Annotated in this window: 54 protein-coding genes and 1 other RNA gene (1 of these 55 cut by a window edge); 33 read left to right on the forward strand and 22 right to left on the reverse strand. The window is 62.7% G+C overall.

The window, feature by feature from the left end; genetic code table 11:
- The 3 genes from yihA to argB form a co-directional block, all read left to right on the forward strand.
- A protein-coding gene (yihA, locus tag E0H22_RS23100) for a ribosome biogenesis GTP-binding protein YihA/YsxC (RefSeq protein WP_233023285.1) crosses the window boundary here: on the forward strand, positions 1–192 show its 3' end. The gene continues 459 nt to the left of window position 1, outside the view; the window shows 192 of its 651 coding nt (coding positions 460–651); its start codon lies beyond the left edge, outside the window; its stop codon occupies positions 190–192.
- Positions 192–569 carry a DUF423 domain-containing protein gene (locus tag E0H22_RS23105; RefSeq protein ID WP_233023286.1) on the forward strand — a complete coding sequence of 126 codons (378 nt, stop codon included), beginning with the start codon at positions 192–194 and terminating at the stop codon, positions 567–569. Before yihA ends, E0H22_RS23105 begins: the two co-directional genes overlap by 1 nt.
- Positions 570–636: 67 nt before the next feature.
- Entirely contained in the window at positions 637–1,533 is an 897-nt protein-coding gene (gene argB / locus E0H22_RS23110) for an acetylglutamate kinase (protein WP_233023287.1), read from the forward strand.
- Here argB and E0H22_RS23115 read toward each other — a convergent pair.
- Positions 1,496–2,131, reverse strand: coding sequence for a hypothetical protein (locus tag E0H22_RS23115; RefSeq protein ID WP_233026619.1), 636 nt, complete (start codon positions 2,129–2,131; stop codon positions 1,496–1,498). The two genes, argB and E0H22_RS23115, sit on opposite strands and share 38 nt — an antisense overlap.
- On the opposite strand from E0H22_RS23115, the gene E0H22_RS23120 reads away from it, so the two are divergent.
- The 5 genes from E0H22_RS23120 (at position 2,049) to E0H22_RS23140 (ending at position 6,725) form a co-directional block, all read left to right on the forward strand.
- A complete protein-coding gene (locus E0H22_RS23120) occupies positions 2,049–3,035 on the forward strand; it encodes a DUF1036 domain-containing protein (RefSeq protein WP_233026509.1) in 987 nt (328 codons plus the stop codon). The genes E0H22_RS23115 and E0H22_RS23120 overlap by 83 nt on opposite strands.
- A gap of 169 nt (positions 3,036–3,204) precedes the next feature.
- Entirely contained in the window at positions 3,205–3,903 is a 699-nt protein-coding gene (locus tag E0H22_RS23125; protein ID WP_233023288.1) for a pyrimidine 5'-nucleotidase, read from the forward strand.
- A gap of 244 nt (positions 3,904–4,147) precedes the next feature.
- Positions 4,148–4,993 (forward strand): 2,3,4,5-tetrahydropyridine-2,6-dicarboxylate N-succinyltransferase, encoded by an 846-nt coding sequence (gene dapD / locus E0H22_RS23130; RefSeq protein ID WP_233023289.1) that lies wholly within the window; start codon positions 4,148–4,150, stop codon positions 4,991–4,993.
- 4 nt (positions 4,994–4,997) lie between these two features.
- The gene (gene dapE / locus E0H22_RS23135; protein ID WP_233023290.1) at positions 4,998–6,152 is read left to right on the forward strand and encodes a succinyl-diaminopimelate desuccinylase; all 1,155 of its coding nucleotides are present in this window, start codon (positions 4,998–5,000) and stop codon (positions 6,150–6,152) included.
- A gap of 12 nt (positions 6,153–6,164) precedes the next feature.
- Complete coding sequence (locus E0H22_RS23140; protein ID WP_233023291.1) at positions 6,165–6,725, forward strand: phosphorylase family protein; 561 nt, start codon at positions 6,165–6,167, stop codon at positions 6,723–6,725.
- A gap of 80 nt (positions 6,726–6,805) precedes the next feature.
- On the opposite strand, the gene truA is transcribed toward E0H22_RS23140, so the two are convergent.
- The 3 genes from truA to def form a co-directional block, all read right to left on the reverse strand.
- Positions 6,806–7,549 (reverse strand): tRNA pseudouridine(38-40) synthase TruA, encoded by a 744-nt coding sequence (gene truA / locus E0H22_RS23145; protein ID WP_233023292.1) that lies wholly within the window; start codon positions 7,547–7,549, stop codon positions 6,806–6,808.
- On the reverse strand, positions 7,549–8,481 hold the full coding sequence (gene fmt, locus E0H22_RS23150; protein WP_233023293.1) for a methionyl-tRNA formyltransferase: 933 nt from the start codon (positions 8,479–8,481) through the stop codon (positions 7,549–7,551). Before fmt ends, truA begins: the two co-directional genes overlap by 1 nt.
- Before the next feature lie 160 nt (positions 8,482–8,641).
- Positions 8,642–9,160, reverse strand: coding sequence for a peptide deformylase (gene def, locus E0H22_RS23155; protein WP_233023294.1), 519 nt, complete (start codon positions 9,158–9,160; stop codon positions 8,642–8,644).
- A gap of 246 nt (positions 9,161–9,406) precedes the next feature.
- Here def and E0H22_RS23160 point away from each other — a divergent pair, with 246 nt between their 5' ends.
- Entirely contained in the window at positions 9,407–10,768 is a 1,362-nt protein-coding gene (locus tag E0H22_RS23160; protein ID WP_233023295.1) for an AmpG family muropeptide MFS transporter, read from the forward strand.
- Positions 10,769–11,049: 281 nt separating this feature from the next.
- Here the strand turns inward: E0H22_RS23160 and E0H22_RS23165 are convergent, their stop codons facing one another.
- From E0H22_RS23165 to ffs, 5 genes are all read right to left on the reverse strand, one after another.
- Positions 11,050–11,490 (reverse strand): hypothetical protein, encoded by a 441-nt coding sequence (locus E0H22_RS23165; RefSeq protein ID WP_233023296.1) that lies wholly within the window; start codon positions 11,488–11,490, stop codon positions 11,050–11,052.
- A 17-nt stretch (positions 11,491–11,507) separates the two neighbouring features.
- Complete coding sequence (gene recR / locus E0H22_RS23170) at positions 11,508–12,110, reverse strand: recombination mediator RecR (RefSeq protein WP_233023297.1); 603 nt, start codon at positions 12,108–12,110, stop codon at positions 11,508–11,510.
- Between the two features lie 15 nt (positions 12,111–12,125).
- A complete protein-coding gene (locus E0H22_RS23175; protein ID WP_233023298.1) occupies positions 12,126–12,446 on the reverse strand; it encodes a YbaB/EbfC family nucleoid-associated protein in 321 nt (106 codons plus the stop codon).
- 67 nt (positions 12,447–12,513) lie between these two features.
- Positions 12,514–14,382 (reverse strand): DNA polymerase III subunit gamma/tau, encoded by a 1,869-nt coding sequence (locus tag E0H22_RS23180; protein ID WP_233023299.1) that lies wholly within the window; start codon positions 14,380–14,382, stop codon positions 12,514–12,516.
- 127 nt (positions 14,383–14,509) lie between these two features.
- An RNA gene (ffs, locus tag E0H22_RS23185) (signal recognition particle sRNA small type) lies at positions 14,510–14,606 on the reverse strand.
- 181 nt (positions 14,607–14,787) lie between these two features.
- On the opposite strand from ffs, the gene E0H22_RS23190 reads away from it, so the two are divergent.
- From E0H22_RS23190 to E0H22_RS23205, 4 genes are all read left to right on the forward strand, one after another.
- On the forward strand, positions 14,788–15,210 hold the full coding sequence (locus E0H22_RS23190) for an HIT domain-containing protein (RefSeq protein WP_233023300.1): 423 nt from the start codon (positions 14,788–14,790) through the stop codon (positions 15,208–15,210).
- Positions 15,211–15,215: 5 nt separating this feature from the next.
- Positions 15,216–16,154, forward strand: coding sequence for an NAD(+) diphosphatase (gene nudC, locus E0H22_RS23195; protein ID WP_233023301.1), 939 nt, complete (start codon positions 15,216–15,218; stop codon positions 16,152–16,154).
- Positions 16,155–16,169: 15 nt separating this feature from the next.
- The gene (locus E0H22_RS23200; RefSeq protein ID WP_233023302.1) at positions 16,170–17,102 is read left to right on the forward strand and encodes a sugar kinase; all 933 of its coding nucleotides are present in this window, start codon (positions 16,170–16,172) and stop codon (positions 17,100–17,102) included.
- Positions 17,103–17,295: 193 nt separating this feature from the next.
- Positions 17,296–17,805: an Lrp/AsnC family transcriptional regulator gene (locus E0H22_RS23205; RefSeq protein ID WP_233023303.1), complete on the forward strand. Its 510-nt coding sequence runs from the start codon at positions 17,296–17,298 to the stop codon at positions 17,803–17,805.
- A 155-nt stretch (positions 17,806–17,960) separates the two neighbouring features.
- On the opposite strand, the gene E0H22_RS23210 is transcribed toward E0H22_RS23205, so the two are convergent.
- From E0H22_RS23210 to hrpB, 3 genes are all read right to left on the reverse strand, one after another.
- Complete coding sequence (locus E0H22_RS23210) at positions 17,961–19,460, reverse strand: phosphomannomutase/phosphoglucomutase (RefSeq protein WP_233023304.1); 1,500 nt, start codon at positions 19,458–19,460, stop codon at positions 17,961–17,963.
- 139 nt (positions 19,461–19,599) lie between these two features.
- Positions 19,600–20,109: a TIGR02281 family clan AA aspartic protease gene (locus E0H22_RS23215; protein WP_233026510.1), complete on the reverse strand. Its 510-nt coding sequence runs from the start codon at positions 20,107–20,109 to the stop codon at positions 19,600–19,602.
- 139 nt (positions 20,110–20,248) lie between these two features.
- Positions 20,249–22,720, reverse strand: coding sequence for an ATP-dependent helicase HrpB (gene hrpB, locus E0H22_RS23220; protein WP_233023305.1), 2,472 nt, complete (start codon positions 22,718–22,720; stop codon positions 20,249–20,251).
- Positions 22,721–22,869: 149 nt separating this feature from the next.
- Between hrpB and E0H22_RS23225 the strand changes: the two genes are divergently transcribed.
- The 3 genes from E0H22_RS23225 (at position 22,870) to E0H22_RS23235 (ending at position 27,647) form a co-directional block, all read left to right on the forward strand.
- Positions 22,870–23,910: an acyltransferase family protein gene (locus E0H22_RS23225; protein WP_233023306.1), complete on the forward strand. Its 1,041-nt coding sequence runs from the start codon at positions 22,870–22,872 to the stop codon at positions 23,908–23,910.
- Between the two features lie 82 nt (positions 23,911–23,992).
- Positions 23,993–27,010, forward strand: a complete 3,018-nt coding sequence (gene polA / locus E0H22_RS23230; RefSeq protein WP_233023307.1) for a DNA polymerase I — start codon at positions 23,993–23,995, stop codon at positions 27,008–27,010.
- Between the two features lies 1 nt (position 27,011).
- Entirely contained in the window at positions 27,012–27,647 is a 636-nt protein-coding gene (locus tag E0H22_RS23235) for a LysE family translocator (RefSeq protein WP_233023308.1), read from the forward strand.
- Here E0H22_RS23235 and E0H22_RS23240 read toward each other — a convergent pair.
- On the reverse strand, positions 27,644–28,270 hold the full coding sequence (locus tag E0H22_RS23240; protein ID WP_233023309.1) for a glutathione S-transferase family protein: 627 nt from the start codon (positions 28,268–28,270) through the stop codon (positions 27,644–27,646). The two genes, E0H22_RS23235 and E0H22_RS23240, sit on opposite strands and share 4 nt — an antisense overlap.
- Before the next feature lie 55 nt (positions 28,271–28,325).
- Positions 28,326–29,237, reverse strand: coding sequence for a LysR family transcriptional regulator (locus E0H22_RS23245; RefSeq protein WP_233023310.1), 912 nt, complete (start codon positions 29,235–29,237; stop codon positions 28,326–28,328).
- Positions 29,238–29,313: 76 nt separating this feature from the next.
- Between E0H22_RS23245 and E0H22_RS23250 the strand changes: the two genes are divergently transcribed.
- The 5 genes from E0H22_RS23250 (at position 29,314) to E0H22_RS23270 (ending at position 33,492) form a co-directional block, all read left to right on the forward strand.
- Positions 29,314–29,901, forward strand: a complete 588-nt coding sequence (locus E0H22_RS23250) for a chromate transporter (protein ID WP_233023311.1) — start codon at positions 29,314–29,316, stop codon at positions 29,899–29,901.
- Positions 29,898–30,425, forward strand: coding sequence for a chromate transporter (locus E0H22_RS23255; RefSeq protein WP_233023312.1), 528 nt, complete (start codon positions 29,898–29,900; stop codon positions 30,423–30,425). Before E0H22_RS23250 ends, E0H22_RS23255 begins: the two co-directional genes overlap by 4 nt.
- A 98-nt stretch (positions 30,426–30,523) precedes the next feature.
- The gene (pyrE, locus tag E0H22_RS23260) at positions 30,524–31,087 is read left to right on the forward strand and encodes an orotate phosphoribosyltransferase (RefSeq protein WP_233023313.1); all 564 of its coding nucleotides are present in this window, start codon (positions 30,524–30,526) and stop codon (positions 31,085–31,087) included.
- Positions 31,088–31,134: 47 nt separating this feature from the next.
- Positions 31,135–32,562 (forward strand): sodium:proton antiporter, encoded by a 1,428-nt coding sequence (locus E0H22_RS23265; RefSeq protein ID WP_430715294.1) that lies wholly within the window; start codon positions 31,135–31,137, stop codon positions 32,560–32,562.
- A 129-nt stretch (positions 32,563–32,691) separates the two neighbouring features.
- Positions 32,692–33,492: a DUF2865 domain-containing protein gene (locus tag E0H22_RS23270; protein WP_233023315.1), complete on the forward strand. Its 801-nt coding sequence runs from the start codon at positions 32,692–32,694 to the stop codon at positions 33,490–33,492.
- Between the two features lie 13 nt (positions 33,493–33,505).
- On the opposite strand, the gene E0H22_RS23275 is transcribed toward E0H22_RS23270, so the two are convergent.
- The gene (locus tag E0H22_RS23275) at positions 33,506–33,937 is read right to left on the reverse strand and encodes a hypothetical protein (RefSeq protein ID WP_233023316.1); all 432 of its coding nucleotides are present in this window, start codon (positions 33,935–33,937) and stop codon (positions 33,506–33,508) included.
- Positions 33,938–34,340: 403 nt separating this feature from the next.
- Between E0H22_RS23275 and E0H22_RS23280 the strand changes: the two genes are divergently transcribed.
- Complete coding sequence (locus E0H22_RS23280; protein ID WP_233023317.1) at positions 34,341–36,872, forward strand: glycogen/starch/alpha-glucan phosphorylase; 2,532 nt, start codon at positions 34,341–34,343, stop codon at positions 36,870–36,872.
- Between the two features lie 7 nt (positions 36,873–36,879).
- Here E0H22_RS23280 and E0H22_RS23285 read toward each other — a convergent pair whose 3' ends face one another.
- The gene (locus E0H22_RS23285) at positions 36,880–38,268 is read right to left on the reverse strand and encodes a sensor histidine kinase (protein WP_233023318.1); all 1,389 of its coding nucleotides are present in this window, start codon (positions 38,266–38,268) and stop codon (positions 36,880–36,882) included.
- A complete protein-coding gene (locus tag E0H22_RS23290) occupies positions 38,268–38,933 on the reverse strand; it encodes a response regulator (protein WP_233023319.1) in 666 nt (221 codons plus the stop codon). Before E0H22_RS23290 ends, E0H22_RS23285 begins: the two co-directional genes overlap by 1 nt.
- 140 nt (positions 38,934–39,073) lie before the next feature.
- Here E0H22_RS23290 and E0H22_RS23295 point away from each other — a divergent pair, with 140 nt between their 5' ends.
- Positions 39,074–39,676: a hypothetical protein gene (locus tag E0H22_RS23295; RefSeq protein ID WP_233023320.1), complete on the forward strand. Its 603-nt coding sequence runs from the start codon at positions 39,074–39,076 to the stop codon at positions 39,674–39,676.
- A 6-nt stretch (positions 39,677–39,682) separates the two neighbouring features.
- Entirely contained in the window at positions 39,683–40,210 is a 528-nt protein-coding gene (locus E0H22_RS23300; protein WP_233023321.1) for a hypothetical protein, read from the forward strand.
- 31 nt (positions 40,211–40,241) lie between these two features.
- Here E0H22_RS23300 and E0H22_RS23305 read toward each other — a convergent pair whose 3' ends face one another.
- The 3 genes from E0H22_RS23305 to E0H22_RS23315 all read right to left on the reverse strand — a co-directional run bounded on the left by E0H22_RS23305 (position 40,242) and on the right by E0H22_RS23315 (position 43,453).
- Positions 40,242–40,679: an EamA family transporter gene (locus E0H22_RS23305; protein WP_233023322.1), complete on the reverse strand. Its 438-nt coding sequence runs from the start codon at positions 40,677–40,679 to the stop codon at positions 40,242–40,244.
- 237 nt (positions 40,680–40,916) lie between these two features.
- The gene (locus tag E0H22_RS23310; RefSeq protein ID WP_233023323.1) at positions 40,917–42,530 is read right to left on the reverse strand and encodes a phosphoenolpyruvate carboxykinase; all 1,614 of its coding nucleotides are present in this window, start codon (positions 42,528–42,530) and stop codon (positions 40,917–40,919) included.
- Positions 42,531–42,712: 182 nt separating this feature from the next.
- Positions 42,713–43,453: a HugZ family pyridoxamine 5'-phosphate oxidase gene (locus tag E0H22_RS23315; RefSeq protein ID WP_233023324.1), complete on the reverse strand. Its 741-nt coding sequence runs from the start codon at positions 43,451–43,453 to the stop codon at positions 42,713–42,715.
- 215 nt (positions 43,454–43,668) lie between these two features.
- On the opposite strand from E0H22_RS23315, the gene E0H22_RS23320 reads away from it, so the two are divergent.
- The 5 genes from E0H22_RS23320 to E0H22_RS23340 all read left to right on the forward strand — a co-directional run bounded on the left by E0H22_RS23320 (position 43,669) and on the right by E0H22_RS23340 (position 47,614).
- Positions 43,669–44,370 (forward strand): response regulator transcription factor, encoded by a 702-nt coding sequence (locus E0H22_RS23320; RefSeq protein WP_233023325.1) that lies wholly within the window; start codon positions 43,669–43,671, stop codon positions 44,368–44,370.
- A gap of 184 nt (positions 44,371–44,554) precedes the next feature.
- A complete protein-coding gene (locus tag E0H22_RS23325) occupies positions 44,555–46,279 on the forward strand; it encodes a sensor histidine kinase (protein WP_283818844.1) in 1,725 nt (574 codons plus the stop codon).
- Entirely contained in the window at positions 46,276–46,746 is a 471-nt protein-coding gene (locus E0H22_RS23330; RefSeq protein WP_233023326.1) for an HPr kinase/phosphorylase, read from the forward strand. The genes E0H22_RS23325 and E0H22_RS23330 overlap by 4 nt, the downstream gene beginning before the upstream one ends.
- A gap of 188 nt (positions 46,747–46,934) precedes the next feature.
- Entirely contained in the window at positions 46,935–47,336 is a 402-nt protein-coding gene (locus E0H22_RS23335) for a PTS sugar transporter subunit IIA (protein WP_233023327.1), read from the forward strand.
- Positions 47,333–47,614, forward strand: a complete 282-nt coding sequence (locus E0H22_RS23340; protein WP_233023328.1) for an HPr family phosphocarrier protein — start codon at positions 47,333–47,335, stop codon at positions 47,612–47,614. The genes E0H22_RS23335 and E0H22_RS23340 overlap by 4 nt, the downstream gene beginning before the upstream one ends.
- Before the next feature lie 20 nt (positions 47,615–47,634).
- On the opposite strand, the gene E0H22_RS23345 is transcribed toward E0H22_RS23340, so the two are convergent.
- Positions 47,635–49,290: a glycosyltransferase family 39 protein gene (locus tag E0H22_RS23345; protein WP_233023329.1), complete on the reverse strand. Its 1,656-nt coding sequence runs from the start codon at positions 49,288–49,290 to the stop codon at positions 47,635–47,637.
- A gap of 139 nt (positions 49,291–49,429) precedes the next feature.
- On the opposite strand from E0H22_RS23345, the gene lepA reads away from it, so the two are divergent.
- The 4 genes from lepA (at position 49,430) to E0H22_RS23365 (ending at position 53,268) form a co-directional block, all read left to right on the forward strand.
- The gene (gene lepA / locus E0H22_RS23350) at positions 49,430–51,235 is read left to right on the forward strand and encodes a translation elongation factor 4 (protein WP_233023330.1); all 1,806 of its coding nucleotides are present in this window, start codon (positions 49,430–49,432) and stop codon (positions 51,233–51,235) included.
- 70 nt (positions 51,236–51,305) lie between these two features.
- The gene (locus E0H22_RS23355) at positions 51,306–51,563 is read left to right on the forward strand and encodes a DUF4258 domain-containing protein (protein WP_233023331.1); all 258 of its coding nucleotides are present in this window, start codon (positions 51,306–51,308) and stop codon (positions 51,561–51,563) included.
- The gene (locus E0H22_RS23360) at positions 51,560–51,784 is read left to right on the forward strand and encodes a DUF2283 domain-containing protein (protein ID WP_233023332.1); all 225 of its coding nucleotides are present in this window, start codon (positions 51,560–51,562) and stop codon (positions 51,782–51,784) included. Before E0H22_RS23355 ends, E0H22_RS23360 begins: the two co-directional genes overlap by 4 nt.
- Before the next feature lie 263 nt (positions 51,785–52,047).
- Positions 52,048–53,268 (forward strand): ABC transporter substrate-binding protein, encoded by a 1,221-nt coding sequence (locus tag E0H22_RS23365; protein ID WP_233023333.1) that lies wholly within the window; start codon positions 52,048–52,050, stop codon positions 53,266–53,268.
- Between the two features lie 165 nt (positions 53,269–53,433).
- Here E0H22_RS23365 and E0H22_RS23370 read toward each other — a convergent pair whose 3' ends face one another.
- Entirely contained in the window at positions 53,434–55,647 is a 2,214-nt protein-coding gene (locus E0H22_RS23370; protein ID WP_233023334.1) for a putative bifunctional diguanylate cyclase/phosphodiesterase, read from the reverse strand.
- Positions 55,648–55,771: the final 124 nt, after the last annotated feature.

The raw sequence follows: 55,771 nt of genomic DNA on the forward strand, positions 1-55,771 counted from the left end.
TACCAGGTCGTGCTCACCAAGGCCGATCAAGTGAAGAAGTCAGAACTGGAAAAGGTGAAGGAGGAAACCCAGGCCGCGCTGCGCACGCATCCCGCCGCCTTCCCCGAAATCCTGGTGACATCCTCGCGCGACGGCGGCGGCATGGCCGAACTGCGCGCCGCCATGATGCGCCTGCTGAACGAACGCAACTGATGTCCCGGATTGCATTCTTCCGTACCCTGGTCACCTGCGCTGGGGTGATGGGCGCTCTTGGCGTGATGCTCGCCGCCGCCTCCGCGCACCAGCCCGATGCGTCGCGCCTTGCTTCCGCGTCCTCGATGCTGCTGTTTCACGCGGCCGCCGTCCTCGGCGCCATCGCGCTGGTCGAGCGCGGCGTCGTGCATCTGCAGATTGGCCTCGCCGCCACATGCGGCTTCGTCATCGCGACGTCGCTATTCGCCGGCGATCTCGCCCTGCGACAGTTTGTCGGCCATGGCCTGTTTCCCATGGCTGCACCGACGGGTGGTACGCTGCTGATCGTCAGCTGGATCGCGCTGGCGGTATCCGCGGCATGGCCGAGGCGCGCGTAACGCTCTTTGCGCCCTCCCGCCAATCGGCTAGAACGCGCCGCAGCCTGCCCAATGTGAGATCCGCTTCATGACCGACGCGCCCATCATCAGTGCTCTCGAAAAGGCCCACATCCTCTCCGAAGCGCTGCCGCACATGCAGCAATATGACGAGGAAACCATCGTCATCAAATATGGCGGCCATGCCATGGGCGCCGAGGATACCGCCCGCGCCTTCGCCCGCGACATCGTGCTGCTCGAACAGACAGCCATCAATCCGGTGGTCGTGCATGGCGGCGGCCCGCAGATCGCGCAGATGCTGACGCGTCTCGGCATCAAGTCGGAATTCGCCGCCGGGCTGCGCATCACCGACGCCGCCACCATCGAGATCGTCGAGATGGTGCTGGCGGGCTCCATCAACAAGCAGATCGTCAGCTATATCAACGAGGCCGGCGGCAAGGCCGTCGGCCTCTGCGGCAAGGACGGCAACATGGTCACCGCCTCGAAGGCGACGCGCACCATGGTCGATCCCGATTCCAACATCGAAAAGGTGGTGGATCTCGGCTTTGTCGGCGAGCCCGAAAAGGTCGATCTGACGCTGCTCAATCAACTGATCGGCTATGAGCTCATCCCGGTGCTGGCGCCGCTCGCGGCCTCGAAGGACGGCAAGACCTATAACGTCAATGCCGACACCTTTGCCGGCGCTGTCGCCGGCGCTTTGAAAGCCAAGCGCCTGTTGCTGCTCACCGACGTGCCAGGCGTGCTCGACAAGTCGAAGAAGCTGATTCCGGAACTGTCGATCAAGGATGCCCGCAAGCTGATCGCCGACGGCACCATTTCCGGCGGCATGATCCCGAAGGTCGAGACCTGCATCTACTCGCTCGAACAGGGTGTCGAAGGCGTCGTCATCATCGACGGCAAAACTCCCCATGCGGTGCTGCTCGAACTCTTCACCAATCAGGGCACGGGCACGCTGATCCACAAGTGATGAACGGGGCAGACACACGCGCTGCCCTGACTCCGCCCCTCATCCTGAGGAGCGCGCTCTTGCGCGCGTCTCGAAGGATGGCCCGGAGCTCCATCGGCTCATGGTTCGAGACGGCGCTGAAGAAGCGCCTCCTCACCATGAGGAGCGGAGTGAAGAAATCTCTGCCCCTCATCCTGAGGAGCCGCGCAGCGGCGTCTCGAAGGATCGCCAAGAGCTCCGTCGACTCATGGTTCGAGACGGCGCTGGAGAAGCGCCTCCTCACCATGAGGGGCGGAGTGAAGAAATCTCCGCCCCTCATCCTGAGGAGCCGCGCAGCGGCGTCTCGAAGGATGGCCAAGAGCTCCGTCGACTCATGGCTCGAGACGGCGCTGGAGAAGCGCCTCCTCACCATGAGGGGCAAAGCGAAGAAATCTCTGCCCCTCATCCTGAGGAGCCGCGCAGCGGCATCTCGAAGGATGGACCGGAGCTCCATCGGCTCATGGTTCGAGACGGCGCTGAAGAAGCGCCTCCTCACCATGAGGAGCGGAGTGCTGTGCCTCCTGTTTTTTCCTGCCTTCACCACATCGGCCCATGCCGACCTCAAGCTCTGCAATCGCATGAGCTATGTCGTCGATGTCGCCATCGGCATCGATGACAAGAGCGCCACCGCCACCCGCGGCTGGTTTCGCATCGACCCCGCCCAGTGCAGGGTCGTCGCCCAGGGCACCATCAGCGCCGATCGCCTGCTGCTGCATGCCCGGGTGCTGCCGCTCTACGGCGCGGCGCCCGCGCAGAGTGGCAGCGACAATCTTTGCATAGCATCCGACAACTTCGTCATCGCCGCCGCGCGCCAGTGCCGTGCCGGACAGACGCTTGCGCCTTTCACCACCATCCAGCCGTCGCAGACAGAAGACGGAACCACGGTCGCTTATCTCGCCGAGGACAGCGAGTATGACGACGAGCAGGCCAAGCTGGCGGCGATCCAGCGCCTGCTGCTGATCGCCGGCTACGACACCTCGCCCATCGACGGCGTCGATGGTCCCAAGACACGAAGTGGCCTCGCTGCGTTCCTCAAGAGCCGCGGTCTCACCGACGACATCGTAAACGCGCCGAATTTCTTCGAAGCCATGGTTGCCGGCGTACAGGCGCCGTCCGCAAATGGGCTCACCTGGTGCAACGACACCTCCTACAAGGTGATGGCCTCGGTCGCGACCGACGACGGCAGGAACGTGATCGCGCGCGGCTGGTATCGCATCGAGCCCGGCAAATGCCTGCGCCCCGATGTCACCGGACAGCCGAGGCAGATCCTTTCTTTTGCCGAAGCCGTCGATGACACCGGCCGTGCCATCCGCATCGCCGACAAGCCGCTGAACTGGGGCGGCTCGCGCACGCTGTGTACGCGCGAGAGCAAATTCGAGATCCGCGAACACATCGACTGCGCCGCCCGCGGCCTCACCGCCTCCGGCTATGCCACCGTCGACATGACCGGCGGCGGCAAGACGCTCAGATTTGCGATGCCGTAAAATTTTCTTGTGTCCCGGACGCGATGCGGCTCGAAATGCCGCTTCGCAGAGCCGGGACCGCACCAAACGCCGGAGTTCGCGACGGTCCCGGCTCTGCGCAGCAGCGTGAAGAACGCTGCGGCGCGTCCGGACACAGTTTCAATTCGATGCTTCTGAACGAGAATAACGAATGACCAAATCGCCGCGCGCCTTCGATCATATCGAGACCTGGGTCTTCGATCTCGACAACACGCTGTATCCGCATCACGTCAATCTGTGGCAGCAGGTCGATGGCCGTATCCGCGACTTCGTATCGAAGTTCCTGAACGTCCCGCCGGACGAAGCCTTCCGCATCCAGAAGGACTATTACAAGCGCTACGGCACCACGATGCGCGGCATGATGACCGAGCACAGGATCAGCGCCGACGACTTCCTCAGCTATGTGCACGAGATCGACCATTCGCCGCTGGAGCCGAACCCGGCCATGGGCGCAGCGATCGCAAGGCTGCCCGGCCGCAAGCTGATCCTGACCAATGGCTCCGTCGCCCATGCCGGCGCCGTGCTGGCACGGCTCGGCTTCGCCGACCAGTTCGAGGCGATCTTCGACATCATCGCCGCCGAACTGGAGCCGAAGCCGGCGCAGCGCACCTATGACAAGTTCCTCCGCGACCACGGCGTCGATCCGACCAGGGCGGCGATGTTCGAGGATCTGTCGCGCAACCTCGTCGTCCCCCACAGCCTCGGTATGACCACCGTGCTGGTGGTGCCCGACGGCGCCAAGGAAGTCGTCCGCGAGGATTGGGAACTGGAAGGTCGGGAAGACAGCCATGTGGACCACGTCACGGATGACCTGACGGGGTTTCTGGTGAGGATGAACGGAGCGCGGTGAGCTCCTTCCTGTCGTCACCCGGCTTGACCGGGTGACCCAGTAAACACCGCCAGCAGTGCCGGACCGCCGCCGCATACTGGATCACCCGCTCCTGGCGCGCGGTTGCGCGCAAGGCGGGTGATGACAGGTAGAGTGACCGGCTCTCTTCTTGACCTCCCCCTCAAATCCCGACAAAGCTCCCGAAACACCCTGTGGACTCTCCGCAAATCCGCATATTCTCCGCTATCTGCCCAAGGATCCCGCGATGTCGCTGACCGCCCTCGAATCCACCATCAATGCCGCGTTCGATGCGCGCGACAATGTCAATGCCGCAACCAAGGGCGAAGTCCGCGATGCCGTCGATACCGCGCTCGACCTGCTCGACAAGGGCGAAGTCCGCGTCGCCAGCCGCGGCGATGACGGCAAGTGGACCGTCAATCAGTGGCTGAAGAAAGCGGTCCTGCTGTCGTTCCGCCTCAACGACATGACCACCATTTCCGGCGGCCCCGGCGGTGCGCCGTGGTGGGACAAGGTGCCGTCGAAGTTCGAAGGCTGGGGCGACAACCGTTTCCGCGACGCCGGCTTCCGTGCCGTGCCGGGCGCCATCGTCCGCAAGTCGGCCTTCATCGCCAAGAACGTCGTGCTGATGCCGTCCTTCGTCAATCTCGGCGCTTACGTCGATGAGAGTTCCATGGTTGACACCTGGGCCACCGTCGGCTCCTGCGCCCAGATCGGCAAGCGCGTGCACATCTCCGGCGGCGTCGGCATCGGCGGCGTGCTGGAGCCGCTGCAGGCCGGCCCTGTCATCATCGAAGACGACTGCTTCATCGGCGCCCGCTCGGAAGTCGCCGAAGGCGTGATCGTCCGCAAGGGCGCCGTGCTGGCCATGGGCGTCTTCCTCGGCGCCTCGACCAAGATCGTCGATCGCGCCACCGGCGAAGTGTTCGTCGGCGAAGTGCCGGAATATGCCGTGCTGGTCCCGGGCAACCTGCCGGGCAAGCCAATGCAGAATGGCGAGATCGGCCCCTCCACCGCCTGCGCCGTGATCGTCAAGCGCGTCGACGAACGCACCCGCTCCAAGACCAGCATCAACGAGTTGCTGCGGGACTGAGCCCGTGACCGACGTCGTCGCCATCGCCCAGGACCTGATCCGCTGCCCGTCGGTGACCCCGACGGATGCAGGCGCGCTCGGTGTGCTCGAACGCCTGCTGGGTGCCGCGGATTTCACTGTCCATCGCGTGACGTTCAGCGAGGACGGCACGGCCGACGTCGAGAACCTTTATGCGCGCATCGGCACAGGAGCTCCGCATCTCTGTTTCGCCGGCCACACCGACGTGGTGCCGCCCGGCGATGAAGCCGCATGGTCGCACGGCGCCTTTGCCGGCGAGGTGAAGGACGGGCGGCTCTATGGCCGCGGCGCTGTCGATATGAAGGGCGGCATCGCCGCCGCCGTCGCCGCGACGCTGGATTATCTCGCGGCCAATGGCGGCCAGCCCAAAGGCTCGATCTCCTTCCTCATCACCGGTGACGAAGAAGGCGTTGCCGTCAACGGCACCATCAAACTGCTGCAATGGGCGACCGAGCGCGGCGAAAAGTTCGACCACTGCATCGTCGGCGAGCCCTCGAATGTCGAGGCGATGGGCGACACCATCAAGATCGGCCGCCGCGGCTCGCAGTCGGGCACGCTGATGGTCGACGGCGTGCAGGGCCATGTCGCCTATCCGCATCGCGCCTCCAATCCGGTGCCGGACATCGCCGCGCTGATCGTGGCGCTGAGCAATGATCCCTTGGACAACGGCAACGCCCGGTTCCAGCCGTCCAATCTCGAATTCACCTCGGTGGATGTCGGCAACAAGGCGACCAACGTCATCCCGGCGCAGGCGACGGCGAAGTTCAACATCCGCTTCAACGATCATCACACGCAGGAGAGCCTGCGCGCCCTGGTCGACGCCCGCGTCGCAGCGGCTGCCGGCAATCGCATCAAGGCGCATGTGGTGTGGGAGCCGAGCAATTCGGATAGCTTCGTCACGCAGCCCGGCACATTCACCGATACGGTGGTCGCCGCCATCAAGGAGATCACCGGCCGCACGCCCGATCTCAACACCGGCGGCGGCACGTCCGATGCGCGCTTCATCAAGAATTACTGTCCGGTGATCGAGTTCGGTCTGGTCGGCCAGACCATGCACCAGATCGACGAGCACACGAAGGTCGCCGATCTCGAGCAACTGACGCAGATCTATCGCCGTGTGCTGGATCGGTATTTCGCATGAGCGGATATTCTCATGAGTGATGGCATTCTGGTGCTCACCGCCCTCGACAGCGAACTGGATGTCGAACGTGCGCCAAAAGGGTTTCGCGTCGTCTTCACCGGCGTCGGCAAGATCAACACCACCATCGCGACGCTTGCCGCGATCGTCGCCGAAAAGCCGGAGCTGATCGTCAATTACGGCACCGCCGGCAAGCTCAATACGAGCCTCAACGGTCTCGTCGAGATCAGCGACGTGATCCAGCGCGACATGAATGCCGAGCCTCTGGCGCCGCGCGGCCGCACGCCCTATTCGCCGGAGCTCGACCGCCTGTCGTCGGGCCGCGCCGGCTTCATCTGCGGCACCGGCGACAGTTTCGTCACCGCCACCGATCCGTGGCTGATCGCGAACAAGGTCGACGTGGTCGACATGGAGCTGTTCGCCATCGCGCAGGTGGCGCTGCGTCACGACATTCCCTGGCGCGCGTTCAAGTTCATCACCGATGACGCGAATGATTTCGCCCACGAGCACTGGACGGCCAATGTCGCGAACGGACAGGATCTGTTCTGGGATGCGATGAAGGGTGTCATCGCGTAGGGCGGATTAGCCGAAGGCGTAATCCGCCGGCCGAGCGCATGAGGCGAAGACCGCGGCGGATTACGCTTCGCTAATCCGCCCTACGGATAATCCACCTTCGCCAGATACAGCCCGTCCGGCGGCGCGACGATGCCGCAGGCGACGCGGTCTTTGGCGGCGAGCGCCGCGCTCATGTCATCCGGCGTCCAGCGGCCGTGCCCGACCCATACCAGCGAGCCCACCATCGAGCGCACCTGGCTGTGCAGGAACGAACGCGCCGAGGTGCGGATCGTCACCGCCTCGCCATCCGCATCCACATCAAGCTGATCCAGCGTGCGGATCGGCGACTTCGCCTGGCATTCGGTGTCGCGAAACGTGGTGAAGTCGTGCCGGCCGAGCAGCCGCTTGGCGCCCTCGCGCATGGCGGCGATATCGAGCGGCTTCGGCACCCGCCAGACATGGCCCATATCCACGGCGAGGTTCGCCCGGCGATTGGAGATGCGATAGATATAGTGCCGCTTCACGGCCGAAAACCGCGCCTCGAAATCATCGGCCACCACATCGGCCGAGAGCACCGCCACCGGATGCGGCCGCAGATGCGCATTCATGCCGTCGCGAAAGCGGCCGGGCACCAGGATCTTCGGCACATCGCAATGCGCCACCTGTCCGAGCGCGTGCACGCCGGCATCGGTGCGGCCGGCGCCATGGACACGGATTGGCTCGCCGCAGATCGCTTCGGCGGCGCGCTCCAGCGCGCCCTGCACGGTCAGCGTGGCATTGTCCTGCACCTGCCAGCCGGAGAATGGCATGCCGTCATATTCGATGAGCATCTTGTAGCGCGGCATCAGCTCACCCGCATGGGCGGCTTCAATGCCGTGCCGCGGAGAAATTCATCGGGCTTCATGGCCTGCTTGCCGGCGCGCTGCAGTTCAAGAATGCGGATGGCGCCGTCGCCACAGGCAACCGTGAGATGGTCATCAAGTAATTCGCCCGGCGCCCCCGATCCTTTCGCCAGCTCACAGCGCAATATCTTCAGCCGGATGGCTTCGCCGTCGACATCCGCCTCGCACCACGCGCCGGGAAATGGCGACAGGCCGTGGATATGCCGGAGCACGGCGCGCGCCGGCTTGGTCCAGTCGATCTTCGCCTCGGCCTTGTCGATCTTGGCCGCATATTCGACGCCGTTCTCGCTCTGCTTCACGAACTGCAGCCCACCGCGATCGAGCGCACCTATGGCGCGTACCATCAGGTCGGCGCCGAGCGGCGCCAGCGCGTCATGCAGATCCTGCCCCGTCATCGCGTCGGTGATATCAAGGCGCTCGGCCATGGCGATGTCGCCGGTGTCGAGGCCGGCATCCATCTTCATTACCATGACGCCGCTCTCGGCATCGCCGGACATGATGGCGCGCTGGATCGGCGCGGCGCCGCGCCAGCGCGGCAGCAGCGAGCCGTGCAGGTTGAAGCAGCCGAGCGGCACGGCATCGAGAATGTTCTGCGGCAGGATCATGCCATAGGCGACGACCACGGCGGCGTCCGCCTCGAAGGCGCGGAACTGGGTTTCGGCATCGACGGTGCGCAGCGTCTTCGGCGTCAGAACGGGAATGCCGAGCCGTTCCGCCTCGCGCGCCACGGGTGTCGGTTGCAGCTTCATGCCGCGCCCGGCGGGTTTCGCCTCGCGCGTATAGACGGCGACGATCTCATGACCGTGCGCCACGAGTTCGAGCAGCGTCGGCACGGCAAAATCCGGCGTGCCCATGAAAATCAGACGAAGCGGCATGTGGTGGCTCGATCCGGTTAGTGACTGTGTCCCGGACGCGCCGCAGCGTGCAACGCTGCTGCGCAGAGCCGGGACCGTATCAAGCGACGGCGTTCGTGGCGGCCCCGGCTCTGCGGAGCGGCATAAAGATGCCGCACCGCGTCCGGGACACGAAAGAGCGTCAGCCCACGCGCTTGGCGATCTTCGTGAATTTCTTCATCACGCGATCACGCTTGAGCTTGGAAAGATAATCGACGAACAGCACGCCATTGAGATGGTCGATCTCGTGCTGGATGCAGGTGGCGAACAAGCCGCTCGCGTCCTCCTCCACCGTCTTGCCGTCGAGATCGAGATAGCGGATGCGCACCGTCTCCGGGCGTTCCACCTCTTCGTAATATTCCGGGATCGACAGGCAGCCCTCCTCATAAACCGAGAGCTGTTCCGACGCCGAGATGATTTCCGGATTGATGAAGACGCGCGGCTTCGGGCCGCCCTCGTCTTCTTTCTTGGCCAGATCCATGGTGATCAGGCGGAGCGGAACCGCGATCTGGATCGCCGCCAGCCCGATACCGGGCGCGTCATACATGGTCTCGAACATGTCATCGGCGAGCTTGCGCACCTCCGACGTCACCTTCTCGACAGGTTTGGAGATCAGCCGCAACTGTTTGTCGGGCAGGATGATGATTTCACGAATGGCCATGGCGGGCGATTTAATCTGCGCGTGTTGCGCGGTCAATGCGGAGAGCCGGCATTAACGGAGCGATAACCATGTTGGTGAGGGAGATATTAACCATGCGGCGCAACGCTTTGTTAACCACAGACGTTTACTTTTTGTTCACGATCGAACATCCCGCGAAAAGCGCAGCCACGCGCCGTTCACCTCTCCCCCCGGGGAGAGATGAAGCAAGCCTCGTCTGCGATTCGATCTCTTAAGGCCATCGTTCCCATGACTACAGCGCCCGATACGCCCGACGCCGTCTTGCAGCCCCGCGCCTCCTGGCGCGAGAGCATGGCGGTCTATCTGCAGCCGCGCGTGCTGATCGTGCTGATGCTCGGCCTCTCCTCCGGCCTCCCACTCGCGCTGTCCGGGTCCACGCTGCTGGTCTGGATGCGCGAAAGCGGCGTCGATCTCGGCACCATCGGCCTGTTCGCGCTGGTTGGCACGCCCTACACGCTGAAATTCCTTTGGGCGCCGCTGATCGACGCGCTGCATGTGCCGCTCTTCACCCGCGCCTTCGGCCGCCGCCGCGGCTGGCTGGTGTTCTCGCAGTTGCTGCTCATCGCCGCGATCCTGCTGCTCGCGCTCACCGATCCTGCCAGGTCTCCTCTGTTCGTCGCGCTCGGCGCGCTGCTGGTCGCCACCATGTCCTCAACCCAGGACATCGTCGTCGATGCCTTCCGCGTCGAGAGCCTGCCTGAAAGCGAGCAGGCCGCGGGCATGGCCTCCTATGTCGCCGCCTACCGGATCGGCATGCTGATCTCGACCGCCGGCATCCTGTTTCTGGTCAGTGCCTTCGAGGCCACCGGCATCGCCCGCTCCTCCGCCTGGATGTGGGGCTATGTGGCGATGGCCGCCTTGGTGCTGATCGGCACGGTGACCGCGCTCCTCGCCACGGAGCCCGAGCAATCCGTGCAGGCCGAAGCCGCCACGCGCAGCGAGAGTGCGTTCCAGCGCGTGCTGCGCGCCGCCATCGGCGCTTTCTCGGAATTCCTGTCGCGGAAAGATGCCTGGGCGGCACTGGCCTTCGTGGTGCTGTTCAAATTCACCGACGCCTTCTCCGGCACGATGACCGCGCCCTTCGTCATCGATATCGGCTTCACCCGCAATGATTACGCAGCGATCGTGAAAGGCGTCGGCCTCGCCGCCACGCTGATCGGCGGCTTTGCCGGCGGCTTCGTCGCCCGGCGCTATTCGCTGGAGGCGAGCCTGTGGATCGGCGCGGTGCTGCAGGCGGTGTCCAACCTCGCTTTCGCGTGGCTCGCGCTGGTCGGCGTCAATCAATGGGCGCTGGCGCTGGCGATCTCGGTCGAGAATTTCACGAGTGCCATCGGCACGGTGATCTTCGTCGCCTATCTTTCCGCGCTCTGCAAGAATCCGCTGCACACCGCCACGCAATATGCGCTGCTGACAGCGCTTGCCGCGGTTGGGCGAACCTATCTCTCGGCTGGCGCAGGCTACGTCGCGCAGGCGACAGGCTGGCCGTTGTTCTTCGTGATCAGCGTATTGGTGGCGGTGCCGAGCCTGGTGCTACTGCTCTGGCTGCAGCGGCGCGGGCATTTTGCGGCGCTGGGTCCGGTACGGGTGTAGCTACGACCCTGTCGTCACACACTTGACCGTCGTGTCCCCTCCCCGCAACAGTGGTCTATCGCGTATTGCTGAGTGCGGATGGGGAGAGTGCTTGGCCTGCATGGTTCGAGACGCCCGCTTCGCGGGCTCCTCACCATGAGGGTCTTCTATCGCACCATACTCTTCCCTCATCCTGAGGAGCGGCCTTGTTAGGCCGCGTCTCGAAGGATGGCCACAGGCTGCTTGCGACCATCATGTGCGATCGCCCTCTCCCACAAGAGCGAGAGAGGGGAAGAAGCGCCTCAATTCTTCCCCACCAGACTCCACTTCGTCACCAGCGCTTCGCTCATTTGCCCTGCCTGTTCGGCGCAAGCGACTTCGCCCACCTTGAATGCGACTTCCTTGCCGACGAGACGTTTCAACTGCGTTGCCTGCGCATCGCTGGCGACCACGATCTCGAAGGTCTCCGGTCCTGTTTCCAGATTGCACAGCCCCGCTGGTGCCGGCAGGCGGCGCGGTTCGCTGACGATCTGATAGACGTCGACGCGCTTGCCCTTGGCATCGCGGCTCTGCATCGCATTGAGCTGGCCCGTGAGCACATCGCCGATCTGCATCGCCTTCGGCGCCGCCGGCCTCGCCGGTGCTTCGTCCGCATCGGAGGCTGCATAAGCCATCGTGGTCATCGCGGCCATCGCCAGCACCGCGGCGCAGCCGAGCTGCGCTTTCCATCCGGATCGTGTCATCAGAAGCAGTCCCGTCTTTAAAACAATGTGCGTTGTCGCATCGCCGCCGACAACGTGCCTTCATCGAGATAATCCAGTTCGCCGCCGACCGGCACGCCATGCGCCAGGCGGGTGACTTTCACATTGGCGTCCTGAAGAAGGTCGGTGATGTAATGTGCTGTCGTTTGTCCGTCCACGGTCGCGTTCAGCGCCAAAATGATTTCAGCGACTTCAGGCTCATGCGCGCGTGCCACCAGCGCATCGATGGTCAGGTCGCCCGGCCCCACGCCATCGAGCGGCGACAGCGTGCCGCCAAGCACATGATATTTGCCCGGCGCCGCATTGGCGCGCTCCAGTGCCCACAGATCGGCGACATCGGCGACGACCACGATGGTCGAGGGATCGCGCCGTGCGTCCGTGCAGATCGTGCACGGATTCACCGTATCGATATTGCTGCACACCTGGCAGACCTGCACACGGTCGATTGCCAGCTGCAGCGCGCCGGCCAGCGGCGTCATCAGCGCATCGCGCTTCTTGATCAGATGCAGCGCCGCGCGCCGAGCCGAGCGCGGGCCGAGTCCGGGCAGCCGCGCAAGCAACTGAATCAAGCGCTCGATTTCAGGTCCGGCAACGGAGGCCATGTCAGTTCGGGGCCTTTAGCCGAGGCCCAGCCCCGGCGGCAGGCCGAGGCCGCCGGTGAGCGACTGCATCTTCTCCTGCATGGCGGCTTCCGCCTTGCGGCGGGCATCGCCGAGCGCGGTGACCAGCAGATCCTCGAGGATCTCGACGTCTTCCGGCTTCACCAGCGACGGGTCGATCTTCACGGCCTTCACTTCGGTCTTCGCCGTCATGCGCACCGAGACGAGACCTCCGCCGGACATGCCCTCGACCTCCACATGGTCGAGCTCTTCCTGCATCGCCTTCATCTTCGACTGCAGCTGCGCCGCCTGCTTCATCATGCCGAGAAAGTCAGCCATGGATCGTCCTTTATCGTTGCGTGCGCATGGTCCCGAAAACCGGTGTCCACTTTTCGGGATCATGCTCTTAATCGTCGTCGCCGGGATCGGCGCCGTCATCGATGATCAGATCGCTGCCGTCGCCATCCGGCACTTCGGGCGCCAGCATGGTGACTTCCATCTTGGCGCCGGGGAATTTCGCCAGCACCGCCTGCACCCGCGGATCGGCCGCGGCGGCGCGATAGCGCTCGTCCTTCAGTTCCTGCTGCTGCTCACGGATCGTCGCCGCGCCCTGCGCATTGGAGACGATCACAGCCCAGCGCCGGCCGGTCCACATTTCCAGCTTGCGCGAGAGGTCGTTGATCAGCGAACGCGCGGCCGTGCGCTCCATCGACAGTTCGAGCCGGCCATCCTCGATGCGCACGAGACGGACGTCGGATTCCAGCGCCGCCTTCACCATCAGATCGCGCTTTTGCCCGGCCAATGCGACCAATTCAGGGAAGGTTGCAATTTTCAGGACAGTCGCCGGCTGCGCCTCCGCCATCCCGACCTGGGGCCGCGGCGACGGCTCGGCACTCCCTCGCTGCATCACCGGACCACGCGGCGCGCTCATGGTCGGCGCGGAGGGCGGCGATGATGCCGAGGGCATCTGCACGGAGGATTGAGCGGACGGCGCATTCAGCATCGGCGCAGCACGGCCGCCGCCATTGCCGATGACCGGCGACGAGCCGCCGCCCTGCTCGATCATGCGGATGGCTTCATCGGGTGTCGGCAGATCGGCGACATAGGCGATGCGCACCAGCACCATCTCGGCTGCGGCAGCAGGACGCGTCGCGCCTTGCACTTCGGTGATGCCCTTGAGCAGCATCTGCCACATCCGCGACAGCACGCGCATCGAGAGTTTCGACGCAAAGTCGCGCGCACGCAGGCGCTCGGTCTCGCCGAAGGCCACGTTGTCGGCCGTCGCAGGCACGATCTTCACGCGGGTGACGAAATTGACGAACTCGGCGAGATCGCTCAGCACTACGACCGGATCCGCGCCGACATCGTACTGCTCGCGGAATTCCTTGAACGCCGCCGCGATATCACCGCGCGCCAGCGAGTCGAACAGGTCGATGACGCGGGTGCGATCGGCGAGGCCGAGCATCTGCCGAACCGCGTCGGCCTTCACGAGACCGGCGGCATGGGCGATCGCCTGATCGAACAGCGACAGTGAATCGCGCACCGAGCCTTCGGCCGCCCGCGCGATAATACCAAGCGCTTCAGGTTCGACCTCGACGCCTTCCTTGCCGGCAATAGTCGACAGGTGCTGCATCAGCACGTCGGCATCGACACGGCGCAGGTCGAAGCGCTGGCAGCGCGACAACACCGTGATCGGCACCTTGCGGATTTCTGTGGTGGCGAAAACGAACTTGGCGTGCTCCGGCGGCTCCTCCAGCGTTTTCAGAAACGCGTTGAAGGCCGCCGTCGACAGCATGTGGACTTCGTCGATGATGTAGACCTTGTAACGCGCAGATGTCGGCGCATAACGCACGCTGTCATTGATCGCGCGAACGTCATCGACGCCGGTATGCGAGGCGGCGTCCATTTCCAGCACGTCGATATGACGGCTTTCCATGATAGCTTTACAATGCACGCCATGACTCGGCATCTGGATGGTCGGCCCCTTCACCGAACCATCGGCCATCTCGTAATTCAGCGCCCGCGCCAGAATGCGCGCCGTGGTCGTCTTACCGACCCCACGGACACCAGTGAGAATCCAGGCCTGCGGGATGCGGCCGGTCTCGAAAGCATTGGACACGGTGCGGACCAGAGCTTCCTGGCCGATCAGGTCGTCGAAATTCCCCGGCCGGTACTTTCGCGCAAGAACTCGGTAAGGCGTTGACGTTGCGGCAGAATTCATCGCAAAGCCGGCTTGGGCGTCGTCATTGGAAGAGGGCATGCCGGCATCGGTCATCAAGAAATCCGCAATCTGTTGTCTCAGGTGCCGGCTTGCGGAACATCGGACCATCAGCCGGGCCAAGATAAAGGCAAAGGGAACCGATGTTCCCGCCGCTGGCGCTGATTGTGCCCGATAGAACGAGGTAGGAGACTGACGAGCGACCCGATCCGGATCTCGTTAGGGCTGCTTCCTTCCGGACCTGACCCGGTTGGCGAGTGGCTCGTCCACCGCCAATCTCCCACTGCCTATTTGGGGCCAAACGGGCCGGAAAGCAAGCGTGACGCACGCCTCCGGTCTGCCACAGGATTTGCCACCGTGTTGCCGCAAGAAATCGTGGCACATCCTCGCAAAAGCAGGCACCACGGAGTTGTCCGCGCGGCCAGTTCCTGCGACGCTGCGCGCCAAAAATCGAGAGTCCGAATGGCCACCACGCCCCCCTTCGAGCTGCACAAACAGCTCCAGCAAGACACCATCGACATCGGCGACCTACCCCTCAGCCGCGTGCTGGTCGTGAAAGACGCGCACTACCCCTGGCTGATGCTGGTGCCGCGCCGGGCCGACATCATCGACATCATCGATCTCGACGAGGTCGCGCAGGCCCAGTTGATGACGGAGATCAACCGGGTCGGGCGCGCGCTCAAGGAGATCACCAAATGCGACAAGCTCAATGTCGCCGCGCTCGGCAATGTGGTGCCGCAGCTTCACGTTCACATCGTCGCGCGCCGCAAGACCGATGCAGCCTGGCCGCGCCCGATCTGGGGCGTGATGCCGCCGCTCGCCCATGACGCCGGGGAAGTGCAGCGCTTCATCTCGGAACTCCGTCGCAAGATCTGGCTCGGTTGAATGACATGACAAGCAAGCTATTTCCCCTCGGCAAGCCGGCCTTCATCTCCAACACCCTCGATCGCGCGGCGCATCTGCGCTTCAACGACGAAAAGCTGTTCGCGCTGGAAAACAAAAGCGACAGCCGGGCTTATGTGATCTATCGCGACTCGTTGGTGATGAAGAAGGACGGCGACAATGTCCGCGCCCTGCTTTCCATCGACGAGGCGCTGAAATTCGGAGCGAATCCCGGCACCATCTTTCTCGGCCTCCGTAATGGCGCTGCGGTGTTTGGCATGGGTATCTCGCCACAGGCGTCGGAGAAACTCGTCGGCCGCGACGATGTTCAGGTGTCTGAACTCCGCGGCATGGCGATGCAGGGCATCATCCCGCCGGACGAGCTCTCGGCCGTCGCCCAAGCCAAGTCCATGGTGTCCTGGCATCAGCGCCACGGCTTCTGCGCCAATTGCGGGGCCAAATCCTCGATGGCCGAAGGAGGCTGGAAGCGCGTCTGCCCGAGCTGCAAGACCGAGCATTTCCCACGTACCGATCCGGTCGTCATCATGCTGGTCGAGAAGGGCGACAAGTGCCTGCTCGGCCGCCAGAAGCAGTTCGCGCCAGGCATGTATTCGTGCCTCGCCGGCTTCGTTGAAGCCGCCGAGACCATCGAGGATGCGGTGAAGCGCGAAGTCTTCGAGGAATCCGGCATCCGCTGCACCGATGTCACCTACTACATGACGCAGCCCTGGCCCTATCCCTCGTCCCTGATGATCGGCTGTTCGGCCCGAGCGCTCACCGACGAAATCGTCATCGACAGGATGGAACTTGAAGACGCCCGGTGGTTTGACCGTGACGAGGCGATGCTGATGTGGAAGCGCGAGCACCCGGACGGGCTCGCGGGTCCGCATCCGTTTGCCATCGCGCATCATCTGCTTGGACGATGGCTGCATCCCGACCAAGCGTGACCAACGGGGACATTCATGACTGACCAGCCCAAACACGTGTTGTGTATCGGCCTCCCGGTACGCGACCTGACCTTTGCCGTAGAATCGGTCCCCGGGCGCGGTCAGAAATTTCCGTCCCAGCGCTTTGCGCAGATCATCGGCGGCAACGCGCTGAATGCTGCGATCGGCGTTAACAGGCTCGGCGGCAAGGCCGCAATGACAGGGCCGATGGGCGACAAAAACGAAACCGCAGACCAGTTCCTGTTCGACGATCTCGCAAAGGAGGGAATCGATACGGAGCATCTCGTCCATATGCCGGGGCTGGTGACGCCGATCTCGGCGGTCATGATCGACCCCTCGGGCGAGCGCACCATCGTCACCTTCCGCGATCCCGAATTGTGGAAAGTGAAGCTGCCCGCTCATGACGTGCTGCTGAAAGGCTGCGATGCCATTCTGGTGGAAAGCCGCTGCGCCGGCTTCGCCACCGATCTCTGCATCGAGGCACGCCATCGCGGTATTCCCGTTGTCGTCGATATCGACAGCACGATCTCGCAGCACGAAGGGCTGCTCACGGCGTCATCGCATCTGATCTTCTCCGACGACGCCCTGCAATCCACCGCCGGCATCGCCGACAATCTGAAGGCCCTGCAGAAGCTGGCAACGCTGACGCATTCTTTCCTTGCGGTCACACGCGGCCCCCGGGGCACGCTGTGGCTCGACGAACAGGGGCACCCCAGGGAAACCCCTGCCTTTCCGGTCCATGTGGTCGATACGCTGGGTGCAGGAGATATTTTCCACGGCGCCTTCGCGCTGGAATTTGCCAGTGGAAAATCGGTACCAGAGGCACTCCGTTTCGCGTCAGCAGCGGCAGCACTGAAATGCACGCGCTACGGCGGCGCCTTTGCCTGCCCACAACGTGCTGAAGTTGAACAGCTTTTACGGGAATCGAAGGTGGGCGCCCTGGGCTGAGCAGGCGCTGCCACCGACCTGCCTGAGCAACAGCACACGCTCATCGGAGATGAAATTCATCGCCGCCCTCTCGCAAGCGGCGCTTTTTCGCTACGCAAGAACGATTCGGCGCACATAATCTCCTCACCTTGCCTTAGAAGATTGTTCCATATATGAGGATATCTGACCCATAGATTAGAAAAAAGTTCTTCACATGACCGATGTCGCCGACCAATCTACCGAATCGACCCGCCGTCTCGACGCGATCGACCGCAAGATCCTGACGGTTCTTCAGGAAGACGCCTCGCTGTCCGTCGCCGAGATCGGCGACCGTGTCGGCCTGTCCTCGACGCCATGCTGGAAGCGCATCCAGCGCCTGGAAGCCGATGGCGTGATCCTGCGCCGGGTGGCGCTGGTCGATCAGAACAAGATCGGGCTAGGCATTTCGGTCTTCGTGTCTGTCGAGAGCGCGGACCACTCTGACGCCTGGCTGAAGAAATTCGCCGACGCTGTCAGCGCCATGCCTGAAGTAATGGAATTCTACCGGATGGCCGGCGACGTCGATTACATGCTCCGTGTCGTGGTGGCGGACATGCAGAGCTATGACATCTTCTACAAAAAGCTGATCAGCGCCGTGGCGCTGAAGAATGTGACGTCGCGTTTTGCGATGGAAAAGATCAAGTCAGTGACGGCACTGCCGGTGCCGCCGCTGCCGGCGAATTGACGCGCTGACGGGACTGTCGCGTTGCCCGGCTTGACCGGGCCATCCAGTACACGCCGCGCTTAGCGCGTTACCGTGCTAGTCAATGTTGACTGGATCGCCCGCTCCGAGCGCGCAATTGCGCGCCGAGCGGGCGATGACAGTTGGAGTTTCGCCACTCAAATCGTCTGGTTATACGCACCGACTTCCGGATGCGTTTTCAGCACGAGATTGATCGCATCGAACATGTCGTGCATGCGCTGCTTCGACACCGGACTCTCGACCACGACAACCAGCTCCGGCTTGTTCGACGAGGCACGCACGAGACCCCAACTGCCGTCCTCGCAAGTTACACGCACGCCGTTCACCGTGACGAGATCGCGGATCGGCTGGCCGGCGACCTTGTCGCCTTTTGTCCGCGCGCCCTCGAAATGCTTCACAACGGCTTCCACGACGCCATACTTCTTTTCGTCATCGCAGTGCGGCGACATGGTCGGCGACGACCAGGTCTTCGGCAGCGCCTCCTTGAGATCGGCCATGGTCTTGCCCGGCGCGCGATCCAGCATTTCGCAAATCGCGATGGCCGAGACGAGGCCATCGTCATAGCCACGGCCGACCGGCGCATTGAAGAAGAAGTGGCCAGACTTCTCGAATCCCGCGAGCGCATTCAATTCATGGGTACGGCGCTTCATGTAGGAGTGGCCGGTTTTCCAGTAGGTCGTCTTCGCGTTCTGTTGCTGCAGCACCGGATCGGTGATGAACAGACCCGTCGACTTCACATCGACGACGAATTCCGCATTCCGGTGAACCGCCGACATGTCGCGCGCGAGCATCACGCCGACCTTGTCGGCGAAAATTTCCTCACCGGTGTTGTCGACGACACCGCAGCGATCGCCGTCGCCATCGAAACCAAGGCCGACATCAGCCTTGTGTGCGAGCACCGCATCGCGAATCGCGTGCAGCATCTCCATGTCTTCCGGATTCGGATTGTATTTCGGAAAGGTGTGATCGAGCTCGGTGTCGAGCGGAATCACCTCGCAACCGATCGCTTCCAGCACCTGTGGCGCGAAGGCGCCGGCGGTGCCATTACCACAGGCAGCGACGACCTTCAGCTTGCGCTTCAGCTTCGGACGGTTGGTGAGATCGGCGATGTAGCGCGCCGGATAGTTTTCGTGAAAGTGGTAGGAACCACCAGCCTTGTTCTTGAACTCGGCGTTGAGCACGATCTCTTTCAATCGTGTCATTTCATCGGGACCGAAAGTAAGCGGCTTGTTGGCGCCCATTTTCACGCCGGTCCAACCATTGTCGTTATGCGAGGCCGTCACCATCGCAACGCAAGGCACATCCAGATCGAATTGCGCAAAATAAGCCATCGGTGTGACCGCCAGGCCGATGTCATGAACCTTACATCCGGCCGCCATCAGACCTGTCATCAGCGCGTATTTGATCGAAGCGGAATAACCGCGAAAATCGTGGCCGGTGACAATCTCCTGCTTCTGGCCGAGCTCTGCGATCAGCGCGCCAAGCCCCATGCCCAGCGCCTGCACGCCCATCAGGTTGATTTCCTTGCCGAACAGCCAGCGTGCGTCATACTCGCGAAAGCCCGTAGCCTTCACCATCGGCTCGGATTCGTAAGCGTAGGTATTCGGCACGAGCAAGGGTTTCGGCTTCGGAAACATAGACGACCTCGCGAATGGTGATGTTTTGTTATTTGAGAACACAGCCATAGCGGCTGCCGACGCCGGTGGGAAGGCGCCGCAATATTGAAGAGGCTTAGTTTGTTTGAAATTGGGCCGCGGTATCCGGCCAGGCTGCCAACTACTGCTCGAGCACCATTTGGCCGTTCGAATATTCGAATCGCTTCAACCTGGAAAGAAACGACAATCCGAGCAGATTCTCTGACAGAGCTTCATCTGGCAGCACCATGGCGTCCACATCGCGCACGGTAATTTCTCCGACCTGCACCATCGGCAATTTTGCACGCGCCGCTTTCAACGTGCCATTCGCGGTTGTCACCGTGGCGTTATATTCGGCGCGCGACGGACGAAGTCCAAAGCGCGCCGCAGACTTTTCGTTGAGCGCGATCACCGAGGCACCGGTATCGACCATGAAGTCAATGCGCTGGCCGTCGATGCGTGCTTCGGTCTGGAAATGACCGCGGGCATCACGGGAAATCGCAAGACTCCGGGTCCCCGCCTGCGGGGCGCTCAGAGCTGCAAGTCTGGTCGGTGCGTTTTCGGTGCGGGCCATCGCCGGCGTCGAGGTCATCCTGTCGGCGACCTGTGCCATCACGGTGCCGAGACCGATCAGCACCGCCGCGAGAAACATGATGCTACGCATACGCAACCCTCACTGGACGCCACAGGCGGAACCGCAATCGACCACGGATCGCCGCCACCGTCCGTAGGGGACGGCGGACTACACCGGCAATTTTCGCGAAAAGGATGAGCGAAGGGTTAAGGCGCGCTTACGTTCCACGCGGCTTGGCACGACGGGTCGGCATGGCGGTCGCCGGATCGTCCGGCCAGGGATGGCGTGGATAACGGCCACGCAGGTCCGAGCGAACGTCCTGATAGCTGCCGCGCCAAAAACCAGGCAGATCGCGCGTTACCTGCACCGGTCGCTGTGCCGGCGACAACAGTTCCAGCACCAACGGCACCTTGCCCTTGGCGACGGAGGGATGCGTGCCAAGTCCGAACAGTTCCTGCAAACGGACGGCGATGGTCGGGCCCTGCTCGGCTTCATAATCGATCGCAAGCATGGTGCCGGTCGGTGCTTCGAAATGAGTCGGCGCTTCTCTATCAAGGCGAACGCGCTGATCCCAGGGAAGCAGATTCATGATCGTGTCGGACAGATCGCCGGCGGAGAAGTCCTTCAGCGAAGTTTTGCCGAATAGCGCGGGCGCAAGCCATGCCTCGCGCGTATCGATCAACGCCTGATCGGACAGATCGGGCCAGGCCTCGCCTTCGGAAGCACGCAGGAACATCACGCGGCCGCGCCACTGTTGCAGCGCCCTGGACCATGGCAGCCGATCAAGGCCGAGCCCTGCGAGACCATTGGCGAAGACGCGCGCGGCATCTTCGGAGGCCATCACTGTCAGCGGCGCCTCGGATAGCGTGATCGCATGCAGAGTGCGCTTGCGGCGGCCGCGGAGGCTCGTCGAGCCGCGGTCGAACGTGATCTCGTCGGCATTTTCAATGTGTTCGGCGAAGCGCGTTTCAATCTCGGTTTGCGAGAGCGGCGCGGCGAGCAGAATGCGTCCGTTCGCAGCGGTGCCGGTGAGTTCGCCGACGGCGATGTAAGGCGCTTTCGCCAGCGCAACACTCTGCTCGACGGACGCGCCGCGCCCATTGGCGAGCAGGAAACTGCCATTGCCGCGATTCTTCGCGACCCGATCGGGAAAAGCAAAAGCGAGCATGGCGCCGGTGGACAGCTCTCCTGCCTCAGTTGGGGAGGAAGACGACACCTGCGCGGCCCAGCGCTCGGTCAATTGCCTTGCGCTTGATGCACGCGGCGAGCGGTCGCGACGAAACTGATCGAGGCGATGGTCGAGATCGACGCTGTCGCCGCCAAGGCCGCGCTCGGTGAGGATAGCGGCAATCCCCGCGGCGTCCTCGGCATAACCGAAGCGCGCGGAATCCACGATCATGCGTGCGAGGCGCGGTGGTAGCGCGAGTTCACGCAGCGCACGGCCTTCATCGGTGATGCGGCCATCGCCATCAAGCGCGCCGAGCTCGACCAGCAGGCTGCGCGCCTCCTTCAAGGCCGGTACCGGCGGCGGATCGAGGAAAGTGAGCTGCGCGGGATCGTTGATGCCCCATTGCGCGCAATCCAGCAGCAGTGTCGACAGATCGGCACTCAGAATTTCCGGCTGGGTATAGGCAGGCAACGAGGCAGTCTGCGGTTCGTCCCATAGCCGATAGCAGATGCCAAGCTCGGTGCGACCGGCACGGCCGCGGCGCTGGTCCACTGCGGCGCGCGAAGCGCGCACGGTTTCGAGCCGCGTCAGGCCGATATCGGGCTCGTAGCGCGGCACACGGGCGAGCCCGCAATCGACCACGATGCGCACCCCCTCGATGGTCAGCGAGGTCTCGGCGATGGACGTCGCCAGCACCACCTTGCGCTGGCCCTTGGGCGCCGGCTGGATGGCGCGGTCCTGCACGGCGGCATCCAGCGCGCCGAACAGCGGCACGATTTCGGTGCCGGCATCCTGCAGGCGTTCGGCGAGGAAATTCTGCGTACGGCGAATTTCCGCCGCGCCGGGCAGGAAGGCGAGCACCGAGCCACTATCCGCACGCAGCGCCGCAGCGATGGCGTCGGCCATCTGCCGCTCGACCTGCACATCCGGCTTGCGGCCGAGATAGCGTGTCTCCACCGGAAAGGCGCGACCCTCGCTGGCGATGACCGGCGCATCGCCGAGCAGTTTCGCGATCCGCGCACCATCGATCGTCGCGGACATCACAAGGATGCGGAGATCCTCGCGCAGCCCGATCTGCGCATCGCGCGCGAGGGCAAGGCCGAGATCGGCATCGAGGGAGCGTTCGTGAAATTCGTCGAACAGCACCGCGCCGACGCCGGAAAGTTCGGGATCGTCCAATATCTGGCGTGCGAAAATGCCCTCGGTCACCACCTCGATCCGCGTGTTGCGCGAGATCTTGGAACCGAAGCGGACGCGGTAGCCGACCGTCTCGCCGGCGCGTTCGCCCAGCGTCTTCGCCATCCGCTCGGCACTGGCGCGGGCGGCGATACGGCGCGGCTCCAGCATGACGATCTTCTTGCCGTTGAGCCATGGCGCGTCGAGCAGCGCGAGCGGCACGCGCGTGGTCTTGCCGGCGCCGGGCGGCGCCACCAGAACGGCGGCATTGCTGCCTTGCAGCGCGCCGGCCAGATCGTCCAGCACCGCGTCGATGGGTAAAGATGTATCGAAAGTCCGGGTCATGAGGCTCGCATCGGTTAACGCCCATTAACCAGCGCGCGAAGCTCGCGCAAGCGTGACCATCCGATCAATATTTTGGATAATAACAGCAAGCCATTTGAAACCGATTGTCCCGATTATGCCGCGCAAAAGGGGCGCGGAGAGGGATTACCATGACCATGAGCGGCATATCGGCCGGCTCGGAGCGGGTCGATTGGGTCGACTACGCCAAGGGCATCTGCATCATCATGGTGGTGATGATGCATTCCGTGCTGGGCACCGAACTCGCGGCCGGCGAGACCGGCTACATGCATTATCTCGTCGAATTCGCCAAACCGTTCCGGATGCCGGACTTCTTCCTGATCTCCGGCCTGTTCCTCGCGCGCGTGATCGACCGCGACTGGCGCACCTATCTCGACCGCAAGGTGATACACTTTCTGTATTTCTATGCGCTGTGGGTGACCATCCAGTTCGGCTTCAAGGCCCCGGGTTTCACCGCCGAACATGGCTGGCCCTATGTGATCAAGCTGTATCTGCTGTCTTATATCGATCCTTTCGGCACGCTGTGGTTTATCTATCTGCTGCCGGTGTTCTTCGTGCTGACCAAAGCTATGCGCAACGTGCATCCCGCACTGATCTGGGGCATCGCCGCGGTGCTTGAGAGTCTGCATGTGCAGACCGGCTGGACCGCGATCGATGAATTCTGTGCGCGCTTCATCTACTTCTATTCGGGCTATCTGTTCGCAACGCAGGTATTTGCGCTGTCGGACAAGGCGCGGACCAAGCCGATGCTGGCACTGACCGGCCTCGCCGTCTGGGCAGTGGTGAATGCCGCGCTGGTGCATGGCGGCGTCAGCGAATGGCCGGGGATATCGCTTGCGCTCGGCTTTGCCGGCGCCATGGCGATCATCGTGATCGGCACCTTGCTGGCGAAGATGCAATGGCTGGATTTCGTTCGCTTCTTCGGCGAGCATTCCATCGTCATCTATCTCGCTTTCTTCCTGCCGATGGCCACCGCACGCACGGTCCTCCTGAAACTCGCACCGCTGGACGTCGGCACCATTGCCCTGCTCGTTACCGTCAGCGGTATCGTCGGTGCGCTGGCGATCTGGTGGCTGGCCCTGCGTGTCCGCGCCAATTTCCTGTTCGAACGGCCAGAGGCGTTCTGGATTGCGCCGAAGAAGAAGGGCGCTGCGCTGCAACTCGCTGAATGATGACTGTCATTGCCCGCTTTCGTGGGCAATGACAGTCGGGGTTAGGGCTGTCATTCGCCGCAAAAATCCTTAAATTGCGGCCATGTCGAAAGCCCCCGCAAAATCTGCCTCCCCCGCCCCCGTGAAAGCGCCTAGCAAAGGTGACCACGTCTTTCTGGTGGACGGCTCGTCCTACATCTTCCGCGCCTATCACGCGCTGCCGCCGCTGAATCGCAAATCCGACGGGTTGCAGGTCAACGCCGTGCTCGGCTTCTGCAACATGCTGTGGAAACTCATGCGCGACATGCCCCCGGCGGACAAGCCGACGCATCTGGCGATTATCTTCGACAAATCCGAGATTACCTTCCGCAACAAGCTCTATCCCGACTACAAGGCCCACCGCCCCCCGGCGCCCGACGACCTGATCCCGCAGTTTGCCCTGATCCGTGACGCAGTGCGCGCCTTCGATCTGCCATGTATCGAACAGGCTGGCTTCGAGGCCGATGACCTGATCGCAACCTATGTGCGGCAGGCCTGCGAGCGCGGCGCCACCGCCACCATCGTCTCCTCCGACAAGGATCTGATGCAGCTCGTGACTGATTGCGTCACCATGTACGATACCATGAAGGATCGTCGCCTTGGCGTGCCCGAGGTAATCGAGAAATTCGGTGTGCCTCCGGAGAAGGTGGTCGAGGTGCAGGCGCTGGCCGGCGACAGCGTTGACAACGTGCCGGGCGTGCCGGGCATCGGCATCAAGACCGCAGCACAGCTCATCACCGAATATGGCGATCTCGAAACCCTGCTCGCCCGCGCTCCCGAAATCAAACAACCGAAGCGTCGCGAGGCGCTGATCGAGAATGCCGAGAAGGCACGCATCTCGCGCCAGCTCGTGCTGCTCGATGACAAGGTGACGCTGGATGTGCCGCTTGACGACCTTGCAGTGCATGAGCCGGATGCGAGGAAGCTCATCGCTTTTCTAAAGCGAATGGAATTCACCACCCTCACCCGCCGCGTGGCTGAATATTCGCATATCGATATTGCCGACGTACCCGCCGAAGCGGAAAGCGGCTCCGCGAAGCCGGCCACGAAAGGCAGCGGCGAAGCTGGCAGCCAGGGCGGCGACCTGTTTGGCGACATCGAGCAGGCGCCCGCGGTGAAGAGGAAGACCAACGGCAACGGCGCCCATGCGACAGCCCCCGGCAGTAAGGATGTGCTCACACCGGCCGCATTGGCGAAGGCCCGCGCCGAAGCCGCGCGCAATACACCGGTAAAACGCGATAGATATGGCACGATCCGCACTCGCACCGACCTCGACAAGTGGATCGCGCGCATTCTCGACATCGGCCATGTGGCCTTCGAGGCCAAAGCCAGCTCGGACGACCCCATGCAGGCTGACATCGTCGGCCTTGCGCTGGCGCTCGGGCCGAATGACGCGACCTATATTCCGTTCGCCCATCGTCAATCCGGCGACGGTGCCGGCCTGTTCGCCGCCGATCTCGAGCCCGATCAGCTCAAGGCCGCCGATGCGTTGGACGCGCTGAAACCGCTCTTGGAAACAGCCGGCCTCCTCAAGGTCGGCTTCAACATCAAGTTCACCGCGGTGCTCCTGGCACAGCATGGCATCACGCTGCGCAACCATGACGACGTGCAGCTGATGTCCTATGCACTCGATGCCGGTCGCAATGCACACGGACTGGAGGCACTGGCAGAGGCATGGCTCGGCCATGCCGTGTTGACCTATGGCGAGATTATCGGCTCCGGCAAGGGCAAGCTCACTTTCGAGCAAGTGAAGATCGACCGCGCCACCGAATACGCCGCCGAGGACGCCGACGTACTGTTGCGGCTATGGAATGTGCTGAAGCCGCGCCTCGCTGCCGAGCGGATGAATACGGTCTATGAGACCCTCGAGCGACCGCTGATCTCCGTGCTGGCACGGATGGAGCGTCGCGGCATCTCGATCGACCGGCAGGTGCTATCAAAGCTCTCGGCGGATTTTGCGCAGACGGCCGCCCGCATCGAATCCGAAATCAAGGAGATCGCCGGCGAGGACATCAATATCGGCAGCCCGAAACAGCTCGGCGACATCCTGTTCGGCAAGATGGGCCTGCCCGGCGGCAGCAAGACCAAGACCGGCGCGTGGTCCACCTCGGCGCAGGTGCTCGATGAACTTGCGGAACAGGGCCACGAATTTCCGCGCAAGATTCTCGACTGGCGGCAGGTGTCGAAACTGCGTTCGACCTATACCGACGCATTGCCGAACTATGTGCATCCACAAACCCATCGCGTTCATACGACCTACGCGCTGGCCGCGACCACCACCGGACGGCTGTCCTCCAACGAGCCGAACCTGCAGAACATCCCGGTGCGCACCGAGGATGGCCGCAAGATCCGCCGCGCTTTCGTCGCCTCCCCCGGCCACAAGCTGGTGTCCGCCGACTATTCGCAGATCGAGCTGCGCCTGCTCGCCGAGATCGCCGATATTCCCGTGCTGAAACAAGCCTTCCAGGACGGGCTCGACATTCACGCCATGACGGCGTCGGAAATGTTCGGCGTGCCGGTGAAAGACATGCCGGCTGAAGTGCGCCGCCGCGCCAAGGCAATCAATTTCGGCATTATCTACGGCATCTCGGCCTTCGGCCTCGCCAACCAGCTCGGCATCCCGCGCGAGGAAGCCTCGGCCTATATCAAAAAATACTTCGAACGCTTCCCCGGCATCCGCGCTTACATGGACCAGACCCGCGACTTCTGCCGGGAACATGGCTATGTGACCACGCTGTTCGGCCGCAAGTGTCATTACCCCGACATCAAGGCCTCGAACCCGTCGCTGCGCGCTTTCAACGAACGCGCCGCCATCAATGCACGCCTACAGGGCACCGCCGCCGACATCATCCGCCGTGCCATGAGCCGGATGGAGGATGCGCTGGCCGAGAAGAAGCTCTCAGCGAAGATGCTGCTGCAGGTGCATGACGAACTGATTTTTGAGGTACCCGACGACGAGGTGGCCGCGACGCTGCCGGTGGTCCAGCACACCATGCAGGATGCGCCCTTCCCGGCGGTGCTGCTATCGGTGCCGCTGAATGTCGATGCGCGGGCGGCGGACAATTGGGAAGAGGCGCATTGAGATGCCGCACATAACGGCTTTGCTCGGTTTCGCCATTGTCTCGCTTAGCATGGTGCTGACGCCCGGTCCGAACATGATCTATCTGATCTCGCGCTCGATCACGCAGGGACCGGCGGCCGGCCTGGTGTCGCTCGGCGGTGTGGCGCTGGGGTTTATTTTCTACATGCTGTGCGCAGCATTCGGGATCACCGCCCTGCTGTTCGCCGTGCCCTACGCTTACGACGCACTGCGCCTTGGCGGCGCGGCCTATCTGCTGTGGCTGGCTTGGCAGGCGCTGAAGCCGAACGGACGTTCGCCGTTTCAGGTGAAGCAGCTGGCGATCGACAGCCCACGCAAACTGTTCACCATGGGCTTACTTACCAATCTGCTCAATCCGAAGGCCGCCATGCTCTACCTGGCGCTGCTGCCGCAATTCATCGATCCCAGCGCAGGCAGTATTCTGATGCAATCGCTGGCGCTTGGCGCGACACAGATCGCCATCAGCGTCGCCGTCAATGCCATGATCGCCATCGCTGCCGGATCGATCGCCCTGTTTCTGGCAGGGCGCCCGACCTGGCTGAAACTGCAGCGCTGGCTGATGGGCACCGTGCTGGCGGGCCTCGCCGTGCGAATGGCGCTGGAGTCGCGGCGTAGCTAGTCCAGCTTCACCTCGAAACCGCGCTGCACGGCGGGGCGGGCCATCAGCTGCTCGTACCAGCGCTTCACATGCGGGAAATCTTCCAGCGCCACCTTGTGACGCGGATGGCGCCAGGCCCAGCCGAGAATGGCGAAATCGGCCACTGAAAGGCTGCCCGCGACGAATTCATGATGCGCGAGCCGCCGATCGAGCACGCCATAGAGCCGGCGGGTCTCGTCGGAGAAGCGTTTGAGGCCATAGGCGCGATCGGTCTCGTTCTCCAGCGCGATGAAATGATGCACCTGGCCGGGCATCGGGCCGAAGCCGCCCATCTGCCACATCAACCACTCCAGCACCGGGATGCGATCGCCCAGCGATTTCGGCAGGAACTTGCCGGTCTTCTCGCCGAGATAGAGCAGGATCGCGCCGGATTCGAACACGCTGACCGGCTTGCCGTCCGGTCCTTCGGGATCCACGATGGCCGGGATCTTGTTGTTCGGGCTGATCTCGAGGAATTCCGGCTTCTGCTGCTCGCCTTTGGTGATGTTCACCGGGACCACCTTGTAAGGCAGGCCCATTTCCTCCAGCGCCACGGAGATCTTGCGGCCGTTCGGCGTGTTCCAGGTATGCAATTCGATCGTCATCGGTGTTCCCGTTCTTATGGATCGGCGGCAGGTTGCGTGAGCCGCAACGGAAAGTCTATCGGCGCGTGCCCGCCATCTCGCGCACATGGGCGATCAGGTTTTGCATCGCCCCGGACACCGACGCTGCCCGCCAGGCAAGCAGCAGCGGCGCCACCGGTCCCGGCATATCCGCGAGCGACAGATAGGCGACGCCCTCGGTATCCAGCCGACGCATCGACTCCGGCACCACGGACACACCGAGCCCAGCCGCAACGAAGCTCAGCGTCGAAACCATGCGCGGCGCCTCCTGGCCGATATGCGGGCTGAAGCCGGCCGCGCGACACGCGGTAATGATCGCATCGTAAAGTCCGGGCCCAGTGGGCCGACGATAGAGGATGAAGGTCTCCTCGGCGAGATCCGCCAGTGCGATGCGCTTGCGTTTGCCGCCGGCGAGCAACGGATGGCCCGCCGGCAAAGCCAGCAGCATCGGCTCGTTGAGCAGAGGCTCGATCACGAGGCCGGTGGTGTCGCCAACCGGCACACGAATGAAAGCGAGATCGAGCTGCTCCTTTTGCAGCGCCACGATCAGATCGCCGGTCCGGCTCTCCTCCAGCAACAGATCCACATGTGGCGACTGTTCGCGAAAGGCGCGGACCACAGCGGGGATCAGGGGATGAAAGGCCGCCGATCCGGTGAAACCCACCGCCAGCTGCCCCTGCTCGCCCCGCGCCGTGCGCTGGGCCGTATCCACGGCATGGTCGAGTTGCACCAGCACCGCCCGGGCCTCGGCCAGGAAGGCCCGGCCGGCCTCGGTCAGCTCCACGCCGCGCGGCATGCGCACCAGCAAGGTGACGCCGACTGCAGCTTCGAGCGCTCTGATCTGCTGGCTCAGCGGCGGTTGCTGGATGCCAAGCCGCAGTGCCGCGCGGGTGACGTGGCGCTCCTCGGCGACGGCGATGAAATACCGGAGATGCCGGAGTTCGATCATAGACATATCAATAGAATATGGATTTATATAAATCCATATATTAGACATGACTCCTCACGAGGCGTAGCAAGACGCCATGTCAATCTCCCATCCCAGTATTGCCGCAGCGCCTGTCGAGGCACGCGCGGACCATCCGCCGCCGACATCCATTCAGTTGTTTCTCGGCTTTCTCTGGCTCGGCTTGATCAGCTTTGGCGGCGCGCTGCCGCTGGCACGACGCATGATCGTCGAGAAGCACAGATGGCTGACGGGCGCCGAATTCACCGAACTGCTCGGCCTGTGCCAGTTCCTGCCGGGCGGCAATGTCATCAATCTGTCGGTGGCCGTCGGCCTGCATTTCCGCGGCATTCCCGGCGCCATCGCCGGCATCGGCGGACTGGTCGCCATGCCGACGCTGATCGTCATCGGCCTCGGCACCATCTATGACCGGTTCCAGACCGATCCGCATGTGCAGCACATGTTTCTCGGCCTCGCGGCCGCAGCTGCCGGCCTCCTGATCTCGATGGCGGTGAAAGTTGCGTGGCCGATGCGCCGGGACATGGCCGGCATCGTCATCGCCGCTTTGTGCTTCGTTGCCATCGCGATCCTCCGCCTGCCGCTGCTGCCCACCATGCTGGTATTGGCCGCTCTCAGCATGATGATCGCCGCAAGGAGGACGCCATGATTGCCATCCTGTTCGCCCTCGCCGCGATTTTCACCGAATTGTCGCTGCTCGCTTTCGGCGGCGGCAACACCATCCTGCCCGAAATGCAGCGGCAGGTTGTGGATGTGCATCACTGGATGAGCGCCCGCGATTTCAGCGCCATATTCGCGCTCGCACAGGCAGCCCCCGGTCCCAACATGATGGTGGTGACGCTGGTCGGCTGGCACGTCGCCGGCTGGCCCGGCGTGCTGGTGACATCGCTGGCGAAGTTCGGACCGTCCTCCATCGTGACCGGCCTCGTCATGCAGGTCTGGAAGCGCCACAAGAATGCGCCCTGGCGACGGGTAGTGCAGGCCGGCCTCGTGCCGGTGACCGCGGGCCTTGTCTGCGCCAGTGCGGCACTGATCACCGAAGCCTCCGTCCACACATGGGCGCTAGCCGCCATTACCGTCATTTGCGCGGCAATGACCTTGACCAAGCGCATCCATCCTCTGTGGGCACTGGCTTTCGGTGCCGTGGCCGGCTGGAGCGGCATCGGCCTGTGATTGAACGGCCGCTGGCGTGTTGATGGCACCGGTTCCGCTCTGGCCTATCCGTCCCAGGGCCGGTAAATTGCCGCGGTTTACCTGAAAGAGAGATCGCCTTGTCCAACACAGCCGCCCGCACCCGTCTGCACGAGATCATCCGCGACCGCTCGTTCGGTTATGGCGAGATCACGCTCGCTTCAGGACGCAAGAGCAATTTCTATTTCAACCTGAAGCCCACCATGTGCGACCCGGAAGGCGCCGCGCTTCTGGCCGAGCTCACGTTCGATGCCCTCAAGGACGACAAGCTCGATTATGTCGGCGGGCTGGAGATGGGTGCGGTGCCGCTGGCCGGCGCGCTGGCGCAGCTGTCCTGGATGAAGGGCGCACCGATCGGCGCCTTCTTCGTGCGCAAGAAACCGAAGGAGCATGGCGCACGCCTCGCCATCGAGGGTCTCACGAAGACCGAGAGCCTGAAAGGCAAGCGCGTCGTCATCGTCGAGGACGTCACCACCACCGGCGGTTCCGCCGTGAAGGCGCTCGATGCCGTGCGCGAGGCGGGCGCGGAAGTGGCTCTGGTGTTCACCATGGTCGATCGTGACGAAGGCGCGACCGAAACATTCGCCGCGGCCGGTGTGCCATTTCGTTCGCTTTACAAGGCGACCGAATTCCTCAAAGGTTGAGCATTTCCGGCCTCCACGCGAGACCGATATCGTCTCCCGTGAAAGGCCTGCCCTTGCTTCGTTCCCTCAACCTCGCGCTCTGCATCGCCATTCTAAGCTTCGCCCCCGATGCGGCCTTCGCAGCCGAAGGCGGGCTCGATGGCGCAAAACTGTCGATGCTGTGGGCACTGCCTTTTGCCGGCATCCTGCTTTGCATCGCCACGGGGCCGGTGCTGTATCCGCATTTCTGGGAACATCACTACGGCAAGTTCGCGGCCTTCTGGGCGGCGCTTGTCATCGTGCCGCTATGGTTCTCTGCAGGAACGACGACGGTCTCGCACACGATCGCCCATACGGTGCTGCTCGAATACCTGCCCTTCATCCTGCTGCTGCTATCCCTGTTCACCGTATCGGGTGGCATCTATCTGCAGGGCAATCTGCATGATAGCGTGTTCACCAACACGGTGCTGCTCGGCTTCGGCACGCTGATGGCCAGCGTGGTCGGCACCACGGGTGCATCGATGATCCTGATCCGCCCCTTGCTGCGTGCCAATGATGATCGACGCTACAACGTGCATGTGGTGGTGTTCTTCATCTTTCTCGTCTCGAATATCGGCGGCTCGCTGTCGCCGCTCGGCGACCCGCCGCTGTTTCTCGGATTTCTTCGCGGCGTCGATTTCTTCTGGACCACCACGCATCTTTTCCCGGATACGCTGTTCGCCGCGGGGATCGTGCTGCTGATCTTCATGCTGCTGGATATTTACCTGCATCGCCGTGAGGACCGGCTGCCGAAGATCAAGGACCCGACGCCGGATTCGGCGCTGCGCCTGCACGGCAAGATCAACCTGCTGCTGCTCGGGGTCATCATCGCCGCCATCCTGCTGAGCGGCAGCTGGAAGCCCGGCATTTCCTTCACCGTGCTCGGAACGCCGGTGGAATTGCAGAACCTGCTGCGCGACCTCATCCTCCTCGCCGTGACCTTCGCATCGCTGGCCCTCACCAAGGCCGAGCATCGCAAGGCCAACGACTTCAAATGGGGGCCCATCGAGGAGGTCGCGATCCTGTTCGCCGGCATCTTCATCTGCATCGTGCCGGTCATGGCCATGCTCCAGGCCGGCTCAAACGGACCGTTCGCGCCGCTGGTCGCGCTTGTAACGCATGCGGACGGCACGCCGAACAACGCCGCCTATTTCTGGCTCACCGGTGTCCTGTCGTCGTTCCTCGACAATGCCCCGACCTATCTCGTCTTCTTCGAGCTCGCTGGCGGCGATGCGAAGACGCTGATGAGCTCGGGCGCCGCAACGCTCGCTGCCATCTCCGCCGGTGCGGTGTTCATGGGTGCCAATACCTATATCGGCAATGCACCGAACTTCATGGTCTATGCGATCGCGCGGGATGCCGGCGTGAAAATGCCAAGTTTCTTCGCCTATATGCTGTGGTCGGGTGCAGTGCTGATCCCGGTCTTCCTGCTGATGACCTGGGTTTTCTTCATCTAGTACCGGCGCCGGTTACCTCCCGTTTACCATAACGGCCTAGCCTCGCGCCGAACCGGGATGCTGCAATTCCGGCTGTCGATCATGCGGCCGCGGAGCTTGGCGTTGCGTCACAATCCTGAAATCTCGCGCATGCGCCGACCTCTTTTCGTCGCTGTCATCGCCGCGTGTGTCGCGTTCGCTCCGGAGAACGTATCGGCACAAGGCTTCTTCGATTTCCTCTTCGGCGGCGGTTCGCCGCAAAAGCAGCAACAGCAGCGTCGCGGCGGCCCCCCGCAAAACGATTTCTTCTCCGACCCGTTCGGTCTCAACTCGCAGCAGGAACAGCCGCAGCCCCAGCGCAGCGCAGCTGGCTATGGCGGCTCCGGCGCGGCCTTCTGCGTGCGCACCTGCGACGGCAAATACTTTCCGCTCGGCCGCGGCGGCGCCAGCCCGGCCCAGATGTGCCAGGCCTTCTGCCCGGCCTCACCGACCAAGGTCATGTTCGGCAGCAGCATCGATTATGCGACATCGTCCGCGGGCGAACGCTATGCCGACCTCCCCAACGCCTTCGCCTACCGCAAGGCGCTGAAGGCCGACTGTACCTGCAACGGTCGCGATCCCGCAGGCCTCGCACCGATCGATCTCTCGCTGGACACCTCGCTGCGCCCGGGTGACGTGGTCGCGACCACCAACGGCCTTGTCGTCTTTTCCGGCGTGCGTACCGGCAACAATCAGGCCGCGGAATTCACACCGATTTCATCCTATGCCGGCCTCACCTCGGAAGTCCGCGCCCGGCTCGGCGAAATGAAGGTCGCTCCGGTTGCTGCCGAGACGATCACCGACGAAGCGCCGATGGCAGACACGCCGCGCGAGATCGCACCGCTGCCGGCAACGAGCATCGCGCCGAAGCGGACGCCGGCACAGAGTGCGAAACGCGCCGAAGCCAATTGATCCGCATGTGCCATCATCGCCCGATGATGACACCGACCACATTCGTCTCCGAAAGATATTTCCGCTCGATCTCCGCGCGTGCTGCTGCGCGATTTTCCGGCGTCAGCAGACCGCGCTTCTCGGCCAGAATCATCCAGCAATAGCCCCACCAGTCGGTCAACATGCCGTCGTCACCGACAAGATCGTAGCCCTGCTCTGCAGCGAAGATTCGCGCATGCGCCTCGTCGAGCCGATCGAGCCAGGCATGATCCTCGAGCGGAAATAGATCGTCACTGACATCGTCGGTTGTGTATCCCCACACCGACAAGCATACCGCATTGAATTCACGATCGATCTGGTCGTCATCCACGGGATAACGACGCGCATCAAGATGCAGGCGGGTCAGCGATCGGGCAAAATCGGCGATCCGGGTCAGGGCGAACTGATTGTAGGCCAGAGTTGGCATTGCGAGCCTCGCAGACTGAAGAAACAGCTTCGAATCGGAAGACTACATCAAACACTTGGAAGTTTGTTCTTTATTTGTTCTTATTGATTAAGAGATCGTTGTCGTCCGGTGAATGCCGGCACCCATAACCGTCCCGCAAAGCGATCGGACGTGAGAAGCAGCTGAAGAACTAGCAACGGGACTGGAAGATTGCATTGATCGAACGGGATATCGGCGATTGGGGCGATTTGTCGGACTGTCGTGACGGCAGAGGTCATGAGTGCCGACTTTCGCGTGGACGACACAACGCCCTGCCATGATCTGCCCAAAACGGCGGCATAACCATAGCAAAACCTCCGCACCCACATGGGTTTCCGACCCCCGATGAATGGGCGTATGATTTCACGCCGCGCCACAGATCAGGATGACCAGTTTGTCAGACCAGTCCACGCCAGCACAGTTCCTGCCTCAGAACGCCCCGATCGATGAATTGCTGCTCTCCGAGATCAAGAGTGCCATTCTCGTCAAGCTGACGCTCGGGATCGGCAAGGAAGCGTCCTTCGCCACCAAGCACGACTGGTACAAGGCCGCTGCCCTGACGCTGCGCGATCGCATCGTGCACCGCTGGCTGATGTCGGAGAAGGAGAGCTACGACGCCGGCCGCAAGCGTGTCTATTATCTCTCGCTCGAATTCCTCATCGGCCGGCTCTTCACCGATGCGCTGAACAATATGGGCCTGCTGCCGGTGTTTCGCGCTGCGCTCGAAGATCTCGGCGTCGGTCTCGATGACCTCCGCAAATGCGAGCCGGACGCGGCGCTCGGCAATGGCGGCCTCGGCCGTCTCGCTGCCTGCTTCATGGAGAGCATGTCGACGCTCGCCATTCCCGCTTACGGTTATGGCATCCGCTACGATTTCGGCCTGTTCAAGCAGATCATCTCGAAAGGTTGGCAGAAAGAATATCCGGACGAATGGCTGAGCTTCGGCAATCCTTGGGAGCTGCCGCGGCCGGAGGTCGTCTATCACGTGCATTTTGGCGGCCACACCGAGGTGATCGATGACGCCAAGGGCCATCAGCGCATCGTGTGGCACCCTGGCGAAACCGTGGAAGCTGTCGCCTACGACACACCTATTGTCGGCTGGCGCGGCCAGCATGTGAACGCGCTGCGGCTGTGGTCGGCCCGCGCGCCCGACCCGCTGCGCCTCGACGTGTTCAATACCGGCGACTATGTCAGCGCGAGCGCCGAGCAGGCGCGCGCCGAAGCCATCTGCAAATTCCTGTATCCGAACGATGAAAGCGCCGCCGGCCGCGAATTGCGTCTGCGACAGGAGTATTTCTTCGTCTCGGCGTCGCTGCAGGATCTCGTCAAGCGGCATTTGGAATCGGAGGGCAATCTGCGCGGCCTCGCCAACAAGGCGGCGGTACAGATGAACGACACGCATCCGAGCCTGGCCATCGCCGAGCTGATGCGCATTCTGATCGACGTGCACAATATGCGCTGGGATGCGGCGTGGCAGATCACCAATGCGACGTTATCCTACACCAATCACACACTGCTGCCGGAAGCGCTGGAAACCTGGCCGGTGGAGCTGATGGAACGGCTGCTGCCGCGCCATCTCGAAATCATCTATCGCATCAATGTCGCGCATCTCGACCGCGCCGATGCGATCCGCCCTGGCGACACCGGCTATCGTGCCTCGGTGTCGGTGATCGACGAAGGCGCAGGCCGCCGCGTGCGGATGGGCAACCTCGCCTTCATTGGCTCGCATCGCATCAACGGTGTGTCGGCAATGCATTCGGAGTTGATGAAGGAGACGGTGTTCCGCGATCTCAATCAGCTCTATCCAGGCCGCATCACCAACAAGACCAACGGCATCACCTTCCGCCGCTGGCTGATGCTGGCCAATCCGAAACTGACGGACCTGCTTCGCGCCACTTGCGGCGAGGCCGTGCTCGACGACCCGACGCGCCTCATCAAACTGGAAGCCTATGCCGGGGATGCCGCGTTCCAGCAGGAATTCCGCAAGGTCAAGCATCACAACAAGCTCGCCCTCGCCCGTACTATCGGCGAGAAGCTGGGCGTACAGGCCGATCCATCGGCGTTGTTCGACGTACAGATCAAGCGCATTCACGAATACAAGCGACAACTGCTGAATATCGTCGAAACCGTCGCGCTGTATCAGGCGATCAAGGACGAGCCGAACAAGAACTGGGTGCCCCGCGTGAAAATTTTCGCGGGCAAGGCGGCGGCGAGCTATCGCTATGCCAAGCTGATCATCAAGCTGGCGAATGACGTCGCCAAGATGATCAACAATGACGATAGCATCCGCGGCCAGCTCAAAGTCGCCTTCATGCCCGACTACAATGTAAGCCTCGCCGAGATCATCATACCCGCGGCCGATTTGTCTGAGCAAATCTCCACTGCAGGCATGGAAGCCTCCGGCACCGGCAACATGAAGCTGTCGCTGAATGGCGCTCTCACCATCGGCACGCTGGACGGCGCCAATATCGAAATCCGCGACAATGTCGGCCCGGAAAATATCGCGATCTTCGGCATGACTGCGGGTGAGGTGGTAGAGCGCCGCAATCGCGGCCTCGATGCATCGGACGTGATCGCAAAATCGCCCAATCTCGGCCGCGCCATCTATGCCATCGAGAGCGGCTTCTTTTCGCCAGACGATCCCGGCCGGTTCGGCGCCATAGGCCATGCGTTGCGCCATCTCGACCACTACATGGTGTCTGCCGATTTTGATTCCTATTACGACGCCCAGCGCGGCATCGACGCGCGCTGGACCGCCGGCTCTGCCTGGAGCCGCGCCGCCATCCTCAACACCGCACGCATGGGCTGGTTCTCGTCCGACCGCACCATCCGTGAATACGCCGAGGATATCTGGCACGTCCCGGTGGTGCAGCAACTGCCGACGACATTTGCGCAGCAGATACGCAAAGCGACGTAACTCACTGTCAGTTCCTGGCGACGTTTCCCGCCGGGAGCCGCAGCGTGACGCACAAGCCTCCCTTCGGCGATGCCCCTAACGAGACATCGCCGCCATAGAGCTCCGCAAGTTCGCGTGTAATCGACAATCCAAAGCCGAATCCGGGCGCGCTTTCGTCAAGCCGCTCTCCGGGCCGCAGCACCTGTGCCCGTTGCTCGACGGACAGTCCGCCTCCATCGTCCTCGACCACCAGTTCGACCAGCGTGTTTTGCCGTATAGCGCGTATCGAAACCTTACTGCGTGCCCACTTGAAAGCGTTGTCGAGCAGATTGCCTGCCATTTCATCGAAATCCTGCTGTTCGCAGGCGACCATCAGATCGACCGGCACATTCATCGCAAATGCGACGTTCTTGTCGCTGTTGATCTTGCCGAGCAAGTCGCCGAGATCCTGCAGGCGCGGCGCAATCGCAGTCTGCACACGAACCGGCCCATTCAACACGGCGGTGCGCGCACGCCCGAGATGATGACGGATGCGGCGCTCCATTTGCGTGACGAGCGCCTGTATTGTCGCTGGGTTCCCGGCACTATCGGCGGACGCTACGATCGCCAATGTGGCCAACGGCGTCTTCAGGCCATGAGCGAGATTGGCGACATGACGACGCGCCCGTTCGAGGCTCGTGGCATTCTGGTCGAGCAGACCATTGAGCTCTGCCACCAGCGGCTGAATTTCGACTGGTTGTCGCGATGGCACCCGCTCGATACGCCCGCTGCGCACATCCGCCACCGCCTTGCGCAAACGATCCAGCGGACGCAGGCCGAGCCGGACCTGCAGCATGATCGCCAGCAGCAGCGCTCCCCCCAATGCGGCCAGCGATATCGCCAGCGTAGTCATGGCTTCACGCAGCGGCCCCCAGACCGCGGCACGTGGCGACGATGTAACGATCGTGACTACAAAGTCCGAAACTCTGACCTGCTTGATGCGGAAATGCAGGTATTCGTCATCCGGTCCCACGCCATCCGCTGGCCGCGGTCGGTCGTTCTTGTCCTTTTCAGGCCCCTTGCGAGGCTGAGGCGGTCTTTCATCACGCACGAGCGCGGGACTGTCGATATCCGCGTCTTCAAGCGAAGCCGAACGCAGCACGTTTTTGGGCCCGGTGATCTGCCAATACCAGCCGCGGCGCGGGCGCTCGAAGGGGGGACCGTCCGCGTTACCCGTCAGTCCGATCCGGCCATTTGCGTCGGCACGCAACATCGACGACAGGAAGACGATCTGCGTGTCGAGCCGCTGGTCAATTTGTCCTTGAACGAAACGATGCAGCACGAACCCGATCAGGACTGCCGCAACCACAAGAGCCAGAGCGATGAAGCCGGATGCCGCAATCAGAAGCCGGCGGCTAAGCGAAGCTTCACGCGACATCACGATCCGCCTGCGATTAGCCGATAGCCGCGTCCACGCACGGTTTCGATCATATCGTGACCGATCTTGCGACGCAGCCGGGCCACGATGACCTCGAGTGAATTGGAGTCGGTGCCGGCATCGCCCTCATAAACCTTCTCCATCAATTCGATGCGGTCGTAGACTGTTTCCTTGCGCATGATCAGCGACTGCAGCACGCGCCACTCCAGCGCCGTGAGTTTCAGTGGCAGACCATCGAGTTCGAATACCCCGGTCGGCGCATCGAATGAGAGTGGCCCACAGGAAATTGCCGGCGCAGCGTGGCCAGCCGAGCGGCGCACCAGCGCGCGCAGCCGCATGATCAGTTCTTCGACGCGAAATGGTTTGGTGAGATAGTCGTCAGCGCCAGCTTTAAAGCCATCAACCTTTTCTGTCCAACCGTCACGCGCTGTCAGGATCAGAACCGGCAATTGCCGTCCGCTTTTGCGCCAGGCGCGTAGAACCGTAGCACCCGGAATTTTTGGCAGTCCGAGATCGAGCACCGCCACGTCGTAGCTTTCGGTTTCGCCAAGATGCTGACCGTCCTCGCCGTCGACGGCCACATCGACGGCGAAATTCTGCCGCCGCAAGGCAGATGCGACTTCGTCGGCCAGCAATGCGTCGTCCTCGACCAGCAGAACCTTCATCCTTGTCCTCATGCGCGCGAAGGGGTGACCGAGGGCTATGCAGCGTAGCTTAACCCAATCTGAATGGTTCGGTTCAGCCTGGATTGGACTTGGCCCGCTTAGGGTCTTGCCATCGCCACCCCTGACAAGGAGACCCGACCATGACGGACGACATAGACACCTCCGGGCCCAAGGCCCTTCCCCCGCCGCAAAGCCGCTGGCGAATGTCCAGCGGCGCTATCGGCACGGGAGCGCTGGCGGCAGTGCTGATAGCAGGTGCCGCGCTCGGCGCCGGTGGTACTCGGCTTGCGCAGAACTGGCAGCCACAGAGCGTCATGCTCTTGCAGCCCACTCCGATTGAAAAAATGGCAGACCGAACCCCGGTCGCCATCAAGGGCGAGGTGGGCGACATCTTCGGCAACAAGTTCGTGGTGCAGGATCCGAGCGGACGGGCCTTGGTTGATACCGGGCCGCGCGGCGAGGACCGCGCGGTGGTCGTCAGGGGCGAAACAGTCACCGTGCAGGGCCGCTTTGATCGCGGCGTGGTGCGCGCCGACCTGATCTTGCATGCCGATGGCCGCAACGAAGCCTTTGGCCCGCCCGACGGTCCGAAAGGCCCCAAAGGTCCAAAAGGCCCTAAGGGGCCGAAAGGCGGCCCGGACGCTCGCGCCGATCGCGGACCGCCTCCGCCGCCGCCATCTGGCGACCGGAATGGCCCCGAAGACGACGACGCACCGCCTCCACCGCCGCCGCGTGCGCGCTGAAACGATATGCCGGACCTGAGCGTTCAGATCCCGACCAACCAAACATCGAAAGACGTGAGAATGCCTGATCACCGTAACACATCCATCAGCGGTAAAATCACCCACATCTTCGGCCACCGTTTCGTCGTCGAAACCGAGCACGGCGCCGTACTCGCCGATGTCACGCCAAAAGGCCTTGATCAACATCCATTGCGGATAGGCGAAGAGGTCAACCTCTTAGGTGAGATGAAGCCGTCAGAGCTCAAGGTTTCCGAGCTCCGCTCCGAAGGCAAGACAATCACCATCGAGCACAAGAAGAAGCCGCACGAGCATCATGCACATGCCGAACCGCGTGTTGCCCTGAAAGCAGCCCGTGCCGCCGGTTTCGAACCACTCGGCGAACCACGCCGCAAGCCGAAGCATTTCGAAGTCCTGGGACGGCGCAACCACACCCTGAGCGAGTTGCACATCGAACTCGATGGGCACATTCGCAAGACGAAGCCGGTTGAGGATCACGATCCAAAATGGAGCGAGACGCTGCAGGCGCCGATGTGACCTTCGATCACGAGGTGATCTGTGTTCGCCGTCATGCCCGATAGGCGACGAGCACGGCCCCACAAGCGATCAGGATCACACCCAGCCAGTTCGGCAGGGAGAGTTTCTCACCGAGAAACAATACGGCGAACACCGCCACGAAGACCACGCTGAGCTTGTCGATGGGCGCCACACGCGCTGCGTCGCCAAGCTTTAGCGCGCGGAAATAGCAGATCCACGACGCACCGGTGGCGCAGCCCGACAGAACGAGGAAGATCCATGTCTTCGGCGTAATTGTCGACGGCGACTGCCAGTGGCCGGTCGCCACCACCATCGCCCCTGCTGCGAACAGAATGACGATGGTACGGATGAAGGTGGCAAAGTCGGAATTGACGTTCTCGACGCCGATCTTGGCGAAGATCGCCGTCAGTGCCGCGAAGGCTGCGGAAAGCACCGCCCAGAAGGGCCAGGTGAGGGTGAGGTTTTTCATTGGCGTTGCGGAGCTCTCTCTTGTCGTCGCCCGCCCGGCTCGACCGGACGACCCAGTATACGCGAGAGACGTGATTTGCACCGTGACACTGCGTTCATCTCGATCCATGCGTCTTGCACGGCAAATCATTAGCGTCGGTGTTTACTGGGGCACCCGGTCGAGCCGGGTGGACGACATAGCGAGACGCAAAAAGGGCGACCTTGCGGCCGCCCTTTCGCTATCTCCATGTCGCGGCGTCTACTCCGCCGCCATCTTCACATCCGGAGCTGCAGCGCGGACTTCGGCATCCACCTGCCCCTCGAACTTGGCAAAGTTCTTCTGGAACATGCCGACGAGCTTTCGCGCGGTCGCGTCGAACTCGGCCTTGTCCTTCCAGGTGTTCACCGGGTCGAGGATTTCGCTCGGTACGCCGGGCAGCGCGGTCGGAACCGCGAAGCCGAAATACTTGTCGGTGCGGAACTCGACATTGCGCAGCGAGCCGTCGAGCGCCGCGGTCAGCAGTGCACGCGTCACCTTGATCGGCATCCGCGAGCCGACACCATACTTGCCGCCGGTCCAGCCTGTGTTGACCAGCCAGCAGTCCACATTGTGCTTGGCAATCAGTTCGCGCAGCATGTTGCCATAGACGGATGGGTCCAGCGGCAGGAATGGTGAACCGAAGCAGGTGGAGAATTCCGGCTCCGGATCGTTGCCAAGACCGCGCTCGGTACCGGCGACCTTCGCGGTGTAGCCGGACAGGAAGTGATACATCGCTTGCGCCGGGGTCAGCTTGGCGATCGGTGGCAGCACGCCGAAGGCATCCGCTGCGAGCATCACCACGTTTTTCGGCTGCGGCGCACGGCCGGTGCGCGACGCGTTCGGGATGAAGTCGAGTGGATAGGCCGAACGGGTGTTCTCGGTCTTCGAACCGTCGTCGAAATCCGGCACCTTGGTGATCGGATCGAGGATAACGTTTTCGAGCACCGCACCGAAACGCTTGGAGGCGGCATAGATCGCCGGTTCGGCTTCTTGTGACAGCTTGATGGTCTTGGCATAGCAGCCGCCTTCGAAATTGAAGACGCCGTCCTTGCCCCAGCCGTGCTCGTCGTCACCGATCAGCGTGCGCTTCGGATCGGCCGACAGCGTGGTCTTGCCGGTGCCCGACAGGCCAAAGAAGATCGCGGTATCGCCGTTCGGGCCGACATTGGCCGAGCAATGCATCGGCAGCACGCCCTTGGCGGGCAGATAATAATTCAGCGTGGTGAAGACCGACTTCTTCATCTCGCCGGCATAATAAGACCCGCCGATCAGGACGATCTTGCGGGCGAAATCGATAGCCACGACGTTCTCCGAGCGGCAGCCGTGACGTTTCGGATCGGCGCGGAAGCTCGGCAGGTCGATGATGGTGAGTTCGGGCACGAAGTCCTTCAGTGCCGATGCTTCCGGACGGATCAGCAGTGTGCGGATGAACAGCGAGTGCCAGGCGAGCTCGGTGAACACGCGGGTCTTGATGGCGAAGCTGGGATCGGCGCCGCCATAGAGATCCTGTGCGAACAGCGTCATGCCTTCGGCATGCTTCTTGAAATCGGTGTAGAGCGCTTCGAACTGCTCGGGGGTGATCGACTGGTTGCCGGCCCACCACATTTTCTCGGTGGACGCATCCTTGACAGTAAACTTGTCCTTCGGGCTGCGGCCGGTGAAGTCGCCCGTGTCAGCGCAGAGCGCGCCATCGGACGACAATTCGGCTTCGCCATTACGCAGCGAATGCTCATAAAGCTGCGGCGCGCCGAGATTCCAGTTCACTGCCTTGAGATTTTTGAGTCCGAATTTGTCGGCGCCATAGGCCGCGTTACGTACGCCCGTCTCTTGCACGGATAGTCCTCCTTAGAGTCCGCCATTCAAACGATGTGGCCGCTTCCAGCCACACATCGCAGCGGTAGCCGCCACTATAACCGCTCCGGCTTCGATCCGGCGACCTAATAGTGACGAAGATGTGAAAAGCCAAGCGGCCGCCCCCTGACTTGGTTTATTCCAAGCATGGCGCCGGATATTGCTCAACCGTTCAAAGCGCGGGCCTGCTCTGCCAGTTCCCGGAGCACCTCGCGCAATTCCATGGGCGTGACGATCCGCCGCGGGAAATCCAACCGAAGCGCTATAGACGTTCCGTTCTGCAGATCGAGACCGTCGGGATCGCATCCCGTGCAATGCCAGTCGCCTGCTTCTGCGGCAAGCAGCGTCGTTGCGTAGAGATTGAGCGCGTCGCGATGGTCGGCGTTCATATGCGCCACCGCATCCTCTTCGGCCTCCAACACGCTCTCGGCGCCGTCGAGATCGGTGAGATACTGTGCGGGCGCGAGATCGATGATACGGCCGAACCCCGCCACCAGGTGCAGCGATGTCGGCCGCACCCGGAAGAACGAGAAATCCTTAAAATCCACAAAAGCTTGCGCTGATGAATGGACGCCAAGATAACGCCGGCGCAGCAGCGGGCGCTCGGCTTCCGATGCTTCCTCGGCGGTCCCTCCCAGCATGATCCTAGCGCCTTCGAGCGGGTCGCCCGGCGCGCGCTCGTCCAGCATCAGCGAGACCCGGGCGTCGCTCAGGATGTTCCGCGTATGCACCGCCAGCCGCGAAATCAGCAGAATCGGCGTGCCGTCGGGGTGGCTGGCGATGTTCACGAGCGAGCAATAAGGGTCCCCCTTGCCGACGGTCAGGGTTGCAAGTGCGCCGTGCCGGCTGCGTCGCAGCAGCGACCGGGTGACGCGCGAAGGGTCGAAATCGTCTGTCGGCTGCATTGTTAAATCCCGAGATTCATTGCGAAAATGGCTTCTCCTGACACCTTGGGCGGCGTATATAGGAGTGGAACTCGCGTCCCCTTTAAGCGTTCAGGGAACTTGGCCACACTTCAGCCCAGCTTGCATTGCTGGTTGACTGTGTTTTTAAGGCCACCTCGTACGGCGGAATATCCAATTCCCGTCGCACAGACCATCCCGCTTCGGAAAGCAGGCTCATGCCCACAATCGCCTTGGTCGACGACGACCGCAACATTCTCACATCCGTATCGATCGCGCTCGAAGCCGAAGGCTATCGCATCATGACCTATACGGACGGTGCGTCTGCCCTGGACGGTTTTCGCACCAGCCAGCCGGACCTCGCGATCCTGGACATCAAGATGCCCCGGATGGACGGCATGGAGACGCTGCGCCGCTTGCGCCAGAAGTCTGACCTGCCAGTGATCTTCCTCACCTCGAAGGACGAGGAGATCGACGAACTGTTCGGCCTCAAGATGGGCGCCGACGATTTCATCCGCAAACCTTTCTCGCAGCGCCTGCTGGTGGAGCGCGTGAAGGCCGTGCTGCGCCGCTCGGCACCAAAGGACCCGGCCGCCGTGCCGAAGGAGACCGACGCCAAGGCGCTCGATCGCGGTCTGTTGCGTATGGATCCGGAGCGTCACACCTGCACCTGGAAGAACGAGCCGGTGACCCTCACCGTCACCGAATTCCTGATCCTGCAGGCACTCGCCACCCGTCCCGGCGTGGTGAAGAGCCGTAATGCGCTGATGGATGCCGCTTACGACGATCAGGTCTATGTGGACGATCGCACCATCGACAGCCACATCAAGCGCCTGCGCAAGAAGTTCAAGGTGGTCGATGACGACTTCGAGATGATCGAAACGCTGTACGGCGTCGGTTATCGTTTCAAGGAAACCTGACTCGAACAGGTTTCACGGCCCGTCGCGGGCCTACGCAATCGCATCGCCGCGCTAGGCTTTGACCGGCGATCGCGATCTATCGACAAACAAGCGGGCAGTGTGGGCTTTGCTGGATCGAACGCAGCCTGATGGAAGACGGGACGGCGGCGGTGCGCCCCAGGCGCCCGATGCATCCGACGAGAAGCTGGCCGGCGGCTGGCCGCGCCCCCTCGACTGGCTGCGCAGGGTTCGGCAGTTTTTTGTCGCACTGACCTTCTCGAGTCTCACGCGTCGTATCGTCTCGCTCAATCTCGCCGGCCTCTGCGCACTCGTGGCCGGCGTCCTCTACTTGTCGCAATTTCGCGCCGGCCTGATCGATGCGCGCGCGCAGAGCTTGCTCACCCAGGCTGAAATCATCGCCGGCGCCATCGCAGCCTCGGCAACGGTCGAAACCAACACGATCACCATCGATCCGGACCGTTTGCTCGATCTCAAGCCGGGTGAAAGCTACGGGGCACCGGACGAATTCAACAATCTCGACTTTCCGATCAATCCAGAGCGCGTCGCCCCGGTGCTGCGCCGGCTGATCTCGCCGACGAAAACGCGCGCGCGCATCTATGACCGCGACGGCGTGTTGCTGCTGGATAGCCGCAGCCTCTATGGCCGCGGCGATGTCCTGCGCTTCGAGCTGCCGCCGCCGACCACGGAGAAGCCGGGTCTGGTCGAGAAGGCCACCATCGCGATCCGCACCTGGCTTAATCGCGGCGACCTGCCGCTCTATCGCGAGCTCGGCCCCGAGAACGGCAACGGTTATCAGGAAGTGCAGCAGTCGCTCAGCGGCATGAAGAGCAGCATGGTACGCATCAATGACCGCGGCGAAGTCATCGTCTCGGTCGCGGTGCCTGTGCAGCGCTTCCGCGCCGTGCATGGCGCGCTGATGCTTTCGACCCAGGGCGACGATATCGATCAGATGGTCACCGCCGAGCGTCTCGCCATTCTGAAAGTGTTCGCCGTCGCCATGGCGGTGATGATCGTGCTGTCGCTACTGCTCGCCTCGACGATTGCAGGCCCGGTACGACGCCTCGCCGATAGCGCCGAGCGCGTCCGCCGCCGCATCCGCACCCGCGTCGAAATTCCCGACTTCACCGACCGCCGCGACGAGATCGGACATCTTTCCGGTGCACTGCGCGACATGACCGACGCGCTCTACAACCGCATCGAGGCGATCGAGATGTTCGCTGCCGACGTTTCGCACGAATTGAAGAACCCGCTGACTTCGCTGCGCTCCGCCGTCGAAACCTTGCCGCTGGCGAAGAACGAGAACAGCCGCGGCCGGCTGCTGGCCGTGATCGAGCACGATGTGCGCCGCCTCGATCGCCTGATCTCCGACATCTCCGATGCCAGCCGTCTCGATGCCGAGCTTCAACGCAACGATGTCGCGCCGGTCGATGTGCGCAAACTGCTGAACACCCTCACTGCCATCGCCAACGAAACCAAGCTCGGCCACGACGTCGGCGTCGAGGTGCGCTTCGAGGGACCGGCGAACGACACTTTCTCCGTGCCCGGGCACGACTCCCGGCTTGGTCAGGTCATCACCAATCTCGTCACCAACGCCCAGTCCTTCTCCGAGCCGGGCGCCAAGGTGCGCATTGCCTGCCGCCGCCTGAAATCGAAGATCGAGATCGTGGTTGACGATGACGGCCCCGGCATCGGGCCGGATGCGCTGGAGCGGATATTTGAGCGCTTCTACACCGACCGACCGCATCAGGGTTTTGGCCAGAACTCCGGCCTGGGCCTGTCGATCTCTAAACAGATCGTCGAGGCCCATGGCGGTACCGTCTGGGCCGAAAACCGGGTCGGCGCCGCCAATGCCGACGGCGAAATACCGGTGCTCGGCGCCCGCTTCGTCGTGAGGCTGCCCGCGACATGACCGCTCCCCAGGCCAGCATCCACGCGTCGGCCGTCCTGGTGGGCGACCGCGCGGTGTTGATCCGCGGCCCGTCGGGCTCCGGTAAATCGCGGCTGGTGTTCGACCTGATCCTCGCGGCCCAGGCCGGACTGATCCCGGAAGCGATGCTGGTGGCCGACGATCGCGCTTTTTTGGACATCACCGACGAGGGCCGGCTGCGCGTCCGGCCAGCACCCGAGCTGGTCGGCTTGCTGGAAATCCGCGGTTTGGGTATCAGGCGTCTCGATTGTGCTACCGCCGCCATTGTGGGGCTGGTGGTCGATCTCGACGCGCCGGATGCCGCGCGGCTTCCTGACGCGGAAGCGCTGCAGGTCAGGCTCCGGGACGTCGAACTTCCCCGAATCCCGGTTGGATCCGGTTTTTCACCACTACCCCTGGTGGTAGCCTACCTGACAACGGCCGCGGGCATCTCGTCGCAGCGACGCTAGCGCAATTGCCCGAAGGGAATTGGTAACCATATTAGTCCCACACTCGCCACCGAGCTGACCCGCTGAGCCTCCCCCGACAAAGGTCGTATTTTAAGGGAGTTTCGCGAAGAGACCTCTTGCATGGAGGCTCTGGATGGTCAAAGTGGCGCTTTCGTGCGGCGCACCATCGCGTCCACGAGGAGTTTCCGATGATTGGTCTGGTACTTGTGACCCATGGGCGCCTTGCCGACGAGTTCAAGGCAGCGCTCGAGCACGTAATGGGTCCGCAACAACAAATCGAAGCCGTAACGATCGGCGCGGAAGACGACTCCGATCTCTGTCGCAGCGATATCATCGAAGCGGTGAACCGCGTCGATAGCGGCGACGGCGTCGCCATCCTCACCGACATGTTCGGCGGTACGCCGTCGAACCTCGCCATCTCCTGCATGAGCCGGCCGAAAGTCGAAGTGCTGGCCGGCATCAATCTGCCGATGCTGGTGAAGCTCGCGAAAGTCCGCGAGGAGCGCGCGCTGCCCGACGCCATCGCCATGGCGCAGGAAGCCGGCCGCAAATACGTCACCATCGCCAGCCGCGTGCTCGCCGGCAAATGAGCGAACCTCTCTCCCGCGAACTGCCCATCACCAACAAGCGCGGCCTTCATGCGCGCGCCTCCGCGAAATTCGTGCAGACGGTGGAGAAGTTCAACGCCGACATCACCGTGACGCGGAATGGCGAGACGGTCGGCGGCACGTCGATCATGGGCCTGATGATGCTCGCCGCCGGAATCGGCACCAGCATCGTCGTCTCCGCAAAGGGCCCCGAAGCGCGCGAAGCGATGGACGCGATCTCCGCGCTCGTGCTCGACAAATTCGGCGAAGAGCAGGATTAAGCCGCTCTACGATCCGAGTACTACTTCTTCGGCGGCACCAGATAGACGTCGAACCGCGTCGAAACTCCTGCCTGGCCGTTGAAGTAACGGCGTGTGCTCAGCACCATGCGCTCGGCGCCGGCAGCATGTTCCTTCATCCACGCGTCGCAGCGATCGATATTCCAGGTGCCGGCTTCGCAGATGCCGATGAAGCCGTCGCGCTGTGCTTCGGCGAGGGTCAGCAGGCCCGATCCACCCTCATCGTAAAGCGTCAGCGGCAAGGGATGATCCGGGCTGTAGAAGGTCATTTGATCCGCGGTGTCGATGAAGCCGGCGACAGCGCTCCAGCGCGAATAGGCGCGGGTGTGCCAGATCTCCGTGAGCTGGCCTGCGAGCTGCGAATAGGAGACGTGTGTGAAATTGCCCTTGTCGTCGCGCGGAAGGCTGAGCACGCAGATCTGCGGAGCGAATGCGAGTGTCAGCAGCGACAGCACCAGCCACACACCGGCGATCCGCGGCAACGCCACGCGCGGCACCCGCAACGCCGGAATCGCGATCACCGCCAGCGGCAGCAGGAAGAATAACGGGATGCCCCAGTCGGTCTTGATGTAGATGCTGAAAGCCAGCGCGCCGAACGGCGGCCCGATGGCGACGATGGCCTGGATCAGCCAGATATTGAGCGCCTGATCGCGATCGACGGCGGGATTGCCGCGTAGCGACCACGACCGCGCGAAGAAGGCACCGGGCGCCCGCAGTGCCGTCGTCCACCAGCGCGGCGCCCAGCCGAGCACCGCCGCCGCGATTGCCAACGGCAGCAGCAGCAGCGCGACATTGTGGCCGACATAACCCCACACCAGTTGCAAACTCTCCCAATAGGACGAAATCGCGTAATGGCCGGCATAGAGGAACGGCGCATAATCCACGCTCCGCACCCACTGCACATGCGGGATCATCGCCGCGACCATGGTCACGATCGCCAGCCATGGCGCCGGCGAGCGCAGGAACTGCATCCGCTTCGGATGCATCAGCGCCGCGAGACCGATGGCGCCGATCATCGTCACCACCCAGTATTTGCTCATCAGGGCCAAAGCGCCAGCGAGGCCCAGCAGCACGCCGGAACGGATCGTGCGCTTTTCGAAAGCATGCAGATAAGCCAGCACCAGCAGCGGCAGCGAGATCAGCTGCACGAGGTCGGCATTGTATTTGAAGCCCTTGAAGTTGAAGATCGGATAGAGCGCCACCATCACCAGCACGAAGAATGCGCGGCGCCGATCGACCACATGCAGCGCGATGCCCCAGGTGGCCAGCATGCCGATGCCCACCGTCGTCATGGCGAGTGCATAAGCAGCCCAGTCTGCGGCCGGAAAGAACGAGAACCAGACACCGGCGATCCAACCCGACAGCGGCGGATGCTTGCCATAGCCGAGCAGGAACTTCTGTCCCCAGGCATAAGCCTCGGAGACATCGAAATGCACGTCCTGCGCAGCCTTGAGCTGTGTCAGAATGGCCGTCCACAGCACCACATGGGCGATGGTGAAACCGACGGCCAGCACGAAGCTCAGCTGCGGATCGCTCGCCCACGCAGCCACGCGGGCCGCGCTGCGGCGCGCACGCGACAGCAGGCTGCGGCGACGCGCCGGCCATGCAGGGGGAGAGGTGGGGCGGCGGGTTTTCGGACGGAGTGCAGGCCTGTTCATGGCGCCCTGCCTAGCCTGTTTTGCCCCCGAGTAAAATCAGAATGCCTTGAGCGAGCCGCCACGCGGCAGGGCCTTGTGAAACCGCCGGTAAACCCCCATTTCGGTTGCCGCATCAGGGCCCGGATGCTATCCCGCGCCCATGACAACCTCCCCGATTTCGAACGTCCGCAACTTCTCCATCGTCGCCCATATCGACCATGGCAAATCGACCCTGGCCGACCGCCTGATCCAGATCACCGGCGGGTTGCAGGCGCGCGAGATGAAGGAGCAGGTGCTGGACTCGATGGATATCGAGCGCGAGCGCGGCATCACCATCAAGGCCCAGACCGTCCGCCTGCATTACAAGGCCAAGGACGGGCAGGATTACATCTTCAACCTGATGGACACACCCGGCCACGTCGACTTCGCCTATGAGGTGTCCCGCTCGCTGGCCGCCTGCGAAGGCGCGCTGCTGGTGGTCGACGCCTCGCAGGGCGTGGAAGCGCAGACCCTCGCCAATGTCTATCACGCGCTCGACGCCGATCTCGAAATCGTGCCGGTCCTCAACAAGGTCGATCTGCCGGCCGCCGAGCCGGACAAGGTCAAGCAGCAGATCGAGGACGTGATCGGCATCGACGCCTCCGACGCGGTGATGATTTCGGCCAAGACCGGCCTCGGCGTGCCCGATGTATTGGAAGCCATCGTCACCCGCCTGCCGCCGCCGAAGGGCGACCGCGACGCCACGCTGAAGGCCTTGCTCGTGGACAGCTGGTACGACGTCTATCTCGGCGTCGTCGTGCTGGTGCGCGTGGTCGATGGCGTGCTGAAGAAAGGCCAGCGCATCCGCATGATGGGCACTAACGCGGCCTATGACGTGGAGCGCGTCGGCTATTTCACGCCGAAGATGGTGAACATCGACGAACTCGGCCCCGGCGAGATCGGCTTCATCACCGCCGCCATCAAGGAAGTCGCCGACACCCGCGTCGGCGACACCATCACCGACGATCGCAAGCCGATCACCGAGATGCTGCCGGGTTTCAAACCCGCCGTCCCCGTGGTGTTCTGCGGTCTCTTCCCGGTGGACGCCGACGACTTCGAGACGCTGCGCGCCGCCATGGGCAAGCTGCGCCTCAACGATGCGTCGTTCTCGTTCGAGATGGAAACCTCCGCCGCGCTCGGCTTCGGCTTCCGCTGCGGCTTCCTCGGCCTGCTGCATCTGGAAATCATCCAGGAGCGCCTGAGCCGCGAATTCGATCTCAACCTGATCGCCACCGCGCCGTCGGTGATCTATCACATGCACCTGACTGACGGCACCGAGATCGAGATTCACAATCCGATCGACATGCCCGACGTGGTGAAGATCGCCGAGATCCACGAGCCGTGGATCGAAGCCACGATCCTGACGCCCGACGAATATCTCGGCAGCGTGCTGAAGCTCTGCCAGGAGCGCCGGGGTAATCAGAAGGAGCTGACTTACGTCGGCGCCCGCGCGATGGTGAAATACGAACTGCCGCTCAATGAAGTGGTGTTCGATTTCTACGATCGCCTGAAGTCGATCTCCAAGGGCTACGCTTCGTTCGACTATCACCTCACGGACTACCGCGCCGCCGATCTCGTGAAGATGCAGATCCTCGTCAATGGCGAGCCGGTGGATGCGCTCTCCATGCTGGTCCACCGCACCCGCGCCGAAGGCCGCGGCCGCGCGATGGTGGAGAAGATGAAGGAGCTGATCCCGCCGCACATGTTCGTCATTCCGATCCAGGCGGCGATCGGCGGCAAGGTGATCGCCCGCGAAACCGTCCGCGCGCTGCGCAAGGACGTGACCGCGAAGTGCTATGGCGGCGACATCTCACGTAAGCGAAAACTTCTGGAGAAGCAGAAGGAAGGCAAGAAGAAGATGCGGCAGTTCGGCAAGGTCGACATCCCGCAGGAAGCGTTTATTGCCGCGCTGAAGGTGGATAGCTGATAAGCGCCAATCTCGATTGCGCTACCAATCTACCTGCTGTTAGGTTTGCCTTGGTTTCGGGGCGACCAGCATGTCAAAGCCACTGGTTCTGACACATCATGCGCGTGCCCGCGTGGCGGAGCGCAAAATTCCCGTTGCATGGGTCGAGCAAACCGTCCGACATCCCGGCTGGACCGAACCGGAGCCGTTTGCACCATCGATCGAGCGCCGCTTTCGAGCCATTCCCGAGTTCGGCGGGCGCATTCTCAGGGTTGCATGTGTCGAGACAGATTCTCACATTCGGATTATAACAGTCACCTTCGATCGTGATGCGAGGCGCAAGCCATGACCAACATGACCTACGATTCAGAAGCCGATGCCATTTACATTCGCATTGGACAGAGAGGAAAAGTGGACCGAACGGAAGAGGCTGGACCGTTCATCTACGACCTCGATGCCGAAGGACGTATCCTCGGCATTGAAATTCTTTCCGTGAGCACCTCTCTCGCTCCGGGAGATTGGCAAAAGGCACCAATGCCGGGCAGCCATTCGGCCGACGCTGCGGAGTAGGATACCCCACGACAATCACTGTCATTGCGAGGTCAGGGAACGCCTTGGGCTTTCCGGTTCACGCAGCGACGAGCAATCCAGTCTTGCCTTTCGCGGCTTCCGGATTGCTTAACCTAACGAATTGGCCATGACAATTCGTCAATGCTCGTAATGACGGCTGCGGCGCGCCACCCGCATTCCCCTCTTGCCTCCCTGCCCTCCTCCCCTCATTCTGCTCCCACGACGCCGAAAACGGCGCGTTCGAAAATTTGGGGAGGGATTTCATGACTGCGCATCGCGCGCTGGCAGCGACGACGCTTGCTGTTTCGCTGTTTTTCGGCACTTCCGTACTGGCCCAGCAGACCAACACGCTACCGCTCAAGATCGGCGTCATCGCCGATTTCGCCTCGGTCTATGCCGATATCGGCGGCCAGGGCAACGTCGAGGCAGCCAAGATCGCCATCGAGGAGTTCGGCGGCCAGATGTTCGGCAAGCCGATCGAGCTGGTCACCGCCGATCCGCTGAACAAAGCCGACATGGCCGCCACCATCGCCCGCAAATGGTACGAGGCCGAGAATGTCGACATGATCATCGACCTGCCGACCTCGGCCACTGCGCTTGCCGCGATGGAGATGTCGAAGCAGTTCGAGAAGATCATGATCGTCACAGATGCGGCGTCGTCGGACATCACCGGTAAATCCTGCTCGCCCTACACGGCACACTGGACCTACGACACCTATGGCAATGCGCAGACCGTCGGGAGCGCCATCGTCAAGCAGGGCGGCGACAGCTGGTACTTCATCACGGCCGATTATCTGTTCGGACACTCCATCGAACGCGACACTGGCGATGTAATCCGCAAGGCCGGCGGCAAGATCGTCGGCAGCTCCAAGCATCCGCTCAACACCGCGGACTTCTCGTCCTTCCTGCTGCAGGCGCAGTCATCGAAGGCAAAAATCGTCGGCATGGCCAATGGCGGCGGCGACACCATCAACACCATCAAGCAGGCCTCCGAATTCGGCATCGTCGCCGGCGGCCAGAAGCTCGCCGGCATCGTGATGTTCATCTCGGACATCCACTCGCTCGGCCTCAAGATGGCGCAGGGCCTGATCATCACCGAGGCCTATTACTGGGACCTCAACGACCGTACCCGCGCCTTCGGCAAGAAGTTCTTCGACAAGATGAAGCGGATGCCGACCATGAATCAGGCCGCGACCTATAGCGGCGTGCTGCATTACCTGAAGTCCGTGCAGGCGGCAGGTACCCGCGCCACCAAGCCGGTGCTGACCAAGATGCGCGAAATGCCGATCCGCGATGCCTTCACCGACAACGGCGTGCTGCGCGAGGACGGCCGCATGGTGCACAGCATGTTCCTGCTGGAAGTGAAGAAGCCGGAAGAGTCGAAATATCCATGGGACTACTACAAGGTCCTCGCGGAAGTTCCCGGCGACCAGGTGTTCCGGCCGATGAAGGACGGCAATTGTCCCTATGTGAAGAAGGACTGAGACAGGATTGAAAGCTTCGTGTCCCGGACGCGATGCGGCGCGAAGTGCCGCTTCGCAGAGCCGGGACCATCACGAACGCCGGCGTTTGGTACGGTCCCGGCCCTGCGGAGCAGCGCGAAGAGCGCTGCACCGCATCCGGGACACGCTTCGATCAAGACCTGTGCCCTAGGCGACCTGCGCGCGCACCGTATCGACGCCCATCGTCGCTTGCACCCGCAGCAATTCCTCGATCTCCGCATTCGGCCGCGCACGGCTGAACAGGAAACCTTGGCCTTCGTGACAGCCCTCGTGGCGCAGACAGGCCAGCTCGGCTTCGGTCTCGACACCTTCGGCCGTGATGGTCACACCGAGGCCCATGCCGAGATTGATGATCGAACTCACGATCGCCTGCGCATCGCGGTTGGCGCCGAGATCGCGCACGAAGGACTGATCGATCTTGATCTTGTCGAACGGGAAGCTGCGCAGATAGCTCAACGAAGAATAACCCGTACCGAAATCGTCCATCGAGATGCGCACCCCGAGCGAGCGCAGCGCATGCAGCGTCGCCAGCACCTGATTGCTCTTTTCCAGCAGCAGCGTCTCGGTGATTTCCAGCTCGAGCCGGCGCGGCGGCAGGCCGGAATGCTTCAGCGCATCCATCACGACCGACAGCAGATTGCCGACGCGGAATTGCAGCGGCGACAGATTGACGGCCACGCGCACCTCGTCCGGCCAGCGTGCGGCATCGTTGCAGGCGCGGCGCAGGATCTGCGTGCCGAGCGCATTGATGAGGCCCGTGTCCTCCGCAACGGGAATGAAATCGCCGGGCGAGATCATGCCATGCTCGGGATGCGGCCAGCGCACCAGCGCCTCGCAGCCGGTAATGCGGCCGGTCTTGAGATCGATCAGGGGCTGGTAATAGGGCCGCAACTGGTCGTCCTGAATCGCGGCCCGCAGATCGTTCTCGATCTTGCGGCGTGCCTGCGCGCGCGCGTCCATGCCGGTCTCGAAGAAGCTGAACGTGCCACGCGTATCATTCTTGGCACGCGACAGCGCCATGTCGGCATTCTTCAGCAGCCGCTCGGATTCGTCGCCATCGCCCGGCGCCATGGCAATACCGACGCTGGCGCCGATCACCACCGAATGGCCGTCGAGCAGGAACGTCTCGCCGATCGCGTCGAGCAGGCGACGCGCCAGCAATGCGGCATCCTCGGGACGGTGAATGCCGGTCTGGATGATCGCAAATTCGTCCGAATTCAGACGCGCCAGCGCATCCTCTTCGCGCAGGGTGGATCGCAGCCGCCGCGCGACGCCGCGCAGCAGCTTGTCGCCTATCCCATGACCGAGCGAGTCGTTGACGCCCTTGAAATTGTCGAGGCCGAGAAACAGCACCGCGAGCTTTTCGCCGCTGCGGCGGCTATGCGACAGTGTCTCGTCGAGGCGCTGCCGCAACAGATTACGGTTGGGCAGGCCCGTGAGCGCATCGTGATGCGCCATGAAAGCGAGGCGCATCTCGGCGCGCTTGCGTTCGGTGATATCCATCAGCGCCAGCATCACCGCCGGCTGATCGTTATAGACGAGCTGGCGCGAATAGATCGCGAGATCGATCAGCTCGCCATCGGCCTTGACGTGTTTCCAGGTGCGCGCCGCCTGTTCGTCCGTCGCATGGTCGCCCGCCCATGGCGGCGAAGCCTCGAAGGCCTGCAGCTGGCGAATCGTCAGCTTCTCGAATTCGCTCCGCGAATAACCATAGTGCTCTGCCGCCGCGTCGTTGACGCTGAGAATGCGCTCGTCCGCGAGAGCGCAAACGATCATCGGCACCGGATTGCTTTCGAACAGCAGTCGAAACGACGCCTCGCGCTGTTTCAATTCGGTGATATCGACGCGCAGGCCGACGACGCCGCCGTCTTTGGTCAGCCGCTCCTCGATCAGGACGACGCGGCCGTCGGCCAGTCTCTGCTCATGGCGCCCCGTGGGGTGGAACAGCTTCTCGACGCGCTCGGCGATCCATTCGTCTTCGCGGCCGGCCGCTTCCGGATAGTCCCCGCGTTCAACGCCGACACGGATCGTGTCCTGCAGTCTGGCGCCCGGCACAAATTGATCGGAGCTGCGATTGTAGATCTCCGCATATTTCTTGTTCCAGAGGATGTAACGCCCTTCGGAATCCAGAAACACGATGCCCTGCGGCAGGATATCGATCGCCTCGCGCAAGCGCTCATGGGACTTGCGGGCATCGACGATGGCCGCCTGTACCTGCGCGCGTTGGCGTGCAAGTTCTCCTGTCACGCCGATGTGTTTCGGCGCGGCTGCAATGGGCTTCTTGGCACCGGCCTTCGCGCGATCGAAGCGCGGTCTGTGCGATGCCTTCAGTCCAGTCTTGATGGGCCGGTCTTTCGGCATCGAGATCGTACTCGCATTCTGCGTGCGTATCCTGTGCCCGAAGTCTCTGAAGAAACGGTATCAATTGGCGCATAAGTCGCGCATGCTATTACCGCAATCGTTGCGCGCATGACCGCGACGTCTG

The organism is Rhodopseudomonas boonkerdii (assembly GCF_021184025.1).
Lineage (GTDB): Bacteria > Pseudomonadota > Alphaproteobacteria > Rhizobiales > Xanthobacteraceae > Tardiphaga > Tardiphaga boonkerdii.

What these genes read in the sequence shown, in the direction of transcription:
- E0H22_RS23225 (WP_233023306.1), top strand. Translation starts at nt 22,870, where the DNA reads ATGACCATGAGCGGCATATCGGCCGGCTCGGAGCGGGTCGATTGGGTC.
- E0H22_RS23200 (WP_233023302.1), top strand. Translation starts at nt 16,170, where the DNA reads ATGACTGACCAGCCCAAACACGTGTTGTGTATCGGCCTCCCGGTACGC.
- polA (WP_233023307.1), top strand. Translation starts at nt 23,993, where the DNA reads ATGTCGAAAGCCCCCGCAAAATCTGCCTCCCCCGCCCCCGTGAAAGCG.
- E0H22_RS23215 (WP_233026510.1), bottom strand. Translation starts at nt 20,109, where the DNA reads ATGTTTCTCGCGGCGGTGCTGATCGGTCTCGGCACCGTGATGGCACAG.
- E0H22_RS23140 (WP_233023291.1), top strand. Translation starts at nt 6,165, where the DNA reads ATGAGTGATGGCATTCTGGTGCTCACCGCCCTCGACAGCGAACTGGAT.
- E0H22_RS23125 (WP_233023288.1), top strand. Translation starts at nt 3,205, where the DNA reads ATGACCAAATCGCCGCGCGCCTTCGATCATATCGAGACCTGGGTCTTC.
- E0H22_RS23280 (WP_233023317.1), top strand. Translation starts at nt 34,341, where the DNA reads ATGACCAGTTTGTCAGACCAGTCCACGCCAGCACAGTTCCTGCCTCAG.
- E0H22_RS23275 (WP_233023316.1), bottom strand. Translation starts at nt 33,937, where the DNA reads ATGCCAACTCTGGCCTACAATCAGTTCGCCCTGACCCGGATCGCCGAT.
- E0H22_RS23115 (WP_233026619.1), bottom strand. Translation starts at nt 2,131, where the DNA reads ATGCGATTGCAGAGCTTGAGGTCGGCATGGGCCGATGTGGTGAAGGCA.
- lepA (WP_233023330.1), top strand. Translation starts at nt 49,430, where the DNA reads ATGACAACCTCCCCGATTTCGAACGTCCGCAACTTCTCCATCGTCGCC.
- E0H22_RS23345 (WP_233023329.1), bottom strand. Translation starts at nt 49,290, where the DNA reads ATGAACAGGCCTGCACTCCGTCCGAAAACCCGCCGCCCCACCTCTCCC.
- E0H22_RS23340 (WP_233023328.1), top strand. Translation starts at nt 47,333, where the DNA reads ATGAGCGAACCTCTCTCCCGCGAACTGCCCATCACCAACAAGCGCGGC.
- dapD (WP_233023289.1), top strand. Translation starts at nt 4,148, where the DNA reads ATGTCGCTGACCGCCCTCGAATCCACCATCAATGCCGCGTTCGATGCG.
- E0H22_RS23270 (WP_233023315.1), top strand. Translation starts at nt 32,692, where the DNA reads ATGCGCCGACCTCTTTTCGTCGCTGTCATCGCCGCGTGTGTCGCGTTC.
- E0H22_RS23210 (WP_233023304.1), bottom strand. Translation starts at nt 19,460, where the DNA reads ATGTTTCCGAAGCCGAAACCCTTGCTCGTGCCGAATACCTACGCTTAC.
- E0H22_RS23300 (WP_233023321.1), top strand. Translation starts at nt 39,683, where the DNA reads ATGCCGGACCTGAGCGTTCAGATCCCGACCAACCAAACATCGAAAGAC.
- E0H22_RS23105 (WP_233023286.1), top strand. Translation starts at nt 192, where the DNA reads ATGTCCCGGATTGCATTCTTCCGTACCCTGGTCACCTGCGCTGGGGTG.
- E0H22_RS23320 (WP_233023325.1), top strand. Translation starts at nt 43,669, where the DNA reads ATGCCCACAATCGCCTTGGTCGACGACGACCGCAACATTCTCACATCC.
- argB (WP_233023287.1), top strand. Translation starts at nt 637, where the DNA reads ATGACCGACGCGCCCATCATCAGTGCTCTCGAAAAGGCCCACATCCTC.
- fmt (WP_233023293.1), bottom strand. Translation starts at nt 8,481, where the DNA reads ATGCCGCTTCGTCTGATTTTCATGGGCACGCCGGATTTTGCCGTGCCG.
- E0H22_RS23360 (WP_233023332.1), top strand. Translation starts at nt 51,560, where the DNA reads ATGACCAACATGACCTACGATTCAGAAGCCGATGCCATTTACATTCGC.
- E0H22_RS23365 (WP_233023333.1), top strand. Translation starts at nt 52,048, where the DNA reads ATGACTGCGCATCGCGCGCTGGCAGCGACGACGCTTGCTGTTTCGCTG.
- E0H22_RS23190 (WP_233023300.1), top strand. Translation starts at nt 14,788, where the DNA reads ATGGCCACCACGCCCCCCTTCGAGCTGCACAAACAGCTCCAGCAAGAC.
- E0H22_RS23165 (WP_233023296.1), bottom strand. Translation starts at nt 11,490, where the DNA reads ATGACACGATCCGGATGGAAAGCGCAGCTCGGCTGCGCCGCGGTGCTG.
- recR (WP_233023297.1), bottom strand. Translation starts at nt 12,110, where the DNA reads ATGGCCTCCGTTGCCGGACCTGAAATCGAGCGCTTGATTCAGTTGCTT.
- E0H22_RS23285 (WP_233023318.1), bottom strand. Translation starts at nt 38,268, where the DNA reads ATGTCGCGTGAAGCTTCGCTTAGCCGCCGGCTTCTGATTGCGGCATCC.
- E0H22_RS23180 (WP_233023299.1), bottom strand. Translation starts at nt 14,382, where the DNA reads ATGACCGATGCCGGCATGCCCTCTTCCAATGACGACGCCCAAGCCGGC.
- E0H22_RS23245 (WP_233023310.1), bottom strand. Translation starts at nt 29,237, where the DNA reads ATGATCGAACTCCGGCATCTCCGGTATTTCATCGCCGTCGCCGAGGAG.
- def (WP_233023294.1), bottom strand. Translation starts at nt 9,160, where the DNA reads ATGGCCATTCGTGAAATCATCATCCTGCCCGACAAACAGTTGCGGCTG.
- E0H22_RS23250 (WP_233023311.1), top strand. Translation starts at nt 29,314, where the DNA reads ATGTCAATCTCCCATCCCAGTATTGCCGCAGCGCCTGTCGAGGCACGC.
- E0H22_RS23255 (WP_233023312.1), top strand. Translation starts at nt 29,898, where the DNA reads ATGATTGCCATCCTGTTCGCCCTCGCCGCGATTTTCACCGAATTGTCG.
- E0H22_RS23205 (WP_233023303.1), top strand. Translation starts at nt 17,296, where the DNA reads ATGACCGATGTCGCCGACCAATCTACCGAATCGACCCGCCGTCTCGAC.
- hrpB (WP_233023305.1), bottom strand. Translation starts at nt 22,720, where the DNA reads ATGACCCGGACTTTCGATACATCTTTACCCATCGACGCGGTGCTGGAC.
- E0H22_RS23240 (WP_233023309.1), bottom strand. Translation starts at nt 28,270, where the DNA reads ATGACGATCGAATTGCATACCTGGAACACGCCGAACGGCCGCAAGATC.
- E0H22_RS23355 (WP_233023331.1), top strand. Translation starts at nt 51,306, where the DNA reads ATGTCAAAGCCACTGGTTCTGACACATCATGCGCGTGCCCGCGTGGCG.
- nudC (WP_233023301.1), top strand. Translation starts at nt 15,216, where the DNA reads ATGACAAGCAAGCTATTTCCCCTCGGCAAGCCGGCCTTCATCTCCAAC.
- E0H22_RS23160 (WP_233023295.1), top strand. Translation starts at nt 9,407, where the DNA reads ATGACTACAGCGCCCGATACGCCCGACGCCGTCTTGCAGCCCCGCGCC.
- E0H22_RS23315 (WP_233023324.1), bottom strand. Translation starts at nt 43,453, where the DNA reads ATGCAGCCGACAGACGATTTCGACCCTTCGCGCGTCACCCGGTCGCTG.
- E0H22_RS23235 (WP_233023308.1), top strand. Translation starts at nt 27,012, where the DNA reads ATGCCGCACATAACGGCTTTGCTCGGTTTCGCCATTGTCTCGCTTAGC.
- truA (WP_233023292.1), bottom strand. Translation starts at nt 7,549, where the DNA reads ATGCCGCGCTACAAGATGCTCATCGAATATGACGGCATGCCATTCTCC.
- E0H22_RS23305 (WP_233023322.1), bottom strand. Translation starts at nt 40,679, where the DNA reads ATGAAAAACCTCACCCTCACCTGGCCCTTCTGGGCGGTGCTTTCCGCA.
- E0H22_RS23290 (WP_233023319.1), bottom strand. Translation starts at nt 38,933, where the DNA reads ATGAAGGTTCTGCTGGTCGAGGACGACGCATTGCTGGCCGACGAAGTC.
- E0H22_RS23370 (WP_233023334.1), bottom strand. Translation starts at nt 55,647, where the DNA reads ATGCCGAAAGACCGGCCCATCAAGACTGGACTGAAGGCATCGCACAGA.
- E0H22_RS23330 (WP_233023326.1), top strand. Translation starts at nt 46,276, where the DNA reads ATGACCGCTCCCCAGGCCAGCATCCACGCGTCGGCCGTCCTGGTGGGC.
- E0H22_RS23120 (WP_233026509.1), top strand. Translation starts at nt 2,049, where the DNA reads ATGAGGAGCGGAGTGCTGTGCCTCCTGTTTTTTCCTGCCTTCACCACA.
- E0H22_RS23175 (WP_233023298.1), bottom strand. Translation starts at nt 12,446, where the DNA reads ATGGCTGACTTTCTCGGCATGATGAAGCAGGCGGCGCAGCTGCAGTCG.
- E0H22_RS23295 (WP_233023320.1), top strand. Translation starts at nt 39,074, where the DNA reads ATGACGGACGACATAGACACCTCCGGGCCCAAGGCCCTTCCCCCGCCG.
- E0H22_RS23335 (WP_233023327.1), top strand. Translation starts at nt 46,935, where the DNA reads ATGATTGGTCTGGTACTTGTGACCCATGGGCGCCTTGCCGACGAGTTC.